Source organism: Aromatoleum sp., assembly GCF_036675785.1.
GTDB lineage: Bacteria > Pseudomonadota > Gammaproteobacteria > Burkholderiales > Rhodocyclaceae > Aromatoleum.
Genome location: NZ_JAKFEF010000075.1, coordinates 1 through 40,400 on the forward strand (window position 1 = coordinate 1; position 40,400 = coordinate 40,400).

At 65.4% G+C, this 40,400-nt stretch carries 40 protein-coding genes and 1 pseudogene; 24 read left to right on the forward strand and 17 right to left on the reverse strand.

The features are described 5' to 3' along the window. Positions 1-429: pseudogene (locus tag V6M37_RS16125) on the reverse strand (NAD(P)(+) transhydrogenase (Re/Si-specific) subunit alpha); the annotation flags it as partial. 268 nt (positions 430-697) lie between these two features. Here V6M37_RS16125 and corA point away from each other — a divergent pair. Continuing rightward, positions 698-1,795 carry a magnesium/cobalt transporter CorA gene (gene corA, locus V6M37_RS16130; protein ID WP_332675021.1) on the forward strand — a complete coding sequence of 366 codons (1,098 nt, stop codon included), beginning with the start codon at positions 698-700 and terminating at the stop codon, positions 1,793-1,795. Here the strand turns inward: corA and V6M37_RS16135 are convergent. Continuing rightward, on the reverse strand, positions 1,790-2,566 hold the full coding sequence (locus tag V6M37_RS16135) for a PP2C family protein-serine/threonine phosphatase (RefSeq protein ID WP_332675022.1): 777 nt from the start codon (positions 2,564-2,566) through the stop codon (positions 1,790-1,792). The two genes, corA and V6M37_RS16135, sit on opposite strands and share 6 nt — an antisense overlap. 192 nt (positions 2,567-2,758) lie before the next feature. On the opposite strand from V6M37_RS16135, the gene V6M37_RS16140 reads away from it, so the two are divergent. Continuing rightward, positions 2,759-3,145: a MaoC family dehydratase gene (locus V6M37_RS16140; protein WP_332675024.1), complete on the forward strand. Its 387-nt coding sequence runs from the start codon at positions 2,759-2,761 to the stop codon at positions 3,143-3,145. 143 nt (positions 3,146-3,288) lie between these two features. Here V6M37_RS16140 and glcF read toward each other — a convergent pair whose 3' ends face one another. From glcF to V6M37_RS16165, 5 genes are read right to left on the reverse strand one after another with little or no spacing between them, the layout of a single operon-like run. Then, the gene (gene glcF / locus V6M37_RS16145) at positions 3,289-4,533 is read right to left on the reverse strand and encodes a glycolate oxidase subunit GlcF (protein ID WP_332675026.1); all 1,245 of its coding nucleotides are present in this window, start codon (positions 4,531-4,533) and stop codon (positions 3,289-3,291) included. A 1-nt stretch (position 4,534) separates the two neighbouring features. Beyond that, positions 4,535-5,614: a glycolate oxidase subunit GlcE gene (gene glcE, locus V6M37_RS16150; protein WP_332675028.1), complete on the reverse strand. Its 1,080-nt coding sequence runs from the start codon at positions 5,612-5,614 to the stop codon at positions 4,535-4,537. Continuing rightward, positions 5,611-5,769: a hypothetical protein gene (locus V6M37_RS16155; RefSeq protein WP_332675030.1), complete on the reverse strand. Its 159-nt coding sequence runs from the start codon at positions 5,767-5,769 to the stop codon at positions 5,611-5,613. Before V6M37_RS16155 ends, glcE begins: the two co-directional genes overlap by 4 nt. Continuing rightward, positions 5,769-7,280, reverse strand: a complete 1,512-nt coding sequence (locus tag V6M37_RS16160; RefSeq protein ID WP_332675032.1) for an FAD-linked oxidase C-terminal domain-containing protein — start codon at positions 7,278-7,280, stop codon at positions 5,769-5,771. The genes V6M37_RS16155 and V6M37_RS16160 overlap by 1 nt, the downstream gene beginning before the upstream one ends. Beyond that, positions 7,277-8,032 (reverse strand): FadR/GntR family transcriptional regulator, encoded by a 756-nt coding sequence (locus V6M37_RS16165; RefSeq protein WP_332675034.1) that lies wholly within the window; start codon positions 8,030-8,032, stop codon positions 7,277-7,279. The genes V6M37_RS16160 and V6M37_RS16165 overlap by 4 nt, the downstream gene beginning before the upstream one ends. A gap of 249 nt (positions 8,033-8,281) precedes the next feature. Here V6M37_RS16165 and V6M37_RS16170 point away from each other — a divergent pair, with 249 nt between their 5' ends. From V6M37_RS16170 to rpmG, 3 genes are all read left to right on the forward strand, one after another. After that, positions 8,282-9,997, forward strand: coding sequence for a SulP family inorganic anion transporter (locus tag V6M37_RS16170; RefSeq protein WP_332675036.1), 1,716 nt, complete (start codon positions 8,282-8,284; stop codon positions 9,995-9,997). An 83-nt stretch (positions 9,998-10,080) separates the two neighbouring features. Next, on the forward strand, positions 10,081-10,317 hold the full coding sequence (gene rpmB, locus V6M37_RS16175) for a 50S ribosomal protein L28 (protein ID WP_011238351.1): 237 nt from the start codon (positions 10,081-10,083) through the stop codon (positions 10,315-10,317). 41 nt (positions 10,318-10,358) lie between these two features. Beyond that, positions 10,359-10,526: a 50S ribosomal protein L33 gene (rpmG, locus tag V6M37_RS16180; protein ID WP_312662714.1), complete on the forward strand. Its 168-nt coding sequence runs from the start codon at positions 10,359-10,361 to the stop codon at positions 10,524-10,526. A gap of 131 nt (positions 10,527-10,657) precedes the next feature. Here the strand turns inward: rpmG and V6M37_RS16185 are convergent, their stop codons facing one another. Then, positions 10,658-10,861, reverse strand: coding sequence for a cold-shock protein (locus V6M37_RS16185; protein WP_011238349.1), 204 nt, complete (start codon positions 10,859-10,861; stop codon positions 10,658-10,660). A 395-nt stretch (positions 10,862-11,256) separates the two neighbouring features. Here V6M37_RS16185 and clpS point away from each other — a divergent pair, with 395 nt between their 5' ends. From clpS to aceA, 4 genes are all read left to right on the forward strand, one after another. Next, positions 11,257-11,565, forward strand: a complete 309-nt coding sequence (gene clpS / locus V6M37_RS16190; RefSeq protein WP_332675042.1) for an ATP-dependent Clp protease adapter ClpS — start codon at positions 11,257-11,259, stop codon at positions 11,563-11,565. A gap of 2 nt (positions 11,566-11,567) precedes the next feature. Further along, entirely contained in the window at positions 11,568-13,841 is a 2,274-nt protein-coding gene (clpA, locus tag V6M37_RS16195; protein ID WP_332675044.1) for an ATP-dependent Clp protease ATP-binding subunit ClpA, read from the forward strand. 151 nt (positions 13,842-13,992) lie between these two features. After that, positions 13,993-14,472: a ribonuclease E activity regulator RraA gene (gene rraA, locus V6M37_RS16200; RefSeq protein WP_332675045.1), complete on the forward strand. Its 480-nt coding sequence runs from the start codon at positions 13,993-13,995 to the stop codon at positions 14,470-14,472. Positions 14,473-14,827: 355 nt separating this feature from the next. Further along, positions 14,828-16,129, forward strand: a complete 1,302-nt coding sequence (aceA, locus tag V6M37_RS16205) for an isocitrate lyase (protein ID WP_332675047.1) — start codon at positions 14,828-14,830, stop codon at positions 16,127-16,129. A gap of 168 nt (positions 16,130-16,297) precedes the next feature. Here aceA and V6M37_RS16210 read toward each other — a convergent pair whose 3' ends face one another. Further along, positions 16,298-16,699 carry a Spy/CpxP family protein refolding chaperone gene (locus V6M37_RS16210; RefSeq protein WP_332675048.1) on the reverse strand — a complete coding sequence of 134 codons (402 nt, stop codon included), beginning with the start codon at positions 16,697-16,699 and terminating at the stop codon, positions 16,298-16,300. 384 nt (positions 16,700-17,083) lie between these two features. On the opposite strand from V6M37_RS16210, the gene V6M37_RS16215 reads away from it, so the two are divergent. Next, a complete protein-coding gene (locus V6M37_RS16215) occupies positions 17,084-17,845 on the forward strand; it encodes a response regulator (RefSeq protein WP_332675050.1) in 762 nt (253 codons plus the stop codon). Beyond that, positions 17,842-19,197 (forward strand): sensor histidine kinase, encoded by a 1,356-nt coding sequence (locus tag V6M37_RS16220; RefSeq protein ID WP_332675052.1) that lies wholly within the window; start codon positions 17,842-17,844, stop codon positions 19,195-19,197. Before V6M37_RS16215 ends, V6M37_RS16220 begins: the two co-directional genes overlap by 4 nt. 141 nt (positions 19,198-19,338) lie before the next feature. Here V6M37_RS16220 and V6M37_RS16225 read toward each other — a convergent pair whose 3' ends face one another. Together V6M37_RS16225 and glpK are read right to left on the reverse strand one after the other, a co-directional pair. After that, the gene (locus V6M37_RS16225) at positions 19,339-20,904 is read right to left on the reverse strand and encodes a glycerol-3-phosphate dehydrogenase/oxidase (protein ID WP_332675054.1); all 1,566 of its coding nucleotides are present in this window, start codon (positions 20,902-20,904) and stop codon (positions 19,339-19,341) included. Positions 20,905-20,968: 64 nt separating this feature from the next. Then, positions 20,969-22,459 (reverse strand): glycerol kinase GlpK, encoded by a 1,491-nt coding sequence (glpK, locus tag V6M37_RS16230; RefSeq protein ID WP_332675056.1) that lies wholly within the window; start codon positions 22,457-22,459, stop codon positions 20,969-20,971. A gap of 141 nt (positions 22,460-22,600) precedes the next feature. Between glpK and V6M37_RS16235 the strand changes: the two genes are divergently transcribed. Further along, positions 22,601-22,963 (forward strand): STAS/SEC14 domain-containing protein, encoded by a 363-nt coding sequence (locus V6M37_RS16235; RefSeq protein WP_332675058.1) that lies wholly within the window; start codon positions 22,601-22,603, stop codon positions 22,961-22,963. Then, the gene (locus tag V6M37_RS16240) at positions 22,960-23,817 is read left to right on the forward strand and encodes a sulfurtransferase (RefSeq protein ID WP_332675060.1); all 858 of its coding nucleotides are present in this window, start codon (positions 22,960-22,962) and stop codon (positions 23,815-23,817) included. Before V6M37_RS16235 ends, V6M37_RS16240 begins: the two co-directional genes overlap by 4 nt. Positions 23,818-23,958: 141 nt before the next feature. Here the strand turns inward: V6M37_RS16240 and V6M37_RS16245 are convergent, their stop codons facing one another. The 3 genes from V6M37_RS16245 to queG all read right to left on the reverse strand — a co-directional run bounded on the left by V6M37_RS16245 (position 23,959) and on the right by queG (position 26,717). After that, positions 23,959-24,690 (reverse strand): SDR family NAD(P)-dependent oxidoreductase, encoded by a 732-nt coding sequence (locus tag V6M37_RS16245; protein WP_332675062.1) that lies wholly within the window; start codon positions 24,688-24,690, stop codon positions 23,959-23,961. A 94-nt stretch (positions 24,691-24,784) separates the two neighbouring features. Then, the gene (gene murI / locus V6M37_RS16250; RefSeq protein ID WP_332675064.1) at positions 24,785-25,588 is read right to left on the reverse strand and encodes a glutamate racemase; all 804 of its coding nucleotides are present in this window, start codon (positions 25,586-25,588) and stop codon (positions 24,785-24,787) included. Between the two features lie 76 nt (positions 25,589-25,664). Beyond that, entirely contained in the window at positions 25,665-26,717 is a 1,053-nt protein-coding gene (gene queG / locus V6M37_RS16255; protein WP_332675088.1) for a tRNA epoxyqueuosine(34) reductase QueG, read from the reverse strand. Between the two features lie 36 nt (positions 26,718-26,753). Here queG and tsaE point away from each other — a divergent pair, with 36 nt between their 5' ends. From tsaE to ispH, 7 genes are read left to right on the forward strand one after another with little or no spacing between them, the layout of a single operon-like run. Next, positions 26,754-27,269: a tRNA (adenosine(37)-N6)-threonylcarbamoyltransferase complex ATPase subunit type 1 TsaE gene (tsaE, locus tag V6M37_RS16260; protein WP_332675066.1), complete on the forward strand. Its 516-nt coding sequence runs from the start codon at positions 26,754-26,756 to the stop codon at positions 27,267-27,269. Further along, entirely contained in the window at positions 27,224-28,567 is a 1,344-nt protein-coding gene (locus V6M37_RS16265) for an N-acetylmuramoyl-L-alanine amidase (protein WP_332675067.1), read from the forward strand. The genes tsaE and V6M37_RS16265 overlap by 46 nt, the downstream gene beginning before the upstream one ends. Before the next feature lie 60 nt (positions 28,568-28,627). After that, a complete protein-coding gene (locus V6M37_RS16270; RefSeq protein WP_332675068.1) occupies positions 28,628-29,566 on the forward strand; it encodes a bifunctional riboflavin kinase/FAD synthetase in 939 nt (312 codons plus the stop codon). Positions 29,567-29,579: 13 nt separating this feature from the next. Beyond that, positions 29,580-32,399 carry an isoleucine--tRNA ligase gene (gene ileS / locus V6M37_RS16275; protein WP_332675070.1) on the forward strand — a complete coding sequence of 940 codons (2,820 nt, stop codon included), beginning with the start codon at positions 29,580-29,582 and terminating at the stop codon, positions 32,397-32,399. After that, positions 32,392-32,937: a signal peptidase II gene (gene lspA / locus V6M37_RS16280; RefSeq protein ID WP_332675072.1), complete on the forward strand. Its 546-nt coding sequence runs from the start codon at positions 32,392-32,394 to the stop codon at positions 32,935-32,937. The genes ileS and lspA overlap by 8 nt, the downstream gene beginning before the upstream one ends. Continuing rightward, entirely contained in the window at positions 32,934-33,362 is a 429-nt protein-coding gene (locus V6M37_RS16285; protein ID WP_332675074.1) for an FKBP-type peptidyl-prolyl cis-trans isomerase, read from the forward strand. Before lspA ends, V6M37_RS16285 begins: the two co-directional genes overlap by 4 nt. Before the next feature lie 48 nt (positions 33,363-33,410). Then, on the forward strand, positions 33,411-34,349 hold the full coding sequence (ispH, locus tag V6M37_RS16290; RefSeq protein WP_332675076.1) for a 4-hydroxy-3-methylbut-2-enyl diphosphate reductase: 939 nt from the start codon (positions 33,411-33,413) through the stop codon (positions 34,347-34,349). Between the two features lie 147 nt (positions 34,350-34,496). On the opposite strand, the gene V6M37_RS16295 is transcribed toward ispH, so the two are convergent. Beyond that, positions 34,497-35,597 (reverse strand): aromatic ring-hydroxylating oxygenase subunit alpha, encoded by a 1,101-nt coding sequence (locus tag V6M37_RS16295; protein WP_332675077.1) that lies wholly within the window; start codon positions 35,595-35,597, stop codon positions 34,497-34,499. A gap of 127 nt (positions 35,598-35,724) precedes the next feature. Here V6M37_RS16295 and xseB point away from each other — a divergent pair, with 127 nt between their 5' ends. The 4 genes from xseB to folE2 are packed head-to-tail and all read left to right on the forward strand — an operon-like array spanning position 35,725 to position 39,612. Further along, positions 35,725-35,970 carry an exodeoxyribonuclease VII small subunit gene (gene xseB, locus V6M37_RS16300; RefSeq protein WP_332675079.1) on the forward strand — a complete coding sequence of 82 codons (246 nt, stop codon included), beginning with the start codon at positions 35,725-35,727 and terminating at the stop codon, positions 35,968-35,970. Then, positions 35,967-36,863, forward strand: a complete 897-nt coding sequence (locus V6M37_RS16305) for a polyprenyl synthetase family protein (RefSeq protein ID WP_332675081.1) — start codon at positions 35,967-35,969, stop codon at positions 36,861-36,863. Before xseB ends, V6M37_RS16305 begins: the two co-directional genes overlap by 4 nt. A gap of 24 nt (positions 36,864-36,887) precedes the next feature. Further along, on the forward strand, positions 36,888-38,750 hold the full coding sequence (gene dxs / locus V6M37_RS16310; protein ID WP_332675083.1) for a 1-deoxy-D-xylulose-5-phosphate synthase: 1,863 nt from the start codon (positions 36,888-36,890) through the stop codon (positions 38,748-38,750). A 52-nt stretch (positions 38,751-38,802) separates the two neighbouring features. Continuing rightward, a complete protein-coding gene (folE2, locus tag V6M37_RS16315; protein ID WP_332675085.1) occupies positions 38,803-39,612 on the forward strand; it encodes a GTP cyclohydrolase FolE2 in 810 nt (269 codons plus the stop codon). Positions 39,613-39,677: 65 nt separating this feature from the next. Here the strand turns inward: folE2 and V6M37_RS16320 are convergent, their stop codons facing one another. Continuing rightward, positions 39,678-40,127 (reverse strand): MaoC family dehydratase, encoded by a 450-nt coding sequence (locus V6M37_RS16320; RefSeq protein WP_332675086.1) that lies wholly within the window; start codon positions 40,125-40,127, stop codon positions 39,678-39,680. A gap of 76 nt (positions 40,128-40,203) precedes the next feature. Next, positions 40,204-40,400 (reverse strand): hypothetical protein (locus tag V6M37_RS16325; RefSeq protein WP_332675087.1); only part of this gene is annotated, 197 nt, incomplete at its 5' end.

Here is a 40,400-nt window from a genome sequence, read left to right on the forward strand (position 1 = left end):
GCATTCGTAGCCGGACACCGCGCCTTGCGACGACAGCACGTCCATGCTCTGCGCGCGCGAGATCCGCGGCAGCAGTTCCATCGCGAACGCGGTGATGCGCTTGTCCATCAGCAGCTTCACGCGTTCGGCATCGGACCACGGCTGCAGCAGGCCGATCAGCACCGTGCCTTCCCGCATTGCAGCAATCCGTTCCGGGGACAGCGGCTGTACACAGAAGACGACGTCGGCGGCCGACACGACTTCATCGCCCGACGACGCCATCTTCACGTCCGAAAAGCTCTCGTCGCGGTAGTGCGCGGGCTGGCCGGCGCCAGACTCCATCATCACTTGCGCGCCAAGGCCGAGGTATCGCTTGACCACGTCCGGAACGATCGACAAGCGTCGCTCGCCCGGAACGGTCTCCGCAGGCACTCCGATCAACAGAGGCATTGGCCATTCTCCCTGACTGGTTGGTGTTAGGAAATCCGGATGGATCACCATCGGCAGACGCCCGATACCGGATGGCGCGAAGGCGCGCTACCCGGGATCCGAGCATCGGCCCTCCCCCTGATCCACATAAACCTACGGGTAATTGCGCCGTCACCCTATCGTTCTTATGTCAATTTGTTGCTTCCCACCTGATCGGCGAAATGCAGCGCATAGGGGATAATACTGATACCCGGCCCGGACGCAACCTCATTTTTTTGCGATGCACCACATGGCTACGAAACGCCCCGGCAGCAAACGCCGCAAAGCGAAGTCGCTGACCCCTGCGAAAGCCGGGCTGCCGCCCGGCACGCTCGTGCATGTCGGCGACGTGAAGACCGAACATCCGCAGATTTCCCTGATCGCGTATGACGAAAGAGGAATCGAGGAGCGCAGCTTCGCGAGCATCGCCGAGTCGCGGCAATACCGCCGCACCCGCGCGAGGCTATGGCTGAACGTGTACGGTCTGCAGGACCCGGAAATCCTCGGGGAAATCGGCCGCCGCTTCCACCTGCATCCGCTCGTGCTCGAGGACATCCTCAATACGCATCAGCGCCCGAAGATCGAGGATTACGGCGGCTATCTGTACTGCGTCGCGCGGGTCTTCGAATACGACGCGGAGAGCCGCGCGCTGACCTCCGACCAGGTCAGCATCGTGCTCGGCGAGAACTTCGTCCTGACCTTCCAGGAGCGCCACAGCGGCCGGTTCGCGCCGGTCCGCGAGCGACTGAGGTCGCCGCAATCGCCGCTGCTGCGGCACGGCACCGACTATCTCGCCTACATGCTGCTCGATGCGATCGTCGACCAGTATTTCGTCGTCGTCGATCGGTTGGGAGACACCGCTGAGGATCTCGAAGACGACGCACTCGCGAGCCCCACCCCGGCGCTGCTGAAGACCATCAACCTCGTCAAGCACGACACCCATTTGCTGCGCCGGGCGATCTGGCCGCTGCGAGAGGTGCTAAATGGTCTCATCCGCGGAGAGAGCAAGTTTTTCAGTGACGAGACGCGGCTCTATCTGCGCGACATCCACGATCACACCATCCACGTCGTCGAAACGCTGGACGCGGTGCGGGAGCTTCTCAGCGACCTGATGGATATCTATCTGTCGTCGGTCAGCAACCGCCTCAACGTCGAGGTGCGCATCCTGACCGTGCTGACGACGTTGTTCCTGCCGACCACGTTGATCACCGGCATCTTCGGCATGAATTTCGACTGGATGCCGCTCATCGAGCGGCACAACGGCTTCTACACCGCGATCGGCCTGATGGGAGGCGTCGCCCTCGTGATGGCGGCGGTCTTCTGGCGACGCAACTGGCTGCGTTTATGACAGAGTGCGCGCCGCGCCCGCCGTTTCCGCGTCGTTCAGCCTGATGATGACGAGGGAGATGTTGTCGCCGGCGCCCGCGGCCCGCTTGCGCGCGCTGTTTACGAGCTTCTCCGCAGCGGCTCGGGCGGGGAGCGACGCGACCGTCTGCGCAAGTTCCTCGTCGGGAAAGTGCGCCCACAGCCCATCCGAGCAGAGCAGGAAGCAGTCGCCCGCAGTCGGGCGAACGGCCGCTCCGAGTTCCGTCTGCGGCGGATGCTCGCTGCCGAGGCAGGACAGCAGCACGTGCCGGCGCGGATGAAAACGGGCGCCCGCTTCATCCAGGCGTCCGCGGCGCTGCAGCTCCGCAACCAACGAGTGGTCCTGGCTGCGGCTCACTGTGCGGCTATCCCGAAAGTGATACAGACGGGAATCGCCGCAGTGAATCCAGCTGATGCGATTCGGCTGGAGCACGAGCGCGACCGCGGTGCTGTGCGGTTCCTGGTCGGTGGCGAAGCGCGCCGTGCGGATCGACTGGTGCGCTTCGCCGATGATGCCTTCGAGAAGTTGTGCGGGAGTCTCCCTCTCGGGTGCGTATGTTGCGAAACTCCGTTTTGCCTGGAGCACTACCTCTTCGGCCGCGAGCGCGCCGCCGCTGTGCCCTCCCATGCCGTCGGCGAGAACGGCCATCATCGCCCCGCGTTGCGACGGGTGCGCGAATACGGCGGCGCGGTCCTGCTGCTCGTGGCGGTCCCCGGCATGGCGCGCGACGCAGGTTTCGACGAAAAGCGGCATGGAAACGACTGAATTCGAGTGGCGGCCATCATACCGACGGTGATGACGTCATGGCGCAGGGATGCCATTTTGTTACTTAACGTGGCGTGAATTCCGTCACGCACCCATTCGCTCTCTATTACCAAGGAGATAGTTATGCACCCGGGACGCGGCTATGACGAAGTCAACACTGGAGACTGTTTCGAGACTTCGATGACCATCACGGAGACGCACCTCGTCCTCGGCGCAGGTCTCTTCGGCGACTTAAATCCGCTTCACGTCGATCAGCAGGTCGCGGCGCGAAGCCGCTACGGCAGCCGCATCGCGCACGGCTACATCACGACGTCGTTCATGGCCGCGCAGTTGGGCATGGTCTTCCACGGGACGGCCATCGCCTATATCGAGCACACTTCGCGCTTCACCGCGCCGGTGCGGGCGGGCGACACGCTAAGGATCGTCTGGACCGTGACCGACCGGCAGGACAAGCCAAAGCACGACGGCGGCATCGTCAGCCTGTCCGGAGTGTGCACGAACCAGGACGGGACGAAAGTTGCCGAGGCGGAGGCGAAAATGCTGGTCGCGAATAATCCGCGCGACTGAAAGACCCGCGAAGCGACGCGGGCGTGTCAGGCGAGCGGCCCGCCGTAGCTGCCGGACCGGTGCCCAAGTCCGGCTGGCGACTGCGAAAGCCGAAGCGGAAGACGCGTGCGTAGGGAACGCTCGGGCTGCAGGCTGGCGTCGCGTCAGAGCGGGAACCCGTTCAGCCGGCAATCGACGAGTTCGACCCAGTGCCGGACCGGCGTCGCCGTCCCCGCCTGCAGGTGCGTCATGCAGCCGATGTTGGCCGATGCGATCAACGTCGCCCCGCCCTCGCCGAGCGCCGCGAGCTTGTTTTCGCGCAGCTGATGCGAGAGTTCCGGCTGGAGCAACGAATACGTCCCGGCCGAGCCGCAGCATAGATGGCCGTCGCGCACCGGCGCGAGCTCGTATCCCGCGGCGGCGAGCAGGCGCTCGACGACGCCGCGGATCTTCAGCCCGTGCTGCAGCGTGCACGGCGACTGGAACGCGACGCGCCGACGCTCCCCACGGCGCTTCAGCAGTTGCGCTTCGAGTCGGTCGGCCTCGGCGGCGACGATTTCGCTGATATCGCGCGTGAGCGCCGCGATCCGCGTCGCCTTTTCGGCATAGGCCGGGTCCTGCGCGAGCAGATGGCCGTAGTCCTTGACCTGCACGCCGCAACCCGACGCCGTCATCACCATCGCTTCGACTTCGCCGCGCTCGACGGCCGGCCACCACGCGTCGACGTTGCGCCGCGCATCCGCACGGCCGCCTTCCTGGTCGTGGAGGTGATAGCGCACCGCGCCGCAGCAGCCCGCCCCCGGCTGCTCGACGAGCGAAATCCCGAGCGCGTCGAGCACGCGCGCGGCGGCGGCGTTGATCGACGGCGCCATCGACGGCTGCACGCAGCCGGCAAGCGCAATCATCCGGCGCGAATGACGCGCCGCCGGCCACGGCCCCGCCCGCCGCACGTCGGGCACCTTTTCCTGCAGCGCATTCGGCAGCAGCGGGCGAACGGCGCGCCCCGCCTTCATCGCCGCCCCGAACACGCCGGCGCGCGGCACCAGTTCGCGCAGCGCCCAGCGCTTCGCCCGCTCCGCACCGGTCCGCGGCACGCGCTGCTCGATGATGTTCCGGCCGATGTCGGCGAGGCGACTGTAATGCACGCCGGACGGGCAGGTCGTCTCGCACGAGCGGCATGTCAGGCACCGGTCGAGGTGCAGTTGCGTCTTCTCGGAGACGTCGTGCCCCTCGAGCAGTTGCTTGATCAGATAGATGCGTCCGCGCGGACCGTCGAGCTCGTCGCCGAGCAGTTGATAGGTCGGACACGTCGCGGTACAGAAGCCGCAATGCACGCAATTGCGAAGGATGGCCTCGGCTTCGCGCCCTTCCGCAGTGTCCTTGATGAAATCGGCAAGCTGGGTCTGCATGTCAGAGTCCCTGGTAGAGGCGGCCCGGGTTGAAGATGCCGGCCGGATCGAACGCGGCCTTCAGGCGCCGGTGGATCGCCATCAGCGGCGCCGGCAGCGGCTGGAAGATCTCGCCGTCGCCGTCGCCGCCGCGGAACGCCGTCGCATGACCGCCGAGGCTCGCGACGCGCTCGCGAATGCTCGCGGCCGGCGCGTCGCAATGCAGCCAGCGCAGCGCCCCGCCCCATTCGATGAACTGCGGCCCGGCCAACTTGAGCGGCGCCGCCGAGCTGGGCAGCGACAGACGCCACAGGACGTCTTCGGCACCCGTGGCAACCGGCGCGAAGAACTCATTGTCCTGCTCGCGCACGCCCCGCCAGAACGCGTCGGCGACGGGCGCCGGCAGCGCCGCGCCGCCAAGTCTGCGCTCCGCCGCACGCACCGCGGTCTCCGCACCCGACAGGCGCAGCGTCAACGTCCCGTCATGCCACGCGGATGCCGACAGCGGCAGCGGTTGAGCGGCCCAGTCGTTGAGACGGGAGATCGCATCCGCCTCGTTCAGTTCGAAACGCAGCGTCGTCTCGGCGACGGGGCGCGGCAGCACCTTCAGCGACACGTCGAGGATCAGCCCGAGCGTACCGAGACTGCCGGCGATCACCCGTGACACGTCGTAGCCGGCAACGTTCTTCATCACCTCGCCGCCGAACGACAGCACTTCGCCGCGTCCGTCGAGAATCTTCACGCCGAGCACGAAATCCCGCACGGCGCCCGCGGTCGCGCGGCGCGGCCCCGACAGCCCCGCCGCGACGCAGCCCCCGACCGTCGCGCCTTCGCCGAAATGGGGCGGCTCGAACGCGAGCACCTGGTTGCGCTCGGCAAGCAGCGCCTCGAGCTCCGCGAGCGGCGTGCCCGCGCGGACGGTGACGACGAGCTCCGTCGGCTCGTAGTTCACGACGCCCCGATGAGCCCGCGTATCGAGCACGGCGCCGACCGGCATGCGCCCGTAGAAAGCCTTCGTGCCGCCGCCGCGCAGATTCAGCGGAGCATCCGCGGCGGCCGCCGCGCGCACGCGCTCCCGCCACTGTTCGATCGAATCGCTCATTCGTCCTTCGCCTTGTCCTTTGCGCCGTCCTGCACCTGTCGTTCGTCCGACCTGCGCGCGCGCCGGTCGCCGACCGCCTTCAACGCGAGCCACGAGCCCACCAGCGACAGCACGGGCACCGCCACCAGCAAAAACTGGATCGAGCCCTTGTCCATCAGAAACGCGGAATGTCCGGATACGGAACATGGCCGGCGCTCACGCGCTCGCGGCCGTATTCGGCGCAGCGGTTCAGCGTCGGGATCGCCTTGCCCGGGTTCAGCAGGCCGGCGGGATCGAACGCCGCCTTCACCCGGAAGAAGGTCGCGATCTCGGGCCGCGAGAACTGGCTGCACATCTGGTTGATCTTTTCGATCCCGACGCCGTGCTCACCGGTGATCGTCCCGCCGAGCGCGACCGACAGTTCGAGGATCTCGGCGCCGAAGGCCTCGGCCCGTTCGAGCTCGCCCGGCCGGTTCGCATCGAACAGGATCAGCGGATGAAGGTTGCCGTCACCGGCGTGGAACACGTTGATGCAGCGCAGGCCGTACTGGCCTTCCATCGACTGGATCGCTTCGAGCATCTCGCCGAGGCGCTTTCTCGGGATCGTGCCGTCCATGCAGTAGTAGTCGGGCGAGATGCGCCCCGCGGCCGGGAAGGCCGCCTTGCGCCCGGCCCAGAATTTCACCCGTTCGGTCTCGTCGCGCGACACGCGGATCTCGGTCGCGCCGGCCGCTTCGAGCACCGTGCGCACCCGCGCGATCTCTTCGGCGACTTCCTCCGGCGTGCCGTCCGACTCGCACAGCAGGATCGCCTTCGCGTCGAGCGGATAGCCGGCGTGGACGAACTGCTCGACCGCCGCGGTCGCCGGCTGGTCCATCATCTCGAGCCCCGCCGGGATGATGCCGGCGGCAATGATCTCGGCCACCGCATCGCCCGCGCGGATGACGTCGTCGAACGCGGCGAGCACGCACTGCGCGAGTTGCGGCTTCGGCGTCAGCTTCACGGTGACTTCGGTCGTCACCGCGAGCATGCCCTCGGAACCATTGATCAGCGCGAGCAGGTCGTAGCCCGGCGCGTCGAGACCGTGGTTGCCGATCTCGACGACGTCGCCTTCGATCGTCACGCCGCGCACGCGCAGCACGTTATGCACCGTCAGGCCGTACTTCAGGCAATGCACGCCGCCCGAGTTCTCGGCGACGTTGCCGCCGATCGTGCACGCGATCTGCGACGACGGGTCCGGCGCGTAATAGAGGTTGTAGGGCGCGGCGGCCTCGGAGATCGCAAGGTTGCGCACGCCAGGCTGCACGACCGCGGTGCGCGCGTGCGGGTCCAGATGCAGGATGCGGCTGAAGCGCGCGAGCGACAGCACGACGCCATGCGCATGGGGCAACGCACCGCCCGACAGACCGGTGCCGGCGCCGCGCGCGACGACCGGCACGCCCATCGCGTGACACGTTCGCAGCACCGCGACGACGTGCTCCTCGGTCGTCGGCAGCGCGACGATCAGCGGCAGCTGGCGGTAAGCGGTCAGGCCGTCGCATTCGTACGGGCGCAGGTCCTCCGGATCGTACATCAGCGCGCCGGCCGGCAGCACCCGGGCCAGCGCTTCGACGAGCGCCGCCTTGTCGACGCCGGAGAAATCCGCGTCGCGCTCGCCCGGCGCAAGCGCCTCGGTATCCCTGTTCATCGCGTACTCTCCGTTTTGTCGCCGCCCCAACGCAGCGGATCCAGTCCGAGACGGCGGGCCGCGCTCACCAGATGCGCTTCCGCGGCGCGTCGCGCCGCGCCCGCGTTGCCGCGGCTGATTGCCTCGAAAATCCTGACATGCTCGGCCTGGGCTTCTCGCGCCCGCCCGCTGCGGTGACCGTCGCTGCTCCAGGTCGGCGCGCGCGAATCCGAGAACTGCCCGCCCATGAACGCCTGAAAGCGCTCGATCTGCGAGTTGTGCGTCGCGGCGGCGATCGCGACATGAAACGCGTCGTCGTCGCCGACTGCGTCGGCTTGCGCCGCCAGCGCGTCCTGCATCCGTCCGAGCACGTCGCGCATCCGATCGAGGTCTTTTGCGGTCCGGCGCAGCGCCGCGCGCTCCGCCGCGCCCGTCTCGACGAGGTAGCGCAGTTCGAAGATGTCCGACATTTCGTCCGACAGAATCGGCGGCGAATGCTCCAGACCGCGCACCAGCCGGAAACTGCCCTGCCCGGGCCTCGCGGCGACAAAGGCGCCGGAGCCCTGGCGGGTCGTCACGCAGCCGTCGGCCTTCAATCGCGAGATCGCCTCGCGGATCACCGCGCGACTCACTCCGAACCGCTCGCAGAGCACCTTCTCGGTCGGCAACTGCGTACCGCTCGATAGCTGTTGCTCGGTGATCCAGCGCTCGAGTTGCAGGGTGATTTCGTCACTGAGCCGCGAGACGCGCTTGGCCGTCGGGGGTGGGTTCATGTCTCAAAACTGTTGTCTGACAACATTTCGGATATTAACGTCGTCGAGCACGGTTGTCAGCCTCCAGATGTGCGTCGAGGACAGTGCGAGGCCGCGCACGCACCGAGCGGCTCACTTGGCGAAGGGGGCGGGACCGAAGATGGGAACGCCCGGCGAATTCGACCGCAGTCGCGAGCGCGTCAAGCCTGCGCCCGCAGCCGGTTTGTTACTATCCGCTTCCCGCCGCACCCGCGAGAACTCCCCGTTTCCATGGCACTGCTCCCGCGCCTCGAGCGACTGCTGCCCTTTCTCGGATGGCATCGGCAATGGTCAGCCGCGTCCTGGCGGGGCGACACGATTGCGGGCGTCACCGTCGCGCTGGTGATGATTCCGCAATCGCTGGCCTACGCGCAGCTCGCGTCGCTGCCGACGCACGTCGGCCTTTACGCGGCGCTGCTGCCAACGATCGTTGCCGCGCTGTTCGGCTCCTGCGGCCAGCTCTCGACCGGTCCCGCCGCGCTGACCGCGCTGCTGAGCGGCGCGAGCCTGCTCACGATCGCACCTGCGGAGACGCCTGAGTTCCTGTCGCTCGCGATCCTGCTCGCGCTGATGTCGGGCCTCATCCAGTTCGCCCTCGGCGCGTTGCGCACCGGCTGGCTGCTGAACCTGCTGTCCCATCCGGTTCTGACCGGCTTTATCAACGCCGCCGCACTGATCATCGGCCTGTCGCAGGTTCCATCCGTACTGGGCCTTTCGATGCCGCAGACGACGCACTTTCTCGTCGACTTCGCGCAAGCGGTGCGCAACCTCCACGCGCTGCACCTGCCGTCGGCGCTGTTCGGCGGCGGCGCGTTGCTGGCGCTGATCCTCGCCAAGCGCTTTTTCCCGAAGCTCCCGGCCGTGCTGATCGTCGTCGTCGTCGCAACCGCGATTTCCGCCGCGACGGGCTACGCGGAGCACGGCGGCAAGGTCGTCGGGACGATTCCGGCGGGGCTTCCGGTTCCGGGTGTTCCCGAAGTCGACTGGAGCGCCGCCGTCGCCCTCCTCCCGGCGGCCTTCGTCATCGCACTGGTCAGCTTCATGGAAGCGGCGTCGAGCGCGAAGCTGATCTCCGGCCGAACGGGAAATCACTGGAACCAGAACCAGGAACTGATCGGCCAAGGCCTCGCGAAGATCGCCTCGGCGGCGAGCGGCGCCTTTCCGGTGAGCGCCTCCTTCTCGCGCTCGGGCCTCAATTACGCGACCGGGGCAAAAACCGGGATGTCTGCATTGGTCGCTGCGGGCGTCGTGGTCGTCACGCTGCTTTATCTCACTCCGCTGCTGCGGCATCTGCCTCGGCCGGTCCTCGGCGCGATCATCCTGCTTGTCGTCGCGAGCCTGCCGGACTTCCATGCCCTCATCCGCGCGTGGCGAATCGGACGCGACGACGGGCTCGCCTCGACGCTGACCTTCGTCAGCACCCTCGTGTTCGCGCCAAACATCCAGAACGGGATTCTCACCGGGCTGCTGCTGTCGCTCGCACTGATGCTGTACCGCGACATGCGCCCGCGCACCGCGCTCCTCGGGCTGCATCCCGACGGCACATACCGCGATCTCGCGCGGTTCGGACTCGACCACCCCGATCCCCGCGTCGTGATCCTGCGTTTCGACAGTCCCCTGACCTTCGTGACCGCTGCCGCTTTCGAGCGGGCCGTCATCGCGGCGACCGAGGCCCAGCCTCACGTGTCGGCCGTGCTCGTCTCCGCGTCGGGCATCAACACGATCGACGCGACCGGGATGCACACGGTGTCCGCGCTGCTCGATCGCTTTCGCGGCATGAACGTCACGCTCGCATTCTGCGGAGCCAAGAAGCAGGTTCTCGACGTCATGCAGCGGACCGAGGCGTGGAGCCGGATCGGACCGCACGCGACGTACCGCACGGAGCGGCATGCGCTCGAAGCCTTGCTCGCAGCAATGGAAGCGCAAGCGGCGACGGCGAAGGACTGAATTTGCATTGCTTTCTTGCGCGGACGCACTCTTCTGCGATAGCATCCGAGGTTTTCCGAAATCCCGAATCCCTGGAGCATCATATGGCTCGCGTCTGCCAAGTGACCGGTAAAGCACCGATGGTGGGAAACAACGTTTCCCACGCGAACAACAAGACCAAGCGTCGTTTCCTGCCGAACCTGCAAAATCGCCGGTTCTGGAGCGAATCCGAGAACCGCTGGATCCGCCTGCGCGTATCCAATGCCGCTCTGCGCACGATCGACAAGAAGGGCATCGACGTGGTCGTTTCCGAACTTCGCGCCCGCGGCGAGAAGGTCTGAGCGTCTTGCCACGCAACTGAAGCAACTGCACGGAGAGTCACATGGCCAAAGGCGCCCGCGAAAAAATCAAGCTGGAGTCGACCGCAGGTACCGGTCACTTCTACACGACCTCGAAGAACAAGCGCACCACCCCGACCAAGCTCGAGTTCAAGAAGTACGACCCGGTCGTGCGCAAGCACGTGCTGTACAAGGAAATCAAGCTGAAGTGATTCCGCTCGCGGGCTGACGCCCGTCACGTGGACGCGACTTCCAGACGAAAGAGGCCGCCGGATTGCTCCGGCGGCCTCTTTGTTTCTGAAGCCCGTCCCGCTCGAGCGAAACGGCGCTCCGAGTCAGGACATCAGGCCTTCTGGATGTTGGAGGCCTGCTTGCCCTTCGGGCCCTGAGTGACTTCGAAGGAAACCTTTTCGCCTTCCTTCAGCGTCTTGAACCCGTTCATGTTGATCGCCGAAAAATGGGCGAAGAGATCTTCGCTGCCATCATCCGGAGTAATGAAGCCGAAGCCCTTGGAGTCGTTGAACCACTTAACGGTGCCAGTTGCCATGTTGCCTTAATCCTTCAAATTTTCTCTGACAATACGGGGAAAACTCCCCTTCAGTGCTCGCAGCAAAACGCGACCGTCATCGACCGGCCGGCCATGTCCGTGGCGGAGGCAGGTGGTTCCGGCGCGTTGAACTTTCCACGTCGCACCGTTTTGCTTTTACGCATTTGCTCCGGGAGCGTCAACAGTTTCTTGAATGTCCTTTTTTCGCGTTGCAACAAATTCGGGATCAATATTAATCGGCGCTTCCGCTCGCCTCGGCCGCGAAAGGAAATCGGTCCCGGGAACCTTTCTTGCATCGCAATAACGGCAGTCTTGTTTTTCGACTGCTCCGTCCCCAGATTCGAGCTGTCACCGGCCGTGTTGCACTCTGCTTCGACTTCATTAGAATGATTTGCATGGCCACGCAAAAGCAGGACGAATTTCTCATCGAAGCCGAGCACGCACGTACCAAGCCACCGCCGCTGTACAAAGTGCTTCTGCTCAACGACGACTTCACGCCGATGGATTTCGTCATAGTCGTGCTGCAGAAATTTTTTGGAATGGACCGCGAACGGGCAACGAGGGTAATGCTCCAAGTGCACAGAGAAGGCATGGGAGTATGCGGCGTCTTCCCGAAAGACGTTGCCGCGACAAAAGTCGAACAGGTCGTGTCGTTTGCCCGGCAGCACCAGCATCCGCTGGCCTGCGTGATGGAGGAAAACTGAGAATGATCGCGCAAGAACTTGAAGTCAGTCTGCACATGGCGTTCGTCGAAGCGCGGCAGAAGCGGCATGAGTTCATCACCGTCGAACATCTGCTGCTCGCGCTGCTCGACAACCCTTCCGCCGCCGAAGTCTTGCGCGCCTGCGCCGCCAACGTGGATGAACTGCGTCGCGAGCTGACGACCTTCATCAATGAGCACACCCCGCGCGTCGAAGGCACGAACGAGATCGACACTCAGCCGACGCTCGGCTTCCAGCGCGTGATCCAGCGTGCCATCCTGCACGTCCAGTCGTCGGGAAAGAAGGAAGTCACCGGGGCAAACGTCCTGGTCGCGATCTTCGGCGAGAAGGACTCGCACGCGGTGTACTTCCTCCAGCGGCAGAACATCACCCGCCTCGACGTCGTCAACTTCATCTCGCACGGCATCGCGAAAACGCCCCAGCAGGGCACGAGCGCACCGAACCGGAGCGAATCGGAGCAGGGCGAACAGGAGCCCGAGGCCGCGCAATCCGGCGGCGCGCTCGAAAACTACACGCAGAATCTCAACCAGCAGGCGCTGGTCGGCAAGATCGACCCCCTGATTGGGCGCGAACGCGAACTCGAACGCGTCATCCAGACGCTATGCCGTCGGCGCAAGAACAATCCGCTGCTCGTCGGCGAAGCCGGCGTCGGCAAAACGGCAATCGCCGAAGGTCTCGCGCGCCGCATCATCGAGGGGCGGATTCCCGAGATTCTCGAAGGAGCGCAGGTCTACGCGCTCGACATGGGCGCCCTCCTTGCCGGCACCAAGTACCGGGGCGACTTCGAACAGCGGCTCAAGGCCGTGCTGAAGCAGTTGCGCGAGACGCACAACGCGATCCTGTTCATCGACGAGATCCATACGCTGATCGGCGCAGGCGCCGCTTCCGGCGGCACGCTCGACGCGTCGAACCTGCTGAAGCCGGCCCTGTCGTCCGGCCAGTTGAAATGCATCGGCGCGACGACCTATTCGGAATTCCGCCAGATCTTCGAAAAGGACCACGCGCTGTCGCGGCGCTTCCAGAAGGTCGATGTGTCGGAGCCGTCCGTCGCCGAAACCGTCGAAATCCTGAAGGGACTCAAGAGCCGCTTCGAGGAACATCACAACGTCAAGTATTCGTCCGCGGCCCTCTCGTCGGCGGCTGAGTTGTCCGCGCGCTACATCAACGACCGCCACCTGCCCGATAAGGCGATCGATGTCATCGACGAGGCTGGCGCAGCCCAGCGCGTTCTCCCGAAGTCCAAGCAGCGCAAGCTGATCGGCAAGGGTGAAATCGAGGACATCGTCGCGAAGATCGCCCGCATCCCGCCGCGGACCGTTTCGAGCGACGACAAGGCCGCGCTGAAGAACCTCGAACGCGACCTGAAGAACGTCGTGTTCGGCCAGGAAGCCGCGATCGGCGCGCTCGCGAAGGCCATCAAGATGTCGCGCTCCGGCCTCGGCAATCCCGCGAAACCGATCGGCAGCTTCCTGTTCTCGGGACCGACCGGCGTCGGCAAGACGGAGGTCGCACGGCAGCTCGCCTTCACGATGGGCATCGAACTCGTGCGCTTCGACATGTCGGAGTACATGGAGCGTCACGCGGTGAGCCGGCTCATTGGTGCGCCTCCGGGCTACGTCGGATTCGACCAGGGCGGCCTCTTGACCGAAGCGATTACGAAGAAGCCGCATTGCGTGCTGCTGCTCGACGAGATCGAGAAAGCGCATCCGGATATTTTCAACATCCTGCTGCAGGTCATGGACCACGGCTCGCTCACCGACAACAACGGCCGCCAGGCTGATTTCCGCAACGTCATCGTCATCATGACGACGAACGCGGGCGCGGAGACGATGCAGAAGGCGGTGATGGGTTTCTCGGCGAAGCGCGAGACCGGCGACGAGATGGCGGAGATCAAGCGGATGTTCTCGCCGGAGTTCCGCAACCGTCTCGATGCGACGATCTCGTTCAAGCCGCTCGACAACGAGATCATCCTGCGAGTCGTCGACAAGTTCCTGATGCAGCTCGAAGCGCAACTGCACGAGAAGAAGGTCGAGGCGCACTTCACCGACGAACTGAAGGCGTGGCTCGCCGGCGAAGGCTTCGACCCGCTGATGGGCGCGCGGCCGATGGCGCGGCTGATCCAGGACACGATCCGCTCGGCGCTCGCCGACGAGTTGCTGTTCGGTCGACTGGCGAACGGTGGCAAGGTCACGATCGACCTCGACGACGATGGCAAGGTCAGGCTGAAGTTCGATCAGCTGGAAGCCGAAACCGTCTGACGCGAGCGGAAAACAGCCTGGACGAAGGGGCGGCCTGCGGGCCGCCCTTTTTTTGTTCGCCGAATCACCTTATCGTCATGAGCTTTCGGACCGGCCCGAGCAAGGAGAAGGGCCGTCCCCACTCGCCCATCATTCACAGGAGGAAACAAGCATGGAAATTCACACCGCCGACCTTTGCGACAGCCATGAAGAGCGCGTGCGTGTCGTCGAGCCGATGTTCCGCAGATTCGGCGGCCGCCCCGCTTTCGGCGGGGCGATCGCGACACTGAAGGTGTTCGAGGACAACTCGCTCGTCCGCGCCGAGCTCGAAGGCGCCGGCGAAGGCCGGGTGCTGGTCGTCGATGGCGGCGGTTCGACGCGCTGCGCACTGGTTGGGGATCAGCTGGCGCTGCTCGGTGTAAAGAACGGCTGGGCCGGCGTCATCGTGTACGGCTGCATCCGGGACGCGAAGGCCATCGGCGCGATGGATCTCGGCGTGTTCGCGCTCGGCACCCATCCAAAGAAGAGCATCAAGAAGGGCGCCGGGGACCGCGACATCGCGGTCAGCTTCGGGGGCGTCACCTTCGCACCGGGGCAATATGTCTACGCCGATGAAGACGGAGTCATCGTTTCGGACTCGTCGCTATTCTGACCGGTTCCGGCGGCCTCCGCCCTCAGCGGGGGAGAGCCGCGGCCCCGCGGAAGCCGGGCTCACAGACGGTTCGATGACGCATCGCAGCACCGGCTTATTTCACGACGCTGATCGTCGTCTTGCAATGTGAAATGCGGTTTGCAAACCTCTGAACCAGTTGGGAAAAATAATTTCTTATATCTTATATAAGACTTATTGCTGCAGAGCGAGAACGTTCCTATACTTGTGTCCATTCGGCGACGGCCTCATGAGTCGCCGCAGCGAAACGGAGAGAACGCCCGCCCGGTCAGCACGCAGGACCGGAGAAGAAGGAGGTCTTTCCCTATTTTGAACGTCAGTAAACAAGGAACCTGCCATGACTTTGACCCGCGAACAGCAAATTGCCGCCATCGAGAAAGACTGGGCCGAAAACCCGCGCTGGAAAGGCATCAAGCGCGGCTACACCGCGGCCGACGTCGTTCGCCTGCGCGGCTCGATCCAGCCGGAAAGCACGCTGGCAAGTGCTGGCGCGGAAAAGCTGTGGAACCTCGTCAACAACGAACCCTACGTCAACTGCCTCGGCGCGCTGACCGGCGGGCAGGCGATGCAGCAGGTGAAGGCCGGCATCAAGGCGATCTACCTGTCGGGCTGGCAAGTCGCTGCCGACAACAACTCGTATGCCGCGATGTACCCCGACCAGTCGCTGTACCCGGTCAATTCGGTGCCGACGGTCGTCGAGCGCATTAACAGCGCATTCCAGCGCGCGGACCAGATCCAGTGGTCGAAGAACATCAACGCGGGCGACAAAGGCTACGTCGATTACTTCGCGCCGATCGTCGCTGACGCGGAAGCGGGCTTCGGCGGCGTGCTGAACGCGTTCGAGCTGATGAAGGCGATGATCCGCGCCGGCGCCGCGGGCGTGCATTGGGAAGACCAGCTCGCGTCGGTGAAGAAGTGCGGCCATATGGGCGGCAAGGTGCTCGTGCCGACCGCCGAAGCCGTGCAGAAGCTGATCGCCGCGCGCCTCGCCGCCGACGTCATGGGCGTGCCGACGCTCGTGATCGCCCGCACCGACGCGGAAGCCGCGGACCTGCTGACCAGCGATTACGACGAGAACGACAAGCCCTTCCTCACCGGCGAACGGACCGCGGAAGGTTTCTACAAGACCCGGAAGGGCATCGAGCAGGCGATCTCCCGTGCGATCGCGTACGCCGATTACGCCGACCTCGTGTGGTGCGAAACCGGCACGCCGGACCTCGAGTTCGCGCGCAAGTTCGCCGAAGCCGTCCACGCCAAGCACCCGGGCAAGATGCTCGCGTACAACTGCTCGCCGTCGTTCAACTGGAAGAAGAACCTCGACGACGCGACGATCGCGAAGTTCCAGCGCGAGCTCGGCGCGATGGGCTACAAGTACCAGTTCATCACGTTGGCCGGCATCCACTCGATGTGGTACAACATGTTCGATCTTGCGCAGGACTACGCGAAGCGCGGCATGTCGGCCTACGTCGAGAAGGTGCAGGAGCCGGAATTCGCGGCCCGCGACCGCGGCTACACCTTCGTGTCGCACCAGCAGGAAGTCGGCACCGGCTACTTCGACGACGTGACGACGGTGATCCAGGGCGGCGCTTCCAGCGTCACCGCGCTGACCGGCTCGACCGAAGAAGAACAGTTCCACTGATCGACGCGACGATCGGCGAACCGTTACCGCGGTTCGCCTGAACGTGAGAAGGCCGTGCCCTGCAAAGGCGCGGCCTTTTTTCGTTTACCTTCGTTCAAGGGGACCGGGGACAGCCCTGGGCGCGCGCCCCATCCCTCGGACGCCGCCCCGCACAGCTAAGCCGAGCCGTTAGGCGCCCGGCGAACGCTCCGTCCGGCCCGGACCTTGGCGCCTGTCGCCGCGGTGGCGCGGCCCGGCGAAGCGGAACTGCTCGTCGAACGTCTTCTTCTGTCCCTCATCGAGCTGCGCATAAAGGGCCGTAACCACCTTGCGCATCTCCTGCATCGACTCCAGCCGTTCCTTGCCGAATTCCTCCATGCGCTCCAGGCGCTCGAGAGCGGTCGACGCGCGCTCGCGATTGCGCATCGCCTCGACGCGCTCCGTGCTCTGCGCTGCCTTGCCGCGCATCGTGCTGCTGAACTCGTCCCACGCCGCCCGCTGCTCCGGGGCGAGCGCAAGCGCCTCCTCGAGTTTCGCGAGCCGCTGGTCCGCACGTTTCATCAGCGCCGTCGAATCGGGTCGGTGCTTCATCCCGTGCGTCCGGTGTATCTCGTGCATGCTCCCGCCATGCATCCCGTGGCCGCCGTGCATTTCACCGCAGTCCCCCCCTCCGCCCGCGGATGCGGCCGAAGCCCCGAAGCCCGCAGCCGCGACGAGTGCCATTGCAAGGGAAGTTCTGATCCAGGTTTTCATGAGAATTCTCCACGTTGATCTGAAACGCCGGTTCATCCAGGCGGTGAAGTCATTTCAACACTGCGATGTAAGCCCGGTTTGTCGATTTCGCCCCCGTTTGAATGACCATGTCTCGATCGCCCCGCGAGATACTCTGGGATACAAGACGCATCGAATCGCCGCTTATGATTCGGGCAACCGCAATCGCGCTCGAACCGTTCCGACCGGCCGGAAGATCACGACATGACCGTTTCCCACGACCACATCCTCATCGTCGACGACGACGCGGAGATCCGCAGCCTGCTCGCCGATTACCTCGAAAAACAGGGGCTGCGATGCACGACGGCCGCCGACGGGCGCGAAATGAAGGCGGCGCTCGAACGCCACCGCGTCGACCTGGTCGTGCTCGACCTGATGCTGCCGGGCGAAGACGGTCTGACCTTGTGCCGCAACCTGCGCGCCGGCGGGCCCTTCATGAATACGCCGGTGCTGATGTTGACCGCCCGCGGCGAGGACATGGACCGCATCGTCGGGCTCGAAATGGGTGCCGACGACTACCTTGCGAAGCCTTTCGTGCCGCGCGAGCTCTACGCCCGGGTGCGTGCGATCCTGCGGCGGGCACGGGCACTGCCGCCGAATCTCGAAGGCTCTTCCGCCGACCGTGCGGCGGAACTGCGTTTTGCGGGCTGGCGGCTCGACCCTGCGGGACGTCATCTGATCGACCCGGACGGAGTCGTCGTTCCGCTGTCGGGGGCCGAGTACCGCATGCTGATGGTGTTCCTTACGCATCCGCAGCGCGTGCTCACGCGCGACCAGCTGATGGAACTGACCCAGGGGCGCGAGGCCGACGTGTTCGATCGCTCGATCGACCTCCTCGTGAGCCGGCTCCGCCAGCGGCTGCGCGACAATGCGCGCGAGCCGGGCATCCTCAAAACCGTGCGCAACGAGGGCTACGTGCTGGCGTGCACGGTGACCGCGGTCGACACCCCAGCGGGTGAGCGGTGAAAGCTCGCTGGCCGCGCACGCTGTTCGCGCGCCTGATGCTGATCTGGCTGGTCGGCATCGCGCTCGTGCTCGCGATCAGCATCGCGCTGTTCATCAACGAGCGTCACCGCTACGCCCGCAACGTGCTGGCCGAAGGCATCGCCCGCGAAGTCGTCTCGGCGGTCGACGTGCTCGACCGCTTATCGACCGAACAGCGCGTCGAGTGGATGGAAACACTCGGCCGGCGCCGCCTGCGCTTCCAGCCGGGTGCGCCGCCGGCCGACGCGCGTCCGCTCGAATCCGCTGCACTGACCGATGCCCTGCGCCGCGCATTGCCCGATCGCGCCGTCTCCGTCGTCGAGCTTCCGCCCCACGCCGGCCGGTTCTCGCCCCACCCGCGTGTGCTCGCCACCGTCACCCTGGCCGACGGCGAACCGATGACGGTGCGCCTGCCGGGACCGCTGTTCGCGCCGCCTGCCCAAACACCTCCCGAGAGCCTGCTGGCGTCGCTGCTCGCGCTGATCGTCGGCGTCTCGCTGTTGTCATGGCTCGCGGTGAGGATCGCGACGCGGCCGATTTCACAGCTCGCCGCGGCGGCCGACGCGCTCGGCGCCGACCCGGAACGCACGCCGATCGACCTTCACGGGCCGGTCGAGGTCGCGCGCGCGGCGCAGGCGTTCAACCGGATGCAGCAGCGCATCCGGCAACACGTCGGCGAGCGCATGCGCATCCTCGCGGCGATCTCGCACGATCTTCAGACACCGATTACACGACTGCGCCTGCGGGCCGAGCTCGTCGACGACGAGGCGCTGCGCGCCAAGATCCAGGCAGATCTCGACGCGATGCAGGCACTCGTCAAGGAAGGTCTCGCCTACGCCCGCAGCCTCGACGCCACCGCCGTCGAGCAGGCGATCGATCTCGACGGGCTGGTCGACGCGTTGCGGGAAGACGCGGTCGACATGGGCTGGGACGTGAGCGTGTCGGGACACATCGACGTTCCCTGCCATGGACGCGTCGACGCGCTGCGCCGCGCGCTGTGGAACCTGATCGAGAACGGCGTCAAATTCGGCGGCCGGGTGGAGATCACGCTCGCGCAAAGCGCGGCAACGTTCGACATCCGCATCCGGGATGGGGGCCCGGGCCTGACGGACGCCGAGCTCGAAAAAGTGTTCGAACCGTTCTATCGCACCGAAGCATCGCGCAACCGCGAAACCGGCGGCACCGGGCTCGGCCTTGCGATCGCGCGGAACCTGCTGCGCGCGCAGGGCGGCGAAGTACACCTCGCGAACCATCCCGCAGGCGGCCTCGAGGCGCACGTCACGCTGCCACGACTCCGCGCCGCGCAGGACATGCGCCCGACCGGCTCCATCTGAACGCGGCCCGATCCTCCGGTCCATCGTAATGCACGCCCGCGGCGGCGTCAGCGAACTCATGCCCGGCGACCGGTTCGCCGCGCCGATCCCCGCGGCCCGCCGGCCTGCGATCACGGTCACGACCGACCGGGCATTTCGTCGTCAAACGCGGCCTCCGTTTTCCGGCACCGCCGCGTACTGCATCGTGAGCGAGCGGAAACGCGCGACTTCGGCGCCCTGCCAATCGTCATCGCGCCCCAGCTCCTCGGCGAGAATCGCGGCGACCCCAGGTGCAGCCGCGCTCGCGAGCGCGGCGTCCAGAAACAGCATGCGATGACGGCGTGCGAGAACGTCCTCGACGGTGCGCGCGAGCTCGTTTCGTACCGCGTGCCTGACCTCCGCTTCCGTCAGACTCGAGCCATCCTGCAGCATCCGGCGCGCGCCCGGCAATGCGTTGACCGCCTCACGCTCGCAGCCGTAGGGGTCGCGGGAAAAGCCGGCAGTGGCGCCATGCAACGGTAGCCGGGCGGTTGGACATTCGCGCGCCGGCAATCCCGCGACGGACCGGGCGACGTCGATCGCGTCCTCGGCCATCCGCCGGTACGTCGTCCATTTGCCGCCGGTAATCGTCACGAGGCCGCCCGGGGAGACTTCGATGAAATGCTCGCGCGACAGGCGACGAGTCGCGAGGCCTCCGCGCCGGTGGATCAGCGGACGCAGCCCGACGAAGACGCTGCGAACGTCGGATCGCGCGGGGGCGCGGGCGAGATAGCGTGCCGCCGTCGCAAGGATGAAATCGACTTCGCCGGCGAGCGGCTTCGGCTCCAGCGGCAAGTCGCTCCGCGCGAGGTCCGTCGTTCCGATCAGCACCCGCCCCTGCCACGGGATCACGAACAGCACGCGGCCATCCGGCGTGCGCGGTACGAGCAGCGCGTCGTCGCCGGGCAGGAAACGGCGATCGACGACGACGTGGGCACCCTGACTCGGATGCAGCAAAGACTCGGCGGCAGGACATTCGAATCGCCGCACCGCATCGGCCCAGACACCCGTCGCATTGATGAGCACCCGCGCGTCGAGCCGCAGGGTCTTTCCGCTTTCTGCATCGCGTACGCGCACACCGACGATGCGGCCGGCATCGGTCACGAGTCCCTCGACCGGCAGGTAATTCAGCGCCAGGCCACCGAGATCGAACAGCGTGGCCATCAACGCGATTGCCAGGCGGGCATCATCGAATTGGGCATCCCAGTAGGCGATGCCGCCTTTCAGGCCGTCGGCCTTCGCGTTCGGCAACGCGGCCAGCGTCGCCCGAGTACCGAGTTGCCGGCTGCGTTCGAGGCCATGCGAGCCGGCGAGCAGGTCGTACATCGCGAGACCGGCGCCGAACAGCGGCCTCTCGTGCCACCGATACGCGGGCACGACGAAACGCAACGGATGGACGAGGTGCGGCGCGTTCGCGAGCAGAAGGGACCGCTCGGCCAGCGCTTCGCGCACGAGCGGGAAATTGCCTTGCGCGAGGTAGCGCACGCCGCCGTGGATCAGCTTCGTCGCGCGCGAGCTCGTTCCCTTCGCGAAATCGTGGGCTTCGAGCAGCAGAGTCGAGTATCCGCGGGCCGCGGCATCCACCGCGCAGCCGAGACCGGTCGCGCCGCCGCCGATCACGATGATGTCCCAGCGATGCTGCTCGTGCAGGCGGGCGAGCAGCGCTTCGCGCGCGAGCGCAGACTTCATCGTCCCGCCAACCGCGACGACCGGGACCGGGCGGAAGACCGGGACTTTCCCGGTGCCCTCCCGGTCATTCGTCCGCCCAGGCCTTAGCGCGCTCCACCGCGCGACGCCAACGTGCGAGAGTCGCCTCCCGCAGTGCGGCCGACATCGCCGGCTCGAAGCGGCGCTCCTCCCGCCAATGCGCGGCGACTTCGTCGAGGCCCGACCACAGGCCGACCGCGAGGCCCGCAAGACAGGCGGCCCCGAACGCGGTCGTCTCGAGCATTTGCGGACGGACGACGGGTACGCCGAGCAGATCCGCCTGCATCTGCATCAACAGGTCGTTCGCTGCGGCGCCGCCATCGACGCGCAACTCGGTAAGCGGTGCCGCCCCGTCGAGGTTCATCGCCGCGACGAGATCGACCGTCTGCAACGCGATCGCTTCGAGCGCCGCCCGCGCGATGTGCCCCGCCCCGCTACTGCGCGTCAAGCCGAACAGCGCGCCGCGCGCATAGGCGTCCCAGTGCGGCGCGCCGAGGCCGGTGAAGGCCGGCACGAGGACGACGCCGCCGCTGTCCGCCACGCTCGCCGCGAGTGCTTCGACTTCCGCCGCCGTCCGGATCAGCCCGAGGCCGTCCCGTAACCACTGCACGGTCGCACCGCCCATGAAAATGCTGCCTTCGAGCGCATAACGGATCCCGGCGGCCGTCCGCCACGCAACCGTGGTCAGCAGCCGGTTTGCCGACGGGACCGGCCGGCTACCGGTATTCATCAGCAGGAAGCAGCCGGTCCCGTAGGTGTTCTTCGCCATCCCGGGCACAAAGCACGCCTGACCGAAGGTCGCCGCCTGCTGGTCCCCGGCGATGCCCGCGATCGGCACCGCTGCGCCCAGGACTTCGGCACGCGTCTCGCCGCAGATTCCACTGCTGTCGACGATCTCCGGCAGGAGCGCGCGCGGGATGTCGAGGAGCGCGAGCAGTTCCTCGTCCCAAATGCCGCGATGGATGTCGAAGAGCATAGTCCGCGATGCGTTGCCGGCGTCGGTGACATGCACGGCGCCCCCGGTCAGATGCCACACCAGCCAGCTGTCCACGGTGCCGAACGCGAGCTCGCCGCGCTCCGCCCGCGCCCTCCCGCCGGGCACGTAGCGCAGCAGCCACGCGAGTTTCGTCGCCGAGAAATAGGCATCGAGTTCGAGGCCGGTCCGCGCGCGGATCATGTCGCCGTGTCCTTCATCGCGCAGCCGGTCGCAGTCCGCCGCGGTGCGACGGTCCTGCCAGACGATCGCCGGGGCGACCGGACGGCCGGTGGCCCGGTCCCACAGGATCGTCGTTTCGCGCTGGTTCGCGATCCCCAGCGCCACGAGCTGCGCCGCGGTGATGCCCGCCTCGCTAAGCGCCATCCGTGCGCAGTCGAGCTGAGTCGACAGAATCTCGCCCGCATCATGCTCCACCCAGCCCGGATGGGGATAGCGCGCCGCGACCGCGCGTTGCGCTGCGCCACGCACCCGCCCGTCCGCGTCGAACACCATCGCCCGCGAACTCGTCGTGCCCTGATCGAGCGCCAGTAGGTAGCTCATGATGCGCCGCTCCGCAGTTGAACGTGCCCAAAGCCTACTCCGTTCGCCGCGCTGACGGACATCCTCTGGGCATAGATTGAAGCCCCCACCGACGGGGGCTATAGTGGTGCGCATGACCCACTCGCCGTTGCGGAGAGCACGATGATCACCACCTACCACAGCCCGCATCTCGTCTCGGTTGCCGTATTCGGCGAATTCACGCTCGCGGACTACAAGGAATTCGAGGAAGTCGTGAACTACAAGGTGCAGTTCGAAGGTCCGGTCAATCTGCTCATCGACCTACGCCAAATGATCGGCTTCACGTTCGACGTCGCCTGGGAAGAAATCAAGTTTTCGCGCCGCCATTCCCGCGATTTCAGCCGCATCGCGGTGCTCACCGAGAACCAGTGGGTGACCTGGAGCGCGTGGATATCGCAGTTCTTCGTCGATGCCGAAGTGCAGGTCTTCTTCGAGGAGGCGGACGCCCGGGCGTGGGTCGAAGGCGCGGAGGAGCCGACGCAGTGAACGCGTCCTACGGCACGCTGATCGCCCCCCGGGAACTCGCGCAGCACCTGGGCGAAGCCGATTGGCGGATCTTCGACTGCCGGCACGATCTGACGAACCCGGATTTCGGCCGGGCCGCCTACGCGCGCGGGCATCTGCCCGGTGCTCAGTTCCTGCACATCGACGAGGACCTTTCGGGGGCGATGAGCGGCACGAACGGCCGTCACCCGCTCCCCGAGCCCGACGCGCTCGCCGCGCGGCTCGGCCGCCTCGGCGTCGCGAACGACATGCAAGTCGTCGCCTACGACGACGCGGGCGGCATGTTCGCGGCACGGCTGTGGTGGCTGATGCGCTGGCTCGGGCATCACCGTGTCGCGGTACTCGACGGCGGCCTCGTCGGCTGGTGCGAAGCCGGGCAGGCGCTGACTCCGGCGGTAGCGGCCTTCCCGGCGACGACCTACGACTTTTCGCTGAAACCCACGACGGTCGACGCCGATTTCGTTCAGGGGCACCTCCGCGACGACCGCATGACGCTGATCGACGCGCGCAGTCCCGATCGCTTTCGCGGCGAAAACGAAACGCTCGACCCGGTCGGCGGCCACATCCCCGGAGCCCGCAACCGCTTCTTCCGCGACAACCTGACCGCCCGCGGCAGCTTCAGGCAGGCGTCGGTACTGCGCGAGGAATTCGCCCGCCTGCTCGGGGGGCAAGACCCGCGTCGCGTCGTCCACCAGTGCGGCTCGGGCGTCACCGCCTGCCACAATCTTCTTGCGATGGAATCCGCGGGCCTGTCGGGCTCGCGACTCTATCCCGGATCCTGGAGCGAATGGTGCGCCAATCTCCACCGCCCGGTCGCGACCGGAGCCGAAGACTGACGTCAGTCGAACAGGTCCGGCCCGACGGACACCAAGCGATGCAACGCAGTGGCGCCGGGCCTCCTGTCGAGGTTCGCGCAGTCCCGGCCCGGGCGGGGCCGGGCCCGTCTCGCTCGCCGCCGGCCCGAACCGTCCACCGTTTCAGAACCGCTCGACCCACGGACGCAGGTCCATCTCCTGCGTCCAGGCGTTGCGCGGCTGGCAGTAGAGCTGAAAGTATGCTTCCGCGATCGCGGCCGGGTCGAGCGTCGCGTCGCCGGCGTCGTCGGCACTGCGCTGCACGCTCCCCGACGGACGAATGTGCCCGTCGATGATGACGTGCGCGACGTGTATCCGTTTCGGCTGCAATTCGCGCGCCATGCTCTGTGCGAGGGCGCGCAGCCCGAACTTGCCGACCGCCAGGTTGTGAAAACCGGCGCTTCCCCGCAGGCTCGCGGTGGCGCCGGTGAAAAGGATCGTCCCGCCCCGCCCTCCGCTTGCGGCGCGCGCGAGCATGCCGCGCGCTGCGCAACGCCCGACGAGGAAGCCGCCCATGCAGCCGACCCGCCAGCAGCGCTCGAACTCTTCCGCGGTCGTGTCGAGGATGCCGCGCGGGACGAACGCGCCGGCGTTGTAGACCACGACGTCCGGCTCGCCGAACTCGGCGCGCACCTCGCCGAAGAAGTTCTCGACGGCTTGCTCGTCCGTCGCGTCGCACGCGAAAGCCCGCGCCGCGTGACCGATCCCCGCGGACTCGGTCGCGAGCAACTCGAGCCGTCCCAAGTCGCGCGCACCGAGCGCCACGTTCATCTCGGCTCTGCCAAAGCGTCGTGCCAACGCACAACCGAGCCCCGGCCCTGCCCCGACGATCACCGCAAGCTTTTTCTGCTCCATGCCGTCCTCCTTCGCCTCGCGGCTGCCTGCGCCGCGGCACCTCGCTGAAGCTTAGTTCACGAGTCCATGCGGTGCAGCCCGGAGCACGCGCCGGCTACCAGTCGAGCTTTTCGACCCCGCCGAGCGAGCGGCCGAGGAAACGCTCGCCGATCGTCTGGAAGCGCAGCGGCACGTCGGTGACGACAAAACGGTACATCGCCTCGTGGGGACAGGTGTTCACGATGCCGAGCGCGTGCAACTTCGCGGCAGCGAGCTCAGCCGTGGTCACCGCGGAGTCGACGAGGCGAACCCCAGGGCCCGCGACATCCCGCAGCAGCGGCTTCAGCAGCGGATAGTGCGTGCAGCCGAGAACAAGGCTATCGACCTCCTCGGCCAGCACCGGCTTCAGATACTCCTGCGCGGTAAGACGCGTCACGGGGTGGTCGAGCCAGCCTTCCTCCACAAGCGGAACGAACAGCGGACACGCTTGCGAATAGACCCGCGCACCGGGATCGAGCGCGTGAATGCGTCGGGCGTAGGCGTTGCTGTTGACGGTGGTCGGCGTGCCGATCACGCCGATGCCGCCGCCACGCGACTGGGCGACCGCCGCAAGGGCGCCGGCTTCGATCACGTCAAGCACCGGGATGTCACCGGCGCGTTCGCGCACGATGGACGCTGCGACCGCGGCCATCGTGTTGCACGCGACGATCAGCATCTTGACGTCCTGCTGGAGCAGGAAATCCGTGATCTGCGCGGTGAAATGCTCGATCGTCGCGACCGACTTCACACCGTACGGCACGCGGGCGGTGTCGCCGAAATAGACGATCCGCTCGAGCGGAAGCCGCTCCATCAGCGCGCGGACGACAGTCAGGCCGCCGATGCCGGAATCGAATACGCCTATCGGTCGGGAAACATCCACATTGGGGCCTGAATCGGTGGGGAGCGCGCGATTCTAGCACCGGCGCCGCGAGCAGCGCCCGTTGCCAGCGCGGTGACTACGTCGCCGCGCTCTTGCCAAGGCCGTGCTGCCGCAGGGCCCACTCGACGTGTTCGCGGACGAGTTCCGACGCGTCTTCCGCGCGGGCGTGTAGCGCCGCGATGCTCTCGGGCGAGGAGGGTGCATTGCCGAGCGCGACCGCGAGATTGCGGGACCAGCGCTCGAAGCCGATGCGATGAATCGGGCTGCCCGCTGTCCGCGTCGCGAAATCGGACTCGGTCCAGGCGAAGAGTTCGATGAGCGTCGCGCGATCGAGGCCGTGGCGCGGGCCGAAATCGGACTCGGCGGTGGTCTTCGCGAAACGGTTCCAGGGACAGACGAGCTGGCAGTCGTCGCAGCCGTATATCCGGTTGCCGACGAGCGGCCGCAGCGCTTCGGGGATCGCCCCTTTCAGCTCGATCGTCAGGTACGAGATGCAGCGCCGCGCATCGACCCGGTAGGGGGCGACGATCGCGCCGGTGGGGCACGCATCGAGGCAGGCGCGACAGGAACCGCAATGCCCCTCTTCCGGTGGATCGACGGGCAGCGGCAGGTCGGTGAAGATTTCGCCGAGGAAGAAGAACGAGCCCGCCCGCCGGTTCAGCGTCAGTGTGTGCTTGCCGCGCCAGCCCAGGCCCGCCCGGGTCGCGAGTTCGACCTCGAGCACGGGAGCCGAATCGACGAACACGCGGTAGCCGTGCGGCGCCTCGGCGCTGATCCGGTCGGCGAGCTTCTGCAGCCGGGCGCGCATCACTTTGTGATAGTCACGCCCCAGCGCGTAACGCGACACGTACGCGCGGGCCGGGTCGTCGAGCGCGTCCTGCGCATCCGCCGCCTGCGGCCAGTAGTTCATCCGCACGCTGATGACCCGCAAAGTACCCGGCACCAACTCGTCCGGGCGCGCGCGCTTCATGCCATGGCGCGCCATATAATCCATCTCGCCGTGACACCCTTCCGCGAGCCAGGCCGCAAGACCGGGCTCCGCGTCGCGAAGGTTCACGTCGGAAATGGCGACGGCATCGAAGCCCAGTTCCGCCGCCCAAACATCCAGTTGCCGCGCCAGTCCGGTCAGAGACGGCGAGGCGCCCGCTTCAACCGAGACGTGCTGATGATTCAGATTTTTCACCCGGCAAATGATACCGGCCGCGGGATTTCCGCGCACCTGGACGGCGAAGCCGACACGGAAGCGATCGGCGCCGCCCTGACGCCGGCGCTGCTCGGCGGCCTCGTGATCTACCTCCGGGGCGACCTCGGCGCGGGGAAGACGACGCTCGTCCGCGGCGCACTCCGCGCACTGGGTCACGCCGGAAAAGTGAAAAGTCCGACATACACCTTGATTGAACCTTATGTTTTTTCTAGATTAGACTTATATCACTTTGATTTTTATCGTTTCGCCGTTCCAGAGGAATTTCTGGAAGCAGGGCTCGACGAATATTTCGCCGGAAACGGTGCGTGCCTCGTGGAATGGCCGGACAAGGCCGTTCCTTATCTCGCACCACCCGACGTGGAGTTACGTCTCGGCGTCGCCGACACCGGTCGCCGTTTCGAGGCGTCTGCACTGACGGAGGCAGGACGTAAATGCTTGAGCAGACTGAATTCGGAACTGAGCCGCCCGCGCCTGTGAACACCGCCTCGCACCTCACCCGACGCAACCTTCTGAAGTTCGCCGGCGCTTCGCTCGCGCTGCTCGTCAGCCCGGTCGGCTTCGCGGCGACGAGTCTTCTCGCCGTGCGTGTCTGGCCGGCAAACGACTACACGCGGATCACGCTCGAAGGCAGCCATCAGCTGAAGTTCAGCCACCTCCTCGTGAAGGATCCCGAACGCCTGGTCGTCGACCTCGAAGGCGTCCAGCTCGACAGCGTGCTGCAGACGCTTCCGTCGAAGGTGCTCGACTCGGATCCTTACATCAAGCTGATCCGCGCGGGACAGAATCGCCCGGGCGTGGTGCGGATCGTGATCGAGCTCAAGAACGAAATCGCGCCGCAGGTCTTCACGCTCGAGCCGGTCGGCGATTACGGGCACCGCCTCGTGCTCGACCTCTACCCGACCGAGCCGGCGGATCCGTTGCTTGCGCTGATCGAAAAATCGTCTCCGCTGGACGCCGCGGCAGGCGAGACGCCGGCGAGTGATCCGGGCACTCAGCAGCCGGTGCGCGAAAGCATGGCGCAAGGCACCCCGAGGCGAAAAGGCGCGCCGTCGGTGAACCGCCTCGTCACGATCGCGCTCGACCCCGGCCACGGCGGCGAGGACCCGGGGGCCGTCGGGCGGCGCGGCAGCTACGAGAAGAACGTGACCTTGTCGATCGCCCACCGACTCAAACGGAAGATCGACGCCGAACCGAACATGCGCGCGATGCTGACCCGCGACGGCGACTATTTCGTCCCGCTCGGCCAGCGCGTAACGCGCGCGCGCCGCGTGCAATCCGACCTCTTCGTATCGATCCACGCCGACGCGTTCGTGCGCCCCGAAGCGCGCGGGAGCTCGGTGTTCGTGCTTTCGGAACGCGGCGCATCGAGCTCCGCGGCCCGCTGGCTCGCGCAAAAGGAAAACGACGCCGACCTCATCGGCGGCGTCAATCTCGCGAAGCAGGAAGGGCACCTCGCCCGGACCTTGCTCGACCTTTCGCAGACCGCGACGATCAACGACAGCCTGAAGCTCGGCAAAGCGGTGCTCAACGAATTGGGCGACATCAACACGCTGCACAAGGCGCATGTCGAGCAGGCGGGCTTCGCGGTACTGAAGGCGCCAGACATCCCGTCGATCCTCGTCGAGACGGCCTTCATCAGCAATCCCGAGGAAGAGCAGCGGCTCAACGACGACGCGTACCAGGACAAGATGGCCGAGGCGATCATGAAAGGCTTGCGGCGTTACTTCAAGGACAACCCACCGGCCGGCCGCACGAAGGTCGCGCAGTTGGACTGATCGCGGCAGGAGCGCGGACAGCCGGCGTTGCCGTTATAATTGCCGTTTTTCTAGGCGGTTATGCAGGTTTTTCGCGGGATTCCCGAGCGCGCCTCGCAGTCCTCGGTCCTCACCATCGGCAATTTCGACGGCGTGCACCGCGGCCACCAGGCCCTGCTCAAGATGCTCACCGACAAGGCGCGCTCGCTGGCGCTGCCGGCGGTGGTGCTGACGTTCGAGCCTCATCCGCGCGAATACTTCTTCCCCGCCAGCGCACCGGCGCGCCTCGCATCGCTGCGCGAAAAGCTCCTCCTGCTCGCCGGCTGCGGCGTCGATCGCGTGCATGTCTGCCGTTTCGACTCGCGCTTTGCCGCGATCACCGCCGATGAATTCATCGACCGTATTCTCGTGCGAGGCCTCGGCGTCCGCCACCTGATCATCGGCGACGATTTCCGCTTCGGCGCGAAGCGCCAGGGCGATTTCGCGATGCTGAAAGCCGAGGGCGCGAGCCGAAGGTTCGCGGTCGAAGCGATGCCGACACTGGATATAGATGGCGAACGCGCCTCCAGCTCGGCTGTCCGCGCGGCGCTCGCCGGAGGCGATCTCGCCCATGCCGCGCGCTTGCTCGGGCGCCCCTACAGCATCGCGGGCCGCGTGGTTCATGGCGACAAGATCGGTCGCACGCTCGGCTTTCCGACCGTCAATATCCAGATGAAGCATCGCCGCCCCGCGCTCTCGGGCATCTTCGCAGTCGGTGTCGAAGGGCTCGCGCCGCATCCGGTCGCCGGCGTTGCGAGTATCGGCGTGCGCCCGACGGTCACCGACTCGGGACGGCCGACGCTCGAAGTCCATCTGTTCGACTGGGACCGCGACTGTTACGGCGCCCACCTGCGCGTGCATTTCCTGAACAAGCAGCGCGACGAGGCGAAGTTCAGCTCGCTCGACGCGCTGACCGCCCAGATTGCCCGGGACGCGGACGCGGCCTGCGCCTGGTTTGCCCAGAATCCGATCCGAAACTGAAGCGGAACCCCAAATGGCCGATTACCGCAAGACCCTCAACCTGCCCGACACCCCGTTTCCGATGCGCGGCGATCTCGCGAAGCGCGAGCCGGGCTGGATCGCCGAATGGCAGGCGAAGAAGCTCTACCAGAAGATCCGCAGCGCGGCCGCCGGCCGGCCGAAGTTCATCCTGCATGACGGCCCGCCGTACGCGAACGGCGACATCCACATCGGCCACGCGGTGAACAAGATCCTCAAGGACATCATCGTCCGCTCCAAGACGCTCGCCGGCTTCGATGCGCCGTACGTTCCCGGCTGGGACTGCCATGGTCTCCCGATCGAGCACCAGATCGAGAAGCAGCACGGGAAGCACCTCGCCGCCGACCGCGCGCGCGAGTTGTGCCGCGGCTACGCGACCGAGCAGATCGAGCGGCAGAAGAAAGATTTCATCCGCCTCGGCGTCCTCGGCGATTGGGACCACCCGTACCGGACGATGAACTTTTCGAACGAGGCGGACGAGATCCGCGCGCTCGGTGACATGTATCGCAAGGGCTTTTTGTTCAAGGGTCTGAAGCCGGTGAACTGGTGCTTCGATTGCGGCTCGGCGCTCGCCGAAGCCGAGGTCGAATACCAGGACAAGAAGTCGCCTGCGGTGGACGTCGGCTTCCGGCTCGACGACGCCGACCGCGCGAAGCTCGCGTACGCGTTCGGGCTCGACGCGCTGCCCGACGAGCCGGTGTTCGCGGTGATCTGGACGACGACACCGTGGACAATTCCGTCGAACCAGGCGCTCAACGTGCATCCGGAACTGATGTACGAACTCGTCGAGACGTCGAAGGGCCTGCTCGTGCTCGCCGCCGAACTTCGGCGCAGCGCGCTGGAGCGTTATGCCCTCGAAGGCCGGGTACTCGGCGCGGCGCACGGCGTCGCGCTCGACCGCATCAACTTCCGCCACCCTTTCTACGACCGCCTCTCGCCGGTTTTCCTGGGCGATTACGTCGCCGCGGATGCCGGCACCGGGATCGTGCATAGCGCCCCGGCCTACGGTCTCGACGACTTCAATTCCTGCACGCGCTACGGGATGCGCAACGACGAGATCCTGAACCCGGTGCAAGGCGACGGCGCGTTCGCCGACAGCCTGCCGTTCTTCGGCGGTCTGTCGGTCTGGGACGCGAACCCGAAGATCATCGACAAGCTAGCCGAAACCGGCGCGCTGTTCGCGTCCGGCGCGCTGACCCACAGCTACATGCACTGCTGGCGCCACAAGACGCCGGTGATCTACCGGGCGACGACGCAATGGTTCGTCGGCATGGACCGCCTCCCGGGCCGCGACGCCGTCGATGCCGGCGCCCCGACGCTGCGCGAACTCGCGCTGAAGGCGGTGGACGACACGCAGTTCTTTCCCGCATGGGGCAAAGCGCGGCTGCACTCGATGATCGCGAACCGTCCTGACTGGTGCGTGTCGCGCCAGCGCAACTGGGGCGTGCCGATCCCGTTCTTCCTGCACAAGGAGACCGGGGCGCCGCACCCGCGCACGCTCGAACTGCTCGAACAGGTGGCGCAGCGCGTCGAGCGGGAAGGCATCGACGCGTGGTTCAAGCTCGACGCCGCCGAACTCCTCGGCAACGAAGCCCCGCTGTACGACAAGATGCGCGACACGCTCGACGTCTGGTTCGATTCGGGGACGACGCACCGCACGGTGCTGCGCGGGTCGCACGAGGCCGACAGCCGGTGGCCGGCCGACCTCTACCTCGAAGGCTCGGACCAGCACCGCGGCTGGTTCCATTCGTCGCTGCTGACCGGCTGCGCGATCGACGGGCGTGCGCCCTACGACGGGCTGCTCACGCATGGCTTCGTCGTCGACGGCCAGGGCAAGAAGATGTCGAAGTCGAAAGGCAACGTCGTCGCGCCCCAGGAAGTCTCCGGCAAGCTCGGTGCGGAAATCCTGCGCCTGTGGGTCGCCGCGACCGATTACTCGGGCGAGCTGACGATCTCGAAGGAAATCCTCGACCGCGTCGTCGAAGTCTACCGGCGCCTGCGCAACACGTTGCGCTTCCTGCTCGCGAACACCGCCGACTTCGACATCGACAAGGACGGCGTGCCCGTCGAGCAGTGCCTCGACGTGGACCACTACGCGCTCGCGCTGACACAGCGTCTTCAGGAGCAGGTCACCGCCGACTACGCGCGCTACGAATTCCACAAGATCGTCCAGGCGCTGCAGAACTTCGCCGCCGAGGACCTTGGCGCCTTCTACCTCGACATCCTGAAGGACCGCCTCTATACGATGAAGGCGGACTCGCCGGCGCGACGCGCGGCGCAGACTACGCTATGGCACATCACGCAGGCGATCACGCGGATGATGGCGCCGATCCTGAGCTTCACCGCCGAGGAAATCTGGCGGCTGGCCGGCGACGGCCCGGACGATAGCGTGATGCTGCACACCTGGCATGCGCTGCCGGACCTTCCCGCGGCCGACGAGACGCTCGCGCGCTGGACGCTCATCCGCAATACCCGCGCGGAGGTGCAAAAGGTGCTCGAGGGCCTGCGCACCGAAGGGAAGATCGGCTCGTCGCTGCAGGCGGAAGTGCGCGTGCGTGCCGCCGGCGACCGCTACGAGGCGCTCGCGAGCGTCGGGCAGGACCTGCATTTCGTGTTGATCACGTCCCGCGCGGAACTCGTCCGCGTCGACTCGGAAGCGGACGAAGGTATCGAGGCGGCGCCGTCCGGCGAGCAGAAATGCGGGCGCTGCTGGCATTTCCGTCCGGACGTCCGCGCTCACGCGGATCACCCGGAGCTGTGCGGCCGCTGCCACACGAACCTCTTCGGCGACGGGGAAATCCGCGCCCATGCGTAGTCCGACCCCGGCTGCCGGCGCATGGTCTCGCGCCGCCGCCCCGCTGACCCGCCGCTTCTTCGGCTGGCTCGAACTGTCCGCGCTGGTCGTCGTTCTCGACCAGAGCGCGAAATGGGTGGTGCTATCGAAGCTCAGCTTCGGCGAGGCGGTGCCGGTGACGAGTTTTTTCCAGCTCGTCCTCGTCTTCAATCCCGGCGCCGCATTCAGCTTTCTCGCCGACCACAGCGGCTGGCAACGTTGGTTCTTCATCGTTCTCGCGCTCGTCGTCTGCGGATGGCTGCTCACGATGCTGCGCACGCACCAGCGCGAACTGGTGCTGCCGCTCGCGTTCAGCCTCGTCATTGGCGGCGCGATCGGCAACGTCATCGACCGCGTCGTACATGGCGCCGTGGTCGATTTCCTCTATTTCCATATCGGCCGCTACGGCTGGCCGGCCTTCAACGTCGCAGACTCGGCGATTACCGTCGGGGTCGCGCTGATGTTGCTCGCGCAGTTCCGCACGCCCCGCGACACAACCACCACGGAGAACCCCTCGTGACCCAGATCGTCAAACCCGACAGCCTGGTGACGCTGCATTACCGCATCGCCATGGAAAATGGCCAGCCGCTGATCAGCACCTTCGAAGGAACGCCGGCGACGCTGCAACTCGGCGCCGGAGAGCTGCTGCCGAACCTCGAGCGCCTGCTCGCCGGTCTGGAAGTCGGAAAACACGAGCTTTTCACGCTTCCTCCGGAGCAGGCGTTCGGCCCTCATAACCCCGAGCTCGTCGAGCGCGTCAAGCGCGAACATATGCCCGAAGAGGACATCGCACCGATGACGATCATGGAATTCGCCGCACCCGACGGGTCGCGCTATTCGGGCCTCGTGCGCGAGATCAGCGAGGAATCCGCGCTCGTCGACTTCAATCATCCGCTCGCCGGCAAGACGATCCGCTTCGAAGTGGAAGTCATTGGCGTTCTCTGACAACCGGCAGCCGCCAGCCCACCACAACCCACCTCACGAGATTCCCAGATGAACGACAAGGAAATCCTTCTCGCGAACCCGCGCGGCTTCTGTGCCGGCGTCGAACGGGCGATCGAGATCGTCGAACGGGCGCTCGCACGCTTCGGCGCGCCGATCTACGTCCGTCACGAGGTCGTGCATAACAAGTTCGTCGTCGACGGGCTGCGCGCGAAGGGCGCGATCTTCGTCGAGGAACTCGACGAGGTGCCGTCCGGCAACACCGTCGTTTTCAGCGCCCATGGCGTCGCCCAGGCGGTCCGCCAGGAGGCCGAAAGTCGCGGCTTGCGGGTGTTCGACGCGACTTGCCCGCTCGTGACGAAAGTGCACCTCGAAGTCGCCCGGATGCGCGAACAGGGGCGCGAGATCGTGATGATCGGCCACAAGGGGCATCCGGAGGTCGAAGGCACGATGGGTCAGGTCACCGACGGCATCCACCTCGTCGAGATCGTCGAAGACGTCGCGACGCTGAACGTTCGCGACCCCGGGCAGCTCGCGTACGTCACCCAGACGACGTTGTCGGTGGACGACGCGGCGACGCTCGTCGCGGCGCTCAAGTCGCGCTTTCCTACCATCGTCGGGCCGAAGAAGGACGACATCTGCTACGCGACGCAAAACCGCCAGGACGCGGTCAAGTTCCTGGCGCCACGCGTCGAAGCGGTCTTCGTCGTCGGCTCGCGCAACAGTTCGAACTCGAACCGTCTTCGCGAAGTCGCCGAACTGCTGGGCGTGGCCGCATACCTCATCGACAACGCCGAAGGAATCGATCCCGCCTGGCTCGAAGGCAAAAAGCGCTTTGGCGTCACCGCCGGCGCATCGGCCCCCGAAGTGCTGGTCGAGGCGGTGATCGAGCGCTTGAAATCGCTCAGCGGCGGCTCGGTGCGCGCGCTCGACGGGGTGCCGGAAAAGATCACGTTCCCGCTGCCTAAGGAATTGCAGACGCCGAGTTGAGCCGGCTTTTGCTGCCGACTGGCGCGACGTTCGGCGCGATAGGCGCACCGCGAACGTCCTTTGCGACGGAACTCGCTCCGGCCGGCGTGAGCCCGTGCGCGGAAATCCGCGAGGCTCCCCTTGCCGGCAGTAAGTCGGGCCGGGCGCTTAGAGATGCGGCCCGACGATCCTGCGGTAGAACTCGTGGAAATGCTGCGTCCCGTCTTCGTATGGCGACTGGTACGGACCGACCTCGTTGCGCCCCTCCTGCATCAGCGCCCACCGCCCCCTGTCCATGCGCTCGCCGATGTCGTCGTCTTCGATCGCAGTCTCCATGTACGCGGCCTGCTCCGCTTCGACGAACTCGCGCTCGAACTCGACGATATCCTCCGGATAGTAGAACTCGACGACGTTGGTCGTCTTGTTCACATCTCTCGGGATGAGGGTGCTGACGACCAGCACGTGCGGGTACCACTCGACCATCACGTTGGGATAATAGGTGAGCCAGATCGCCCCTTGCGCCGGCCGCTTGTCGCCGTAGTAGTCGAGGACGGCCTTGTGCCATTTTTCGTACGTCGCCGACCCCGGCTTGGCGAGCGAGGTAATGCCGACGCGCTGCACCGAATACCAGTCGTCGAACTGCCAGGTCAGGTCATCACACGTGACGAAGTGGCCGAGGCCAGGGTGATACGGAACGACGTGATAGTCCTCGAGATAAACCTCGATGAACGTCTTCCAGTTGTAATTGCAGTCGTGAATCTCGACGCGATCGAGCTTGAAGCCGGAAAAATCGAACTCCGATGCGAGTTCCATGCCCGCAAGGTCGTCGCGCGCCGAACGCGGACCGGCAAACAACAGGCCGTGCCAGTTCTCGAGCGCATCGCGCTTCAGGTTCAGGCACGGATTCTCTTGGAAATGCGGCGCGCCGAGGAGAACCCCCTGCTGGTCGTAAGTCCAGCGATGCACCGGACACACGATCCGTTCGGCCTTGCCGGCCCCTTGCAGCATGATCGCCTGCCGATGCCGGCAGACGTTCGACAGCCGGTGAATGCCTTCGTCGGTGCGGAACAGCAACTTGGAGTGATCGAGCCACTCGAGAGAGCGGTAGCTTCCGGTTTCCGGAACCATCAGCTCATGGCCGACGTACCCCGCACCCCGGCCCAATAGCAGCTGCTTTTCGAGTTCGAAAACCTTTTCATCGAAGTACATCGAGACCGGCAATTGGGAAGCCGCCGATGCCAGTTTCGCCTTGGATGCAAGGTCGGACATCCCGAACCTCCCCCGTGAATTCCAAGAAATTCGGAAAAAATGAGCGCATGATTCTATGCGAGAAGTTGTTTGACCGCCACTGGCGCGATCGGTTACTTTCCTCCCTTTTATCGTCCGCCTTCGAGCCATGGCCAAGACGCAAAACGCGCCGAAATCCTTCGAGTCGGCCATCACGGAGCTCGAAACGATCGTGCAGGAAATGGAAACCGGGACGATCTCGCTCGAACTGGCGCTGGAGCGGTATCAGCGCGGCGTGATCCTTCTGAAACACTGCCAGGAAACCTTGCAGGCCGCCGAGCAACGGGTGCATCAACTCGAAAACGGCGTCGTCGTCCCGATCACTCCCGCCGAAGACAAGAGGGTCCCGGAATGAGCCTGACGAATTTCGCTACCTGGATGGACAGCATCCAACGGCGTTCCGAACTCGCACTCGCCGCGGTGCTACCCGAGGCAAGTGTCGCTCCCACACGCCTTCACGAAGCGATGCGTTACGCCGTCCTCGGCGGCGGCAAGCGCGTGCGGCCTTTACTCGTCCACGCGGCCGGCGAACTTGCCGGAGCGACCGCGACGCGGCTCGACCGTGTCGCGTGCGCCGTCGAACTGATTCACGCCTACTCGCTGGTCCACGACGACCTTCCGTGCATGGACAACGATGTCCTTCGGCGGGGAAAACCGACGGTGCACGTGGAGTTCGACGAGGCGACCGCACTGCTCGTCGGTGACGCACTACAGGCGCTTGCCTTTCAGGTGATCTCCGAAGCGCCGCTGGCCGACGCCCCTTCCGTGCAACTCGACATGCTCGCTCGGCTCGCGCGCGCCAGCGGTTCACGCGGCATGGCAGGCGGTCAGGCGATCGACCTCGAGGCGGTCGGCAAGCAGCTCACGCGCGAAGAGCTCGAGTTCATGCATATCCACAAGACCGGAGCCCTCATTCGCGCATCCGTATCTCTTGGCGCTCGATGCGGCTCGAGCCTCGGCCCCGACGCCATTGAACGGCTGGACCGCTACGGCAAGCTGGTTGGCCTGCTCTTCCAGGTCGTCGACGACATTCTCGACGCGCAATCCGATACCGCGACGCTCGGCAAGACCGCCGGCAAGGATGCCGATCACAACAAGCCGACCTACGTCACGCTGCTCGGCCTGACCGAAGCGCGCGCGCTGGCCGAATCCCTGCTGGACGAGGCGCGAAACACGTTGACGCCGCTGGGAGACGGGGCAAACAGACTCGACGAACTTGCCACGTTCATCGTTCACCGAAGATTCTGAATTCCGACTTCGCCGGAACCTTACATGTCCTCGTATTCCCTGCTGCATCGCATCGATTCCCCATCCGACCTGCGTCGACTCGAGCGGGGAGAGCTTCCGGCGCTCGCCGCCGAATTGCGCGCGTTCCTGATCGAGTCCGTTTCCCGCACGGGCGGACATTTGTCGTCGAACCTCGGCACGGTCGAACTTTCGATCGCCCTGCATTACATCTTCGACACCCCCGACGACCGGATCGTCTGGGACGTGGGACACCAGACCTACGGGCACAAGGTCCTCACCGGCCGGCGAGAGGCAATGGCACGCCTGCGCCAGTTCGGCGGCATCTCCGGCTTTCCGCGGCGCTGCGAAAGCATCTACGACACTTTCGGCACGGCCCACTCTTCGACATCGATCTCCGCCGCGCTCGGCATGGCGGTCGCAGCCCGCGACCGCGGCGAGAGCCGGCGCGCGATCGCGGTCATCGGCGACGGTGCGATGTCGGCCGGCATGGCTTTCGAAGCACTGAACAACGCGGGCGACACGCGCGATATCAATCTCCTCGTGATTCTCAACGACAACGAGATGTCGATCTCTCCGCCTGTCGGAGCGCTCACACGAATCCTCGCGCGCATGATGTCGGGGCGAACTTACAACGCAGCCCGGCGCGCTGGCGAAAAGGTCCTCGGTGTCGCCCCGCCGATGCTCGATTTCGCGCGAAAAGTCGAAGAACATGTGAAGGGACTGATCACGCCGGGGACACTGTTCGAGGAATTCGGTTTTCACTACTACGGTCCGATCGACGGGCATGACCTCGACGCCCTGATCCCGACGCTGCAGAATCTGCGCAAGCTCAAGGGACCGCAGTTTCTGCATGTGATCACGCGCAAGGGACAGGGCTACAAGCTCGCCGAGGCGGACCCGATCCTTTACCACGGCGTGTCGAAGTTCGATCACCGGGCCGGCATCGACGCGGGGAAGGCGGGGGGCAAGCTTACCTACACTCAGGTCTTCGGCGACTGGCTTTGCGATATCGCGCGGCAGGACGATAAAGTCGTCGGGATTACGCCGGCGATGCGCGAAGGCTCAGGCATGGTCCGGTTCGCGCAAGAGTTTCCCGATCGCTATCACGACGTCGGAATCGCCGAACAACACGCGCTGACCTTCGCCGCCGGACTCGCCTGCGAAGGCTTCAAGCCTGTCGTCGCGATTTACTCTACCTTCCTGCAGCGTGCGTACGATCAATTGATCCACGATATCGCGCTGCAGAACCTGCCGGTAATGTTCGCACTCGATCGAGCCGGCCTCGTCGGCGCCGACGGCGCAACACATCACGGAGCATTCGATCTCTCCTTCCTGCTCTGCATTCCCAACCTGGTCGTCATGACGCCCGCGGACGAGAATGAATGTCGCCAGATGCTCTACACCGCTTACGTGCACGACGGCCCGGCCTTGGTCCGCTATCCCCGCGGAGGCGGCATGCAAGTTTCACCGCAATCGACGATGACCGCTCTGCCGGTCGGCAAAGGCGAGATCCGCCGCAGCGGTAAAGGGATCGCCCTGCTGGCATTCGGCAGCCTCCTTCCGAATGCCCTCGGCGCGGCCGACCAACTCGATGCGACGGTGGCGAACATGCGTTATGCAAAGCCCCTCGACCGGACTTTGATCGCAGAACTCGCTGCGACCCACGACTTGCTCGTTACTCTCGAAGAAAATGCGATCATCGGTGGAGCAGGATCGGAAGTCGCGCGAGTCCTCGAAGAACTTCCCCAGCGTCCGCGCCTGCTACGCCTCGGTCTCCCGGATCGTTTCATCGACCACGGCGACCAGGCGCAGCTACTGGAATCGATCGGACTCGACGCAGAAGGCATTACCGCCGCGATCCGAGAGGCCGTAGCGATCCGCAGTTGAAAGATTTGCGGAACAAAAAGATCAGCGCAAGCGAAACCCTGGGAAACTCGCCATGACATCCAAACAGACTCACCCGATCCCCGACGTCCAGAATTCGAGCGACAGCCGCCAATTGGCGATCGACAAAGTCGGGGTCAAGTCGATTCGACATCCGGTTCGAGTAAGCGACAAGTGCGGTGGCGTCCAGCACACGGTCGCGCTATTCAACATGTACGTGGGTCTCCCTCACAATTTCAAGGGGACTCACATGTCGCGTTTCATCGAGATCATCAACAGCAATGAGCGCGAGATCTCAGTCGAATCCGTCGAGCCGATGCTGCGGGAGATGGTGAGGCGCCTCGAAGCGGAAACCGGCTATATCGAACTGACCTTCCCGTATTTCATCAACAAATCGGCGCCCGTATCGGGCGTTCAGAGCCTGATGGATTACGAAGTGATGTTCGCGGCACAGATTCTCGAAGGCGGCGTCTGCGAGCTCACGATGAAGGTCGTTGTACCGGTTACAAGCCTTTGCCCCTGCTCGAAAAAGATCTCGGACTACGGAGCCCACAATCAACGTTCACACGTCACCGTAACCGCGCAGACAAACGCGTTTGTCTGGATCGAAGAGATTATCGAACTCGTCGAGAATCAAGCCTCTTGTCAGCTCTACGGGCTGCTGAAGCGACCCGACGAAAAATATGTGACCGAACGCGCCTACGACAACCCCAAATTCGTCGAAGACATGGTCCGCGACGTCGCGGGCCTCCTCGACGCCGAGTCTCGTATCGACCGATACACCGTCGAATCCGAAAATTTCGAATCGATTCACAACCATTCTGCGTACGCGCTGATAGAGCGCGATAAGCGCAGCAACGGTTAAAGGTGTCCCGAAAGGCCGCTTCGTCCAAAACGTCCGCAACGGCCTCCTCTCCTGCAGGCTATCCCTTATCTCCGTGCCGGCACAAGAAGCTCGGCCTGACCTTCGAGCACCGGCTTCCCTGCGACGGTACACACGGTATCGAACAGAACGCGCCGCTTTTCCGGTATCAGTTCTAGAACCGTTACGCGGGCCACGACGGTGTCCCCTACCTTGACGGGCGCCTTGAACTTGAGCGACTGCGCCAGATAGATACAACCCGGCCCCGGCAGCTTCGTACCAAACACAGCCGAAATAAAACTCGCCGACAGCATGCCGTGGGCGATTCGCGCGCCGAACATCGTCGATTGTGCGAATTCGTCGTCAAGATGGACCGGGTTTGTGTCGCCGGAGATGCCGGCAAACATGAGAATATCCGCGTCCGTTACGGTATGACCGAGTGACGTGGACATGCCTACGTGAAGATCCTCGAACTTATACCCATAACACTCGGAGAAATTACGTCCCGCTTCGCTCATAAAACTTCAACTCCCTATTAATTTCGGCTTCTTTCAGTGATATGGCATTTGCCATGGAAGCACTTCCGCGTAAATTTCAATCATTCGTTAGCATACCTCGCGACGCCTCGAGCCTTCTCTTCCAATCTGAATCAAATCGTAAACATAAAAAAAAAGCCGCTTCTCGATTTTCGAGAAGCGGCTTTTTGGATTGGGTAGTCTGACGATGACCTACTTTCACACCCGGCTGGGCACTATCATCGGCGCGGTCTTGTTTCACGGTCCTGTTCGGGA

Bases quoted from the DNA above. Each gene is read 5' to 3' on its own strand.
- V6M37_RS16210 (WP_332675048.1), bottom strand. From the start codon at position 16,699: ATGAAGCACCGACCCGATTCGACGGCGCTGATGAAACGTGCGGACCAG.
- glpK (WP_332675056.1), bottom strand. From the start codon at position 22,459: ATGAGCTACCTACTGGCGCTCGATCAGGGCACGACGAGTTCGCGGGCG.
- V6M37_RS16265 (WP_332675067.1), top strand. From the start codon at position 27,224: ATGCTTGAGCAGACTGAATTCGGAACTGAGCCGCCCGCGCCTGTGAAC.
- lspA (WP_332675072.1), top strand. From the start codon at position 32,392: ATGCGTAGTCCGACCCCGGCTGCCGGCGCATGGTCTCGCGCCGCCGCC.
- aceA (WP_332675047.1), top strand. From the start codon at position 14,828: ATGACTTTGACCCGCGAACAGCAAATTGCCGCCATCGAGAAAGACTGG.
- ispH (WP_332675076.1), top strand. From the start codon at position 33,411: ATGAACGACAAGGAAATCCTTCTCGCGAACCCGCGCGGCTTCTGTGCC.
- tsaE (WP_332675066.1), top strand. From the start codon at position 26,754: ATGATTCAGATTTTTCACCCGGCAAATGATACCGGCCGCGGGATTTCC.
- V6M37_RS16160 (WP_332675032.1), bottom strand. From the start codon at position 7,280: ATGAACAGGGATACCGAGGCGCTTGCGCCGGGCGAGCGCGACGCGGAT.
- V6M37_RS16165 (WP_332675034.1), bottom strand. From the start codon at position 8,032: ATGAACCCACCCCCGACGGCCAAGCGCGTCTCGCGGCTCAGTGACGAA.
- rpmG (WP_312662714.1), top strand. From the start codon at position 10,359: ATGGCCAAAGGCGCCCGCGAAAAAATCAAGCTGGAGTCGACCGCAGGT.
- V6M37_RS16215 (WP_332675050.1), top strand. From the start codon at position 17,084: ATGACCGTTTCCCACGACCACATCCTCATCGTCGACGACGACGCGGAG.
- V6M37_RS16170 (WP_332675036.1), top strand. From the start codon at position 8,282: ATGGCACTGCTCCCGCGCCTCGAGCGACTGCTGCCCTTTCTCGGATGG.
- V6M37_RS16140 (WP_332675024.1), top strand. From the start codon at position 2,759: ATGACCATCACGGAGACGCACCTCGTCCTCGGCGCAGGTCTCTTCGGC.
- V6M37_RS16305 (WP_332675081.1), top strand. From the start codon at position 35,967: ATGAGCCTGACGAATTTCGCTACCTGGATGGACAGCATCCAACGGCGT.
- clpA (WP_332675044.1), top strand. From the start codon at position 11,568: ATGATCGCGCAAGAACTTGAAGTCAGTCTGCACATGGCGTTCGTCGAA.
- ileS (WP_332675070.1), top strand. From the start codon at position 29,580: ATGGCCGATTACCGCAAGACCCTCAACCTGCCCGACACCCCGTTTCCG.
- V6M37_RS16155 (WP_332675030.1), bottom strand. From the start codon at position 5,769: ATGGACAAGGGCTCGATCCAGTTTTTGCTGGTGGCGGTGCCCGTGCTG.
- V6M37_RS16235 (WP_332675058.1), top strand. From the start codon at position 22,601: ATGATCACCACCTACCACAGCCCGCATCTCGTCTCGGTTGCCGTATTC.
- V6M37_RS16270 (WP_332675068.1), top strand. From the start codon at position 28,628: ATGCAGGTTTTTCGCGGGATTCCCGAGCGCGCCTCGCAGTCCTCGGTC.
- clpS (WP_332675042.1), top strand. From the start codon at position 11,257: ATGGCCACGCAAAAGCAGGACGAATTTCTCATCGAAGCCGAGCACGCA.
- rraA (WP_332675045.1), top strand. From the start codon at position 13,993: ATGGAAATTCACACCGCCGACCTTTGCGACAGCCATGAAGAGCGCGTG.
- V6M37_RS16245 (WP_332675062.1), bottom strand. From the start codon at position 24,690: ATGGAGCAGAAAAAGCTTGCGGTGATCGTCGGGGCAGGGCCGGGGCTC.
- V6M37_RS16135 (WP_332675022.1), bottom strand. From the start codon at position 2,566: ATGCCGCTTTTCGTCGAAACCTGCGTCGCGCGCCATGCCGGGGACCGC.
- V6M37_RS16320 (WP_332675086.1), bottom strand. From the start codon at position 40,127: ATGAGCGAAGCGGGACGTAATTTCTCCGAGTGTTATGGGTATAAGTTC.
- glcE (WP_332675028.1), bottom strand. From the start codon at position 5,614: ATGAGCGATTCGATCGAACAGTGGCGGGAGCGCGTGCGCGCGGCGGCC.
- V6M37_RS16185 (WP_011238349.1), bottom strand. From the start codon at position 10,861: ATGGCAACTGGCACCGTTAAGTGGTTCAACGACTCCAAGGGCTTCGGC.
- dxs (WP_332675083.1), top strand. From the start codon at position 36,888: ATGTCCTCGTATTCCCTGCTGCATCGCATCGATTCCCCATCCGACCTG.
- glcF (WP_332675026.1), bottom strand. From the start codon at position 4,533: ATGCAGACCCAGCTTGCCGATTTCATCAAGGACACTGCGGAAGGGCGC.
- xseB (WP_332675079.1), top strand. From the start codon at position 35,725: ATGGCCAAGACGCAAAACGCGCCGAAATCCTTCGAGTCGGCCATCACG.
- corA (WP_332675021.1), top strand. From the start codon at position 698: ATGGCTACGAAACGCCCCGGCAGCAAACGCCGCAAAGCGAAGTCGCTG.
- rpmB (WP_011238351.1), top strand. From the start codon at position 10,081: ATGGCTCGCGTCTGCCAAGTGACCGGTAAAGCACCGATGGTGGGAAAC.
- V6M37_RS16295 (WP_332675077.1), bottom strand. From the start codon at position 35,597: ATGTCCGACCTTGCATCCAAGGCGAAACTGGCATCGGCGGCTTCCCAA.
- V6M37_RS16225 (WP_332675054.1), bottom strand. From the start codon at position 20,904: ATGAAGTCTGCGCTCGCGCGCGAAGCGCTGCTCGCCCGCCTGCACGAG.
- folE2 (WP_332675085.1), top strand. From the start codon at position 38,803: ATGACATCCAAACAGACTCACCCGATCCCCGACGTCCAGAATTCGAGC.